Genomic DNA, 56,691 nt, shown 5'->3' with positions numbered 1-56,691 from the left:
TCGCACCTCGAGCGCGGCGGCCCCGCCTCCCATGATGTTCGCGTTCTTCGGCTCGTAGCCCGTGCGCTTCAGGTTCCGCTTGCCATACTGGTAGTGGAGTCGGACCAGGAGGCAGATGTGGACCGTCGCAACTTCTTCAGAGCAGGGGCATCAGTAAGCGCGGGGGCCGCCATGATGTCGGTATCCGCCCCGGCCAACGCCGCGTCGGCGTCCAGCGTGAAAGTCGGCGTGAGCGATGTCGAAGCCATCACCGAGAGCGTGAACCAGATCCACGAACTGGATCTGGTGGTGGGCGGCGACCGATTGTGCCGGGTGGCGGCCAATCAAGTCCGCTATGTCGAGCAGCTTCTCGACCACGGCAGCTACACCGAGGCGGTAGGCAGGGCGCTCACCAGCGCGGCTGCCGAGATGATGACCGCCGCCGGGTGGGTGCACTACGACGCTGGTCGCCTCGATGATGCTCGGCGGTATTACGCGGACGCGGCGAACGCCGCGAATGCGGCCAATGACGGAATCGCGGCGGCGCATGCGCTGGGGAACGCCAGCTGTCTGATGATCAGCTTGCCCGGGGAGATGCGGAGAAATCCCTTGGCGGTGCAGTATGCGCAGGCTGCGTCCCAGGCATCTCTTCGGGAGGGCGGGCCGAAAATGCGGGCACTGATGGCGATTCGAGAAGCTGAAGCGCACGGCGCACGTGGAGACAAGAACGCCATGACGGCTGCGATAAGCCGATCCTTCCGCGCGTATGAGTCGACTCGGGGGCATGACCCGGCCTGGGTGTTCCTGCCCCAGGCTGAGCTGAACTTCATCACCGGCAAAGCCCAAATGTGGGTCGGGGAGCACGAGGCAGCAACCACATACATGCAAGCTGCCATTGATGGCTCGTCGGCCTGGCCGAGAGAGCGGGCTGCATGGCAACTCAGTCTCGCACGTAACTTCGTGAACGCTGGTGACGTCGCACGAGCGTGCTCACTGCTTGCCGACAACTACGACACCATTGCCGGGCTCGCGTCCACGCGCCTGCACCAGCGCATTGATGCCATCGCCAACCTGGTTCGCACGCATGCCGCGGTTGCGGAGGTGCGGGAATTCCTGGGCAGACGCGCCGCGCAGGTCTAGCCTGCGCGGCGTAGAAGGATGCTTCGTCATCCGGATCGGCGAGCACCCCGTTCCTGCGGTGTCGAGTGCCTGGTTCGCTTCGCCGTTGAGGCTCTGAGACGACGGCCCGAACCCTCCTCCGCACCAACAAGCCCTTCGCCGAAGACAGCGGAAGGTGCCAGGGCAGTCACCTCGGGCGTACGCCGAATGCCAGGCCGGGGAGCAGCTTCGGCAACGCCCAGACCTCAATTGATCCGCATTCGTTCATCAGCATCGACGGCTCGGGAATCGCGAACAAGACTCGCCGTATTCCCATCCGAATCGAAGGTGTGGGTCTTGGCGAGCCGCGCCGTCGTCCGTCCGGCCCAGCTCGCCCTCGAGTGCGCGACCGCTCTTGGCCTGCGTTTCCTTGCGTGTCTTCGGAAGGCAGCCCCATGTGCTCGCTTTCGTTCGCCGTGCTGGGTTCGGCGAGATCGTCGCCGCCGCGTCGATCAACCGCCGCACGCATTTCACGCCCCTATGGAGACCCGGAGTCGGTGTCCTGGACCGCGATTACCAACGTGCTGCTGGCCGATGGTGGTGTCGCAGGGCAGTGGCCGATTGAGGTTGACTGGAGTCGCACCGGGAAACGGCAGCGCCTCCGCGTCGAGAAGACGGGAGGCGCTTGCTCGGATTCGAGTTCGGGGCTCAGTAGGCCCCGTTGACGTTGTCCATCGAGCCGTACCGATGGGCCGCGTAGTTGCAGGCGGCGGTGATGTTGGCGACCGGGTCATAGATGTCGAAGGCGGTGCCGTCGACGTGGTAGGCGTTGAAAGTCGGGTCGATCACCTGGAGCAGACCCTTGGAGGGGGTGCCCTTGGCGGCGTTGGAGTCCGACAGGTTGATGGCCCGGGGGTTGCCGCCGGATTCGCGCATGATGTTGCGGTGAATGCCCTCGTAGCTACCCGGAATGCCGTGAATCCGCATGACATCGAGGGACTGGCGGATCCAGCCGTCGAGGTTGTTCTCGTAGACCGGGGGCGGCGTGGGCACGATGCCCTCGGGCGCCACCCCGGGCAGCTCTGGCAAACCCGGCAGCGCAGGCAGTGCGGGCAGCGCAGGCAGGCCCGGGAGGTCGATCGGCGCGGCAGCGGCGACCGGGGCCGCAGCGTTGTCGTCGGCCACCGCGACTCCGGCGGAGAAACCAACGGCGATCACGCCGACGGTGGCGGCGATGGCCGCGCCCTTGCGAAGGGACGAGCGGCGGAGAAAAGAAGAGCGTGCGTCAGGCATCGAGAAATCAGTTCCTTGTTCGTGCGGCGATCCGGCCGGAAAAACCAGCGCGGGGTCTACGGCTGGCACCAGGTAAGGTGTTCGCCATCTCGGCTCGTGTGCGGTTTTCGGATTTCGTTGTGAAAGCCAGGGTTCGAAATTCCTGGCGGCGCGACGCGGTGCACAAGTCGGGGCGGTGCCCTTCGGTGCCGCTGCCGTACCCGGAGAGAAACAAGCCGTTGAAGCTGTGGAGCTGGTTTCTCGGGTCTCTTCCGGACCTGATCTCAGCTTGATCACGGTCGGTGAACATTTGGCTAACGGTAAATTAAGACAACGTATTGCCGATCTTGGCGAGCCGCATTCCATCTTCACCGTGGTGCGCTGACCAGGCATTTTGCGCGCAAACGTGATTTATGTCACAAAATCTGGTTCACAGTAACGAGACCTAGTTTGTCTCGTTCCGATCACTGGAACGACGAGCAGGGCTGGGACGCCGGACCCTCCGACGCAAAGTGCCGGAAATTGTTTACGGCTCCAGCGACGGTGATCGAAATGCTCGTTCCAAGCCCACCCTGACCGTGTTGTCGTAAATGGGGGTTCAGCGCCTCGAATGCGTCCTGCTGAAAACAGAAGCGACCGTATGGCGGTGGATCACTCCCAGGCTCGGACGAGATCCTCTGGCCCCCAATGCATTGCCAGCGGTAAGGTCTCTGCGACACCGGATCGGGAGACAGCAACGAGGCGGGTCTCATGGCCGGTGCCGGGCACCGCGAGCACCGAGCGGGCAAGACTGTCATAGTCGTGGCGGTCGAAAGGCCGGTCTTCGAGCCATTTGATGGAACCGATGAAATGGATTGCCTTGGCGACGAGTTCGCGATCGGCGCCGACCAGGTCGATTTCGGGATTGTTCTGCCGGTTCCACCAGCCGCCGACCACCTCGGTATCCGGCCATCGCTCATCGGGCAGCAGCCGCATGAGGGATTCGCGGACCAGTGGTTCGATAGCACGTCCGCGCCAGGTGGTCCATGAGCGTTCGATTCGGCTCAGCGCGACATCGCCACGCCCACGTTCGATGAGCGGAATGCCGCGTTCCAGGAAGGCGAGCCAGAACCGAAGATAGCAGTCGGCGATTCGGTAGCGCTTGTTCTTGGTGTCCGGCTTGGTGGATAGCGGAAGATCACTGGCGACGATTCGCTTGTCCTGCAACCTGTTCAGCAGCGGATTGAGGGTTCCCGCGGGCAGCGCGTTCGTTCCACCCGCTTGCGCGGCGATGGTGCCGAAAGTTCGTTCTCCACTGCCGATGGCTCCCAGGACGGCGCGCGAGCGCATTCCCTCCGGAAACTCGCCCAGCAGCGACAACTCGCCCGCCACGAGCAAAGGGGCCAGCGGGTTCGCGGCCGCGTCGCGCAGGAAGTCGGTTCGGGTCATCCCTGTGCGCCACGAACTGACGATCTCGGGAAACCCGCCGGTGATCAGCAGCGCGTCGACGCTGTCAGCGGCGTCGAGGCCGGTCATGGCCTGCACATCGGCCAAATGCAGCGGTTCGACGGTCATTTTCGTCGCGCGCCCGAAGAACGGCCGGTCGCGGGATCCGAGAGCCTCCATGACCGAGATATCGCTGCCGACCAGGATGAGCAGCACTGGCTTTGCCGACAGGTGGCGATCCCACACAGTCTGCAAGGCGCCTTCGAATTCCGGATCCTGTTCGACCAGCCATGGCACCTCATCGATGACCGCGATACCGGGTGCGTCATCGGGCAAGGCGATCGCGAGGGCCCGGAGAGCTTGGTTCCAGTCGCCGGCGCGCAATCCGCTGACCAGTTCCGCGCGTCCGAACCCGGACTGTGCGACCGTGGCGGTGAATTCCTCTCGCTCAGCAACGGGATTGCGGCCGCGCGTTGCCTGGAAGACCAGGTAGCTGTGGTCGGACCCATCGCAGAATTCCTGAACGAGCCGCGATTTTCCGACCCGTCGGCGACCGGTCACGATGACAGCACGACCACGAGTGGTGCCGGTGCCCTCGGTCACCGAGTGCAGCTGACGAGCGAGCAGATCGAGGTCTGCGGATCTTCCGGTGAACTCCACGCTCGTCTCCTGAACTAAGATGGAAACTTACTAAGATTCCATCTTAGTTTACTCGAACGGCTCGAGTGTGTGCTCTACCCGGATGTCGTAAATACGCGTCGGCCCTCGCGCATGACGGGGTGCGAGGGCCGGGACTGCTCGGGGTAGGTCAGCTGCCGAAGCGGGCCAGCACGGCGCCGGCTTCCTGGGATGCTGTGCCTTCCTCGGCGAGGTGCGCCATTTCCGGGGCGATCTCGCGGCCGTGGTGGGCCATCGCCTGGGCGTACAGCCGACCCGCTCGGTAGGAGGAGCGGACCAGCGGGCCGGCCATCACGCCTGCGAAGCCGATTTCCTCCGCCGTCTCGGAGTGCTCGACGAACTCCTCCGGCTTCACCCAGCGGTCGACCGGGTGGTGGCGGGGGGACGGGCGCAGGTACTGGGTGATGGTGAGGATGTCGCAGCCCGCCTCGTGCAGGTCGTGCATGGCCCGGGTGACTTCCTCGGGGGTTTCGCCCATACCGAGGATGAGGTTGGACTTGGTGACCAGGCCTGCTTCGCGGGCGGCGGTCAGCACCGCGAGGGAGCGCTCGTAGCGGAAAGCCGGGCGGATGCGCTTGAAGATGCGGGGGACCGTTTCGAGGTTGTGCGCCAGCACTTCCGGGCGGGCGGAGAAGACCTCGGCGAGCTGGTCGGGGTCGGCGTTGAAGTCGGGGATCAGCAGTTCCACGCCCGTGTGCGGGTTCGAACGCTTGATGGCGCGGACGGTTTCGGCGTAGAGCCAGGCGCCGCCGTCGTCCAGATCGTCGCGGGCGACGCCGGTGATGGTGGAGTAGCGCAGGCCCATGGCCTGGACGCTTTCGGCGACGCGGCGGGGCTCGTCCCGGTCGAGGGCGGCCGGCTTACCGGTGTCGATCTGGCAGAAATCGCAGCGGCGGGTGCACTGTTCGCCGCCGATCAGGAAGGTGGCCTCGCGGTCTTCCCAACACTCGAAGATGTTGGGGCAGCCCGCTTCCTCGCACACAGTGTGCAAACCTTCGCGCTTCACCAGGCCTTTGAGTTCGGAGTACTCGGGACCCATGGTGGCGCGGGTGCGGATCCACTTGGGTTTGCGCTCGATGGGGGTTTCCGCGTTGCGGGCTTCGATGCGCAAGAGCTTGCGGCCGTTGGGTGCGGCGGCGTTGTGTGGTGTCGGGGTGTCGACTGAGGTCACTCGATCGACCTTACGCCGTCGCGCTCGGGGACTGCGGGGTGGTGTCACCAGGAGTGACACGCGGAATATTGTGCTCGGCGACCGGCAGGTCGCCGTCCAGCGCGCGGATGAGGGCGCCGACCACCAGCGGCTTGATCTCGGCGACGGTCACTTCGCGACCGAGTTCGCGGGTCAGCGTGGTGACGCCCGCGTCGCGGATGCCGCACGGAACGATGGCCTGGAAACCGTCCATGGCGGCGTTGCAATTGAGCGAGAGGCCGTGCAGGGCCACGCCGCGCTGCACACGCACACCGATCGCGGCGATCTTGCGTTCGGCGTACAGCTCGGTGGCGGGCAGCCAGACGCCGGAACGGCCCTCGACGCGGCCACAGACGAGGCCGAGCCCGGTGCAGACGGTGATCAACGCCTCCTCGAGGCGGCGGACGTAGTCGACGACGTCGACCGGCTCGGCAAGCCGCACGATGGGGTAGCCGACCAGTTGGCCGGGACCATGCCAGGTGATCTTGCCGCCGCGGTCGACCTGCACCACCGGGCTGCCGTCGATGGGCAGATCGTCGGCCTCGGTGCGGCGGCCCGCGGTGTACACCGACGGGTGCTCGAGCAGCAGCAGATGATCGGATCCGTTGCCCTCGGCGCGCTGCTCGGCGATGCTGCGCTGCAGCTCCCAGGCGGCGTGGTAGTCGATGAGTCCGAGATCCTCGACCACGATCGGGGTCGTATCGAATCGGGCGGACAGGGTGGTGCGCGTGTCGTTCACAGCGATGACGGTACGCCCACGGGGCCAGCCGGTTCCAGCACCCCGATGGGGAACCGGCACGGCCGGAACGGATAGCCAGGGGGAGCGCTGGGAGGTTGCGCGGTCATGAACCGCTGGCACGTCCACGCGTCGGGCGGGTCGCAGACATAACCGGAGCCCGGCGGCGGCGAGCACCCACACCGCCTTCGTGAGCCGTTGCGCCGGACGGTCCTGCCCAGGCGAGGTACGGCGCGAGCATCCGCACCGTCTTCTCGAGCCACTGCATCGGACGGCCTTGCCCCGATATGAGGTACCGCGCGAGCGTGCGGTTTCCGTCGCGAGGAGGGCAAGGCCTTCCATGGCGTCGATTGGCCCGATCGCCGTATTTCGAGCTATAGGCCTCACCGCTTCGGGTGGACGTCGAAAAGGCTCGCGTCAACCGTGTGCCTCGGACCTATGTGGCGTCACGTGCTGAAATGCACGTCGTCACCCCGGATACGCCCATCCGTGCAGGGGCGTCGAGCAACCCTCCTCCGAGCCTCCGAGCCTCCGAGCCTCCGAGCCTCCGAGCCTCCGAGCCTCCGAGCCTCCGAGCCTCCGAGCCTCGGTGCGCGGCACGGTCCTCTACTGCACAAACCCGCGTAGCTCCCACCACTCCATACGTCCGCGAGAGGAAACGCAGTACGTCGGCGGCTGGGACAGTGCGTCAGTCGACGACGTCGATGGGAAGGGTGAGTTGCATGAGCGTCAAGTCCATCCAGCGGCCGAATTTGTGGCCCACCTCCGGCAGGACGCCGACGGTGTGGAAGCCGAAGCGTTCGTGCAGGAGGATCGAACCGGCATTGCCGGATTCGATGGCGGCGATCATGGCGTGCACCGTGCCCGCGCGACGAGCCCGTTCGATCAGCTCGGTGAGGAGGGCGGTGGCGATGCCGCGACGCTGGAAGCGGTCGTCGACGTACACGGAGTTCTCGACCGTGTAGCGGTAGCCGGATTTGGTACGCCACGGGCCGTAACTCGCGTAACCCGCCGGCGCGCCGTCGATCTCGGCGACCAGCACGGGCAGCCCCGCCCCGGTGCGGGCCTGGAACCAGCCGAGGCGCTCGTCCAGGCCGACCCGCTCGGTGTCCCAGATGGCGGTGGACGTGGCGATATTCGCGTTGTGGATGTCGAGGATCGCCGGAAGGTCATCGGTGGTCGCGTCGCGGATGACCGTGGCGGGCCTGGTGTCGAGTCGGTCGGTCATCGAGCATCTCCGGGTCGTCCCACCGCGGCGGCCAGCGCGGCGCCGATGGTGGGATGGTGGAACTGGTAACCCGCTTCCTCGAGGGCGGTGGGGATGGCTCTCGGCCCGCGCAGGATCGCCTCCTGCGCCATCTCGCCGACCAGCGCGTTCAGCGCGAATGCCGGGACGACGAGGGGAGTGGGGCGATGCAGCGCCCGGCCCAGCGCGCGGCTGAACTCGGCGTTGGTGACCGGTGCGGGGCCGACTACGTTGATCGGGCCGGAGACCGTGTCGTGGGTGAGCGCGAAGACGATCGCGCCGATCTCGTCGGCCATCGAAATCCACGGCGTGTACTGGCGGCCGTTGCCCAGCCGCCCGCCCAAGCCGAGCGCGTACAACGGATGCAGCACGCCGAGCACGCCTCCGGTCCGGGACAGCACCGCGGCGCTGCGCAATAGCACCGTGCGCACACCGGCCGTGGCGGCGGGTGCGGTTGCCTTCTCCCAGTCCCGGCACAGGGCGGCCAGGAAACCCGATCCGGCGGGGGAGGTCTCGTCCACGACCCGGTCGCCGGTGTCGCCGCCGTAGTAATGCACGCCGCTGGCATTGAGCAGTACGGGCACGTCCGCGGCGACCACCGCACCGGCCAGGACGTCGGTCGGTGTGATGCGGCTGTCGCGCAGCTCCTGTTTGAAGCTGCCGGTCCAGCGGCGCCGCCCGACGCTCGCACCGCAGAGGTTGACCACGGCGTCGGCGCCGCGAAGCGCCCGTTCGTCCAGCTGGGCACGAGCCGGATTCCAGGCGAATTCGTCCGCGCCCGCCGCTTTTCTGCGCACCAACCGGGCGACCTCGTGCCCGTCGCGGCGCAGTGCCGCGACGAGCGCTGTCCCGATCAACCCGGACGAGCCGGCGATCACGACCTTCATAGGTGCCGCGGGACCTTCCTCACAGACCGAGATCGGCCTCGAACGCCGCTTCCTCGAGCCGGTGGCGGATCGTGGTCAGGAAGCGTCCGGCGTCGGCGCCGTCGATCAGGCGGTGGTCGTAGGTGAGCGGCAGGTAGCACATCGAGCGGACGCCGATGGACTCGTTGCCGGTCTCGTCGGTCACCACGACCGGGCGCTTGACGATCGCGCCCGTACCCAGCATGGCCGCCTGCGGCGGCACCAGGATCGGGGTGTCGAACAGCGCGCCCTGGCTGCCGATGTTGGTGATGGTGAAGGTGCCACCGGCCAGCTCGTCGGGCTTCAGTCCGCCGGTGCGGGCGCGGTTGGCGATGTCGGCGATGGCGCGCGCCAGTCCGGCCAGCGACAGGTCGCTGGCGTTGTGGATCACCGGCGACAGCAGGCCCTGCTCGGTGTCGACCGCGATGCCGAGGTGCACCGAGGCGTGGTAGGTGATCTCCTTGCTGGACTCGTCGTAGCTGGCGTTGACGTTCGGGTGCACGCCGAGCGCCTCGACCACGGCCTTGGCGAAGAAGGGCAGGAACGTCAGGTTGACGCCCTCGCGGTCCTTGAACGCCGCCTTGGCCTGCTTGCGCAGCGTCGCGATCTTGGTGACGTCCGCCTCGTGCACCTGGGTCAGCTGCGCGGTGGTCTGCAGCGACTCGCGGGTCTTGGTCGCGGTGATCTGGCGGATGCGGTTGGCCTTCTGCACGGTGCCGCGCAGGTGGGCCAGTTCCGGGCTCGCCACCGCGGGCGCCTTCGCCGCGGCGGGAGCGGACGCGGCGGGAGCGGCGGCCGGAGCAGGGGCCTTCTTGGCCTCGGCGGCGGCGAGCACGTCCTGCTTGCGAATGCGGCCGCCGACACCGGAACCGGTGATCGCGGCGAGGTCGACCTTGTTCTCCTCGGCCAGCTTGCGGACCAGCGGAGTGACGTAAGGGGTTGCGCCGTTGGAGGATTCGGCAGCCGGAGCGGCGGCGGGCGCGGGGGCCGGAGCGGGCTTGGGCGCCGGAGCGGGGGCAGCTGCCGGAGCGGGCGCGGCGGCGGCGGGGGCCGGTTCCGGCTTCGGGGCCGGTGCGGGCTTCGGAGCGGGTTCGGGAGCCGGGGCGGGCGCGGGAGCCGGGGCGGCGGCCGCGGGGGAACCGCTGCCGATGACGCCGAGCTGTCCACCGACCGCGACGACGTCGTCTTCCTGGGCGGTGATCTCCAGCAGGGTGCCCGCGACGGGCGAGGGGATCTCGGTGTCGACCTTGTCGGTGGAGACCTCGAGCAGCGGTTCGTCGACGGCGACCTCGTCGCCGACCGACTTCAGCCAGCGGGTGACGGTGCCCTCGGTGACCGACTCGCCGAGTTCCGGCATCTTCACCGACGTGCCGTCACCGGACGACGCGGGCGCGGCTTGGGCGGCGGGCGCGGACTCCTCGGCCGGAGCGGCCTCGGGCTCGGCAGCGGGCGCCTCCTCCGCGGGGACGGCAGTCTCCTGCGCGGGCGCGGCGGCTTCCGGAGCGGGCGCGGGAGCGGAGGATTCCGCCTCACCGGCCTCGCTGATGACGCCGAGCTCGCCGCCGACCTCGACCACGTCGTCTTCGTTCGCGACGATCTTCGACAGCACACCCGCCGCGGGGGACGGGATTTCGGTGTCGACCTTGTCGGTGGAGACTTCGAGCAGCGGCTCGTCGACCTCGACCGTGTCTCCTTCCTGCTTCAGCCACCTGGTCACCGTTCCCTCGGTGACGCTCTCACCAAGAGCGGGCATCTGGACGGAGAAGGCCATGTCCGTTGACTCCTCTGACTGCTCGACGGGGTTCTACAACAGTTGATCTCGCTGCGGACGCCCGCCGCGGGTCGCGCCGGGAGTCCGTAAGCCACCGATCATTGTGGTGGCGCCGGAGATCCGTGTGGTTCTTGTACCGCGGTCCATCCTTGCACTCGCGCGCAAGCCATGTAGCACAGGGCGGCGTACTGCGCGGAGCTGGCAGTATGGGAAGACCGGCGGTGAACATTCTCCGGTGCAGGAAAGGAGGTCGGCGTCGTTGGGTTTGCTGGATCGTTTCCGCGGCGGCGCGACCCGGGGTGGCGGCACTCTACGTGGGCGTTCGGTGGACGGGCGGGATGCTCGCTACCTGGCCGACTGGGTGCGCACGCACGTGGGCGTCGAAGGCTACATCGAACCGAAGACCACGGTGACAGATGTCACAGTTGTCCTTATTGCCGCGGATGGTGAATGGACGCGGCGGATCGTCGGCGAGCGCGGGGCGCAGCGGCTTGCCAAGGATTTGCACATCCCCGTCTACGACGTCCGCAAGACCGGATATCCGCAGCGGATGCGTGACTACGACGCCCGCAAGCGGGTGGAGCGGCAACGCGAGTTGGAGCGGGATCTGTACGACCTGTGAGCCGTCGGATTGTCTGATCCGTCCGATTTTCCATGGCGTGTGCGCGGGCTATCCGCCCGGGTCGCGTGGTGCGCGTCGGCCGGGAGTCACCCCGGCCGACGCGCTCGTCGCTCACTCCGCGGCGATGTCCTGCAACACGGCGATCAGGGTGCGCACCGGCACGCCGGTCCCGCCCTTGCCGATGTAGCCGAACGGGCCGCCGGTGTTGTAGGCCGGACCGGCCACGTCGAGGTGGGCCCACTGCACGTCCTCCGGGACGAACTCCTTGAGGAACAGTCCGGCCGAGAGCATGCCGCCCCAGCGGTGCGGCGCGACATTGGCCAGGTCGGCGATCTTGGAGTTCAGGTCACCGCGCAATTCGGCGGGAAGCGGCATCGCCCAGCCGTTCTCCCCGACCTCGCGGGAGATGCGGGCCACTCGGTCGCGGAACTCGTCGGTGCCCATCACGCCGGGCGTGCGGGTGCCGAGCGCGACCATCTGCGCGCCGGTCAGGGTGGCCACATCGATCAGGTACTCCGGCTCGTCCTCGCTCGCGCGCACGATCGCGTCGGCCAGGATCAACCGGCCCTCGGCATCGGTGTTGAGCACTTCGACGGTGGTGCCGCCGTACTGGGTGAGCACGTCGCCGGGGCGCTGCGCGGTGGCCGAGGGCATGTTCTCCGCCATCGGCACCGTGGCGGTGACCGTGATCGGCAGGCTCAACCGCGCGGCCAGCAGCGTCGCGGCGATCACGGCGGCGGCGCCGGCCATGTCGGAGGTCATGTTCTCCATGTTCTGCGCGGGCTTGATGGAGATGCCGCCGGTGTCGAACGTGATGCCCTTACCGACCAGCGCCACCTTCTTCGGGCCGCCCGCGTAGGTGATCCGGATCAGGCGCGGCGGGCGCGAGGAACCCTTGCCCACTCCGAGGACACCGCCGTAACCACCCGCTTCCAGCGCCTTCTCGTCGAGCACCTCCACGGTGAGGCCCGCGGCCTCGGCGAGTTCCTCCGCCCGCGCGGCGAACTCGGCCGGGAACAGGTGGCTGGGCGGGGTGTTCACGAAATCCCGTGCGGTGGCGACGGCCTCGGCGGTGAGTTGCGCGCGGAACAGGGCCTCTTCGCCGAATCCGGGCTCGGGCACCAGCAACTCGACGCGGGCCACGGGGCGCTCGTCCGGCTTGGGCGCGGACTTGTCCGAACGGAACGGCGTGAACGAGTAGGCGCCCAGGTAGAAGCCTTCCGCGGCGGCACCGATGTCCAGTCCCGACAGCGTGGTCGCCACCAGTTCGGTGCCGGACAGCGAGCGGGCGGCCACACCGGCCGAGCGGCGGATCTGCTCGGCGTCGAGTTTGTCGGCGGAGCCGAGGCCGACGGCGAGCACGCTGGTCACCCCGTCCAGTCCGGGCGGCGCCGGTATCCGGGTCAGTTCCTCGGCCTTGCCCTTCGCGCCGACCGCGCCCAGCTGATCGAGCAGTTCCGCGCGCACGTCGGCGGTGAGCACGTCGCCGAACAGGTCCTCGGGCACGATGGCGGGGCCGTCCTCCGAGGAGGTCAACCCGATGACGAGCACATCGGTGTCCGCGCCGATGGTCTCGGTGCGTGCCAGTTCCGGTCCGAGCGAGCGATCTGCAACAGCGGTCATGGGCACAGGCTATTCGGTCCGTCGGGTGGGCGAGGAAGCGGTGGGAGACGCGGCGGGCCCGCGGGTCGAGCAACTCGGCGAACTCGGGGCGCGGCCGCATGGATTCGCGTACGAATACGGTGTTCACATCGAAGGGAGCGCAATGGAGATCACTGCTCGCCGGGCGACCGGGCACGACCGTGACCCGCTGATCGAGGCGTTCGTCGCGGCCAGTGCGGACGAGGTGGTGACGGCGTGGATCCTCGAAGATCAACCCGACACCGGGTTCCGCACCGCGTTCGTGCCTGGGTTGATCGATCGCGCCTTGCGGGACGACGAGATCTGGGTCGCGGGCGCGGGCGGGGAGATCTGGTCGATCTCGATCTGGCAGCAGGTCACCTCGATCGAACGATTCGCCGCCGAAGCCGCCGAGGCGCGGGCCATGGTCGAACAGGCGCCCGGTGTGCGGGCGCTGCGACGCGCCGCGATCGTCACCGACCTGCTCGCCCGCGAACATCCCCGCGAGTTCCCGCATCGGTACCTGCAAGTGATCGTGACCAGGCCCGAGCATCGCGGCAAAGGAGCCGGTGCGGCGATCCTCGCCGACCGGCTGACGGAATCGGTCGTCCCGGTGTTTCTCGAAGCGAGCACCGAACGATCCGCTCGGCTCTACGGCCGGTGCGGGTTCGCCCCGACCGGAACGACGCACACGCTGCCGGAGAACGGTCCGACCCTCATCCCGATGTGGTTCGGTCTGGGGGCGTGAGCGGGACGAGGACCTGGGCATCGGTCCCGGATAAGCTCGGCTGGTGACCGAGACGAGCCTCCTGCAAGGACCCATCCACGCCGTGCACGTCGAGCTGGGCGCCACCTTCGCGCCGTTCGGGGGCTGGGAGATGCCGGTGTCGTACGCGGGCACGGTGACCGAGCACCAGGCGGTTCGCACGACGGTGGGGCTGTTCGACGTCAGTCATCTCGGCAAGGCGACGGTGCGCGGTCCGGGCGCCGCGGCGTTCGTTAACTCGGCGCTGACCAACGATCTCGGCCGGATCCGGGCGGGTAAGGCGCAGTACACGCTATGCTGCGCCCCCGACGGGGGAGTGATCGACGACCTGATCGCCTACTACGTCGCCGACGACGAGATCTTCCTGGTGCCGAACGCCGCCAACACCGCGGCGGTGGTCGCCGAACTGCGCAAGGCGGCGCCCGAGGGCGTCACGGTCACCGACGAACACCGCGACTTCGCCGTGTTCGCCGTGCAAGGGCCGCGCTCCACCGAGGTGCTCAGCGCGCTCGGTCTGCCCACCGACCTCGGGTACATGGCCTACGCCGACGCCGATTGGGACGGCCGCCCCGTCCGCGTCTGCCGCACCGGCTACACCGGCGAGCACGGCTACGAGTTGCTGCCGCGCTGGGACGACGCCGAGCCGCTGTTCCGCGCTTTGACCGAGCGGGTGCGCGCGGCCGAGGGCCAGGTGGCCGGGCTCGGCGCCCGCGATACCCTGCGCACCGAGATGGGCTACCCCTTGCACGGGCACGAACTCTCGCCGGACATCTCGCCGGTGCAGGCGCGCTGCGGCTGGGCGGTCGGCTGGACGAAACCGGAGTTCTGGGGGAAGGCCGCTCTGGAACAGGAGAAGTCGGACGGTCCGCGCCGAATCCTGCTCGGCCTGCGGGCGCTCGACCGCGGTGTGCTCCGGCAAGGGCAAACCGTGCTGCGCGACGGCGAACCGGTCGGCGAAACCACGTCCGGCACCTTCTCGCCCACCCTCAAGGCCGGCATCGCGCTGGCCCTGCTGGACACCTCGGCCGACGTCGAACCCGGCACCGAGGTAGAGGTCGACGTGCGCGGCCGCCGCCTGCGCTGCGAGACCGTCCGCCCGCCCTTCGTCCGGACCAACACCAAGTGACCGCCCCGCGCCCGGACGCGGGCATCGGCTGAGATCGGCGCGGCGCGGGAGGGCGCGGACCATGGCGAAATGGCGCGGATCGGGCCGGATAGGATCGTCGGCATGACCGCTGCCGCACAGTTCACCCGTGTTCCGCATCCCGCGCCACTCGCAGCGCAGCGGCGACAAGAGGTACTGGCGCAGCCGGGGTTCGGGCGCCACTTCACCGATCACATGGTCTCGATCGATTACGCGGGCGGCACGTGGACGAACGCGCGGGTGGAGCCGTACGGACCGCTGGCGCTGGATCCCGCGACCATGGTGTTCCACTACGGCCAGGCCATCTTCGAGGGACTCAAGGCCTACCGGCAGGGTGACGGCAGCGTCTCCTGTTTCCGCATCGATGCCAACGCCGCGCGTTTCCGCCGGTCGGCTCGCCGGATGGCGATGGCCGAGCTGCCGGACGAGCTGTTCATCGAGTCGGTCCGGCAACTGCTGGAGGTGGACCGGGACTGGGTGCCCGCGGCGGGCGGCGAGGAATCGCTGTACCTGCGGCCGTTCATGTTCGCCACCGAGGCCGGGCTCGGGGTGAAGCCCGCCGCGGCGTACAAGTACCTGCTGCTCGGCTCCCCGGCGGGGGCGTACTTCCCCCGCGGCGTGAAGCCGGTGCGGGTCTGGCTGTCCACCGAATACGTGCGCGCCGCGCCGGGCGGCACCGGCGAGGCGAAGGTCGCGGGCAACTACGCGGCGTCGCTGCTCGCGCAGGCCGAGGCGTCGGCCAAGGGATGCGACCAAGTGGTGTGGCTGGACGCGTGTGAGCGCCGCTATGTCGAGGAGATGGGCACCAACAACCTGTTCTTCGTCTTCGGTTCCGGCTCCGAGGCGCGGCTGGTCACCCCGGAACTGTCCGGCTCCTTGTTGCCGGGCATCACCCGCGACTCGCTGCTCACCCTCGCCGCCGATTCCGGCTTCCCGGTCGAGGAGCGCAAGATCTCGGTCGAGGAATGGCGCAAGGGCGCCGAATCCGGTGAGATCACCGAGGTTTTCGCGTGCGGCACCGCCGCGGTGATCACCCCGGTCGGCTGGGTCCGTTCCGGTGACGGCGAATTCACCATCGGCGGCGGAGAGCCCGGCGTGGTCACCATGGCCCTGCGCGACACCCTCACCGGCATCCAGCGCGGCACCTTCGCCGACAAGCACGGGTGGATGCGGCCGATGTGACTCAGCCCGGCATCAGCATGTGCCACTGCTCCAGCGTCTGCGGACGCATGACGTAATTTTTGTCCCGGACAGTGGACAGTGCGGCGTTGGGTTCCTGCGAATACCAGTGTCCCGGGTAGACGACCGGATCGCCGGCGAGTCCGGCTAGGTAGCGCAGGCTGCGGAACATTTCGTCCGAATCGCCGCCCGGGAAATCGGTGCGGCCGCAGCCGTCGACGAACAACGTGTCGCCGGCGATCAGGCGGTTGTCGAACAGGAAGCATTGGCTGCCCGGTGTGTGGCCGGGTGTGTGTAGTAACTCGATCTCGAAGGTCCCGACACCGACCTTGTCGCCGTGCTCGTGGCCGGTCAGCTCGCTCTCGGCGATCCCGGTGACGTTGGCCACCCACGGCAGCTCTTTGGCGTTGACATGCACTGGGACGCTTGTCTTTTCGAGGAGCTCACGCACTCCGCGCAGGGTGAAGCCGAGCATCGTGCCGCCCACGTGATCGGGGTGATGATGGGTGGCGAGCACGCCACTCAGGCGCAGGCCGTCTCCCTCGGCGATGTCCACCAGATCACCCGCCGCGTAGGCCGGATCGATCACCACACACTCGCCCGTTTCCCGATCGCCGATCAAATACGCGAAGTTGCGCATCTGCGTCGCGATCGGATCGCCCACGGCGTAGTCGCGTCCCGACAACAGCTGGCGAAAATACAGGCGCTCAGAAGACATACCGCCCACCTTATTGCCCGACCCAGACGATCCGCGCGGCACGGCCGGAAAAATTCCAGTGACCCAGACTCTCGCCCGCGTTCGAACTCGACCAATGTTCAAATCGTCATGCCGGGCCTGCCGCCTGGGGTGGGTCAGCCGGTGGGGACTGCGAGCGACAGCACGGCCGCCGCGACCGCGACGGTGGTCTCGACCGCGGCGCCGAGGACGTCACCGGAGAGTCCGCCCAAGCGACGGGCGCAGTGCCGGACCAGAATTGCCGAGGCGGCCAGACCGAGCACCACCGCGAGGGGGCCGAGCCACGCACAGCCCGGGACGGCGAGGACAGCGAGGCCGATCGCGATCGCGGACCAGGCGGCCCCGGCGAGGGCCGACTGCGTGTCGGCCACCAGAATGCCGAAACCGGTGCCGGGCGCGGCGGGGACACCTCGGCAGGCGAGGATTACCGCGACACGGCCGGTCGCCACGGCGAGGGCGACCGCGAGCCATCTGCCCGAATCGGCGAGGGCCGCGAACGAGAACGCTTGGACCCCGATGGTGAAGACGAGTCCCGCCACACCGAACGGGCCGGCCCCGCCGCTCTTCATGATCTCCCTGGCCCGCTCCGGCGGCCCGTAGCTGCCGAGCCCGTCCAAGGTGTCGGCCAGGCCGTCGAGGTGCATGCCTCTGGTGATCAACGCCAGCGCGCCCACCACCAGTAGCCCGGCAAGCGCGGTGCTTGCTCCGGCCCGGGACAGTGCCCCGAGCAGGGCCGCCGCCCCGGCGCCGAGCAGGGCCCCGACCAGTGGGGCCAACAAGATCGCGCGCGCCGCCGCCGGTCGATCCACGGCATCCGGCCCGCGAACCGGCAGCACGGTGAGCCAGGAAATCGCCAACCGGACACCGTTCATGCCGGACCTCGGGCGGCGACCGGCGCTTCGCGCGGGTCGACGATGTGGGAGATGACCGGCTGCGGCGTCGAGTTCCGCCTGCGCACTGTCGTCGGCGGATGAATACAGCCCGCAGGTGGAAGGCCGTGGTGACGGAGTTCCGCCCGCGCCTGCTCGGGAGCGCGGGCGATCCGCCGTCGGCCTGTCGCGCGGGACGGCGTCACTTGCGCAGGTTCGGTGCGGGGCTCGCCGGTTCCGGGTCGGCGGTGCTGACGCCCGCTTCGCCGAAGGTGGACATCTCCGCGAGGGTGGCCACCGCCGAGCGGAGGATGGGGAGGGCGGTCAGGGCTCCCGAGCCTTCGCCGAGGCGCATGGTCAGATCGATCAGAGGGTCCAGACGCAGGTGACGCAGCGCGAGATCGTGGGCCGGTTCGGTGGAGCGGTGACCGGCCAGCCACCAGGCGCTCGCACCCGCGGCGAGATCCTCGGCGACCATCGCCGCCGCCGTGACGACGACGCCGTCGAGGACGACGGGCGTGCGCCGGGTGGCGGCTTGGGCGAGGAAAGCGGCCATCGCGGCGAAGTCGGCGCCCCCCGCGACGCGAAGGAGTTCGACCGGATCCTTCACCACCGGACGGGCGCGGCGCATCGCATCCCGGATCGCGGCGACCTTGCGGATCCATCCGGCGTCGTCCACGCCGGTGCCGCGGCCGACGGCGGCGACCGGTTCGGTGTTGGTGAGGCTCGCGACGAGCACGGTGGCGGGGGTGGTATTGCCGATGCCCATGTCGCCCGCGATCAGCAGATCGGCGCCCGCATCGATCTCCTCGTCGGCGATGGCGCGGCCCGCCTCGAGCGCCGCGCGGACCTCTTCCGCGGTGAGTGCGTCCTCGCGATCGATCGCCCCGCTGGAACGACGCACCTTGTGCTTGGACACCTGCGGGTCGGTGTCGGCGTCCACGGAGATGTCCGCGACCCGGACCGTCGCGCCCGCAACGGCCGCGAGCGCGTTGACAGCGGCGCCGCCACCGAGGAAGTTCGCGACCATCTGCGCGGTGACCTCGCTCGGGTACGCCGATACCCCGTGCCGTGCGATGCCGTGATCCCCGGCGAAGACCACGACTCTGGCGCGCTCGAACTGCTTCGGCGGGCACGTGCCCTGGCAAGCCGCCACCCAGTTGCCGAGTTCCTCCAATCGGCCCAGCGCCCTGGCAGGCTTGGTCAGCTGCGCCTGCCGCTGCTCGGCGGCCGCACGAAACTGTGTGTCCGGAGGCGCTACCGGTCCGAATCCGTGCGTCACTATCGAGCCTTTCGTCATGGCGGTTACGCCGACTACGCCGCCCAATCTTGCCATTGCCCCCTTCGCGCCGTCCGCCCGTGACCTGACTCGCGGCACCGGTCCGCCTGTGCTCGCCCGCTCGTCCGGCCTCCGAGCGCAACTCGGTTCACGGCAGACACCATCCTTCGGATGAGCGACCGCTTACGCGCCGCCTGCGAGTAACCCGTCAGCTGCGCCACCCCTCTCACGAGCGGCAGCAGGGGTCTACCACTCATCGGCACAGCCGGTCGCACTTCGTTGGGCGGGAAACCGGCCACCTCGCCGCGATCGCGGCGGATGACCTCGCGGTGCAATGGGATGCCGCGGTCGAGTTCGCACCCGCGCGGTGGTGGCAGTGTTCGAGAGGGCAGCGCGCGGCGCTATTTGAGGCGCAGCGGGAGCCCCGCGACGACGAGGAAGGCTTCGTCGCAGACCTGGGCGAGGCGCTGGTTGAGGATGCCGATCTCGTCGCGGAAGAGGCGGCCGGAGCGCGTGGCGGGGATGACGCCCATGCCGACCTCCGGGCTGACGATCACCAGATCGCCGGGGTAGGCGGCGACGGCTGCCACCAGCGCGTCGGTATCGGGGCAGACCGTCCCGCGCGGGGCGTCCCACGCGTCGCTTGCGTCGATGCGGGCGGTCAGCCAGGTGCCGATGTCGTCGATCAGGGTGAGGGCGGGCGGCGGCGCTGGTTCGGCGAGAATTGCCGCCGGATCGGCGCTTTCGACGGTCGACCAGCCTGCCGGGCGTCGGCCGCGGTGCGTGGCGATGCGTTCGGCGAAGTCGTGGTCGGCGGGGTCGGGCACCGCGGTGGCGAGATAACGCACCGGACCGCCCGCCCGGACCGCGATGTCCTCGGCGAACGCCGACTTCCCCGACCGCGCGCCACCGAGAACGAGGGTGCTGCGTGGCGCTGCCGACGAGGAAGTTTGTGACACGGGTGCACGGTATCAATCGAAGAGCACACCGCCACGCGTGTCTGCGGATCCGCGCTCAGGAGCCGCCGAGGCAGACGCGTCCCGCACCGATCTGCGACGCGCCGACCGGGAGACCTCCGAGTGGCTGCGGTAAGCCGGTCGGCATCCGATGCGGGTTCGCCGATAGGCGTCGGGGTGGCCATGAGCGAGGGCGGCTACAGCTGTCTCGTTTCCGCGTTCAAATCGAGGCTTCCGGGCTGCGGCCGAAGCGGCGACGGTATTCGGTGGGGGCGATGCCGACGAGGCGCTGGAAGTGATGGCGCAGGAGAGCGCCGGAGCCGAAGCCGGAGCGGGCGGCGATGTGCTCCAGCCCGAGGTCGGTGTCCTCCAGCAAATGCTTGGCCAGTAGCACGCGCTGGTTGGTGAGCCATTTCACGGGGGTGGTTCCGGTCTCGGCGACGAACCGGCGCGCGAAGGTGCGGGTGGACATGTTGGCGCGCGTGGCGAGGTCTTCCACCGTGTGTGGCAGGTCGAGGTGCTCGTTCATCCACTCCAGAGTGGGGATGAGGCTGTCGGAGGTGCAGGCGGCGACGGGGCGTTCGATGAATTGCCGCTGCCCGCCGTCGCGCTGCGGCGGGACCACCATGCGCCGCGCGATCGCGTTGGCCACGCCGCTGCCGAGTTCGCGCCGCACCAGGTGCAGGCAGGCGTCGATGCCCGCGGCGGTGCCCGCGCTGGTGATCAGATCGCCTTCGTCGACGAACAGCACGTCCGGATCGACGGTCGCCGCCGGGTACGCGGCGGCGAGTTGCTCCACATGACGCCAGTGCGTGGTGCACTTGCGGCCGTCGAGCAGCCCGGCCGCCCCGGCCAGGAAGGCGCCGGAACACACGGTGAGCACGGTCGCCCCGGCTGCCGCCGCCTCGCGGACGGCCGTGACGACCCGTGGATCGAATCCCTGGTCGGCCGCGGCGGCGGGGATGGCCACCAGATCGGCCGTCGCCAGCTCCGCGAGCCCGTATTCCGGGGTGACCGTGATCCCGGGGCTGGTCGAGTGCAGCGGAACGCCCGGCTCGGCCCCGCACACCCGGAAATCGAAGCCCGGCAGCCCGTCGGCCGTGCGGTCCAGGCCGAAAACCTCGCAGATGACCCCGAATTCGAACATGGCCATGCGTTCGGACAGCACGACGGCGACCTTCGACAGCATGCCGTCAGTCTAGTGGCCGTATTTTTACGAACAATGTCAGCACCGCCACTTTCGGCCGTAAATAACTGAACGCAAAATTACTGCCATGGTTACTTTCCTCGTCTCCCTGGCAGTCATCGTGGCTTTCGCCACACTCGTCGCCCGCGGAACGGCTCGCGCGGGTTCCTCGAACGTGGTCGACCGCGACGCGGAACGACTGGACTCCGAGCTGACGGCCATGCTCGGCCGCAACACCCACCACCGCTGACGCAACGCCGCGCTTCCCTCCGGCATCGCGCAGCGGCCCAGCCGGGCAAGTCGGAGGAAGGGCGACCGTGAACCGCCCGGCCTCAACCACAGCTGTTCGAGCGAAGCAAGATCGACCACATTGCTCGTTGGCGGCCCGGCGCGCGTCGGAGCGGCCGCCACGTAGGTGACAGGGATGCAAGCGGCCGCCGCATAGGCGGCAGGACCGCAAGAGGCTGTCGGCTCGAGTCGTCAGCCTGCGTCTATCGACCGTCTGCACCCGAGAGCGAGCTTCGACACCTACGCGCCCAGCGCACCTCGACTCCCGGTTTCGAGCGAAGCGAGACCGAGCATGTTCCGTTCGCGGCCCGGCTCGCGTTTGCGCGGCCGTCGCGTAGGCGACGAAGGAGCAAGCGGCGGTCGCGCAAACGCGAGCCACAAAGGGGCCGCGAACACCCAGCGCCGAAGGCGCTGGCAAAACTACACAGCGTCGCCGGGGCTGACGCGCGGCTTGGGGGCGCGCATCTTGCGGATCTGTGAGGCGCGGACGAATGCGTACCAGCCCAGCCGGTACCCGCCGTCGGTGGTCTCCGGGAAACGCTCCCTGACCCGGTTGTTCACCACCCGGCCGAGCAGCACGCCCTCGACGCCCATGAACAGCATCATCACCAGCATGGCCAGGGTGACGATGGTCTGCAGCGCGGGCGCGACGAACATCGACAGGATCAGCACCAGCGCCATCGGCATGAACAGGCCGACCAGGTTGCGCCGGGCGTCGACGATGTCGCGCACGAATGCCCGGACCGGGCCCTGGTCGCGGGGCGGCAGGTATTTGTCCTCGCCCGCGAGCATGCGTTCCCGTCGATCCGCGGCGGCCTCGCGCCGTCTGGCGGACGCGGCCTTGCGTTCCGCCCTGGTGCCCCGCGTGGCCTTGCGGCGGGCGCGGGCCTCCTTCGCGGTGAGCGGAGCGGGCGCTATCGGGCCACGGCGCTTGCCTTGTGCGTCACGGCGTTTCGGGGTGGGGCGGCCCTTGCCCGCGGTGGCCGTGGCCGCCGCGCGGGTGGTGCCCGCGGCCGAGCCACCGTCCGTGACCACCGTCGATTCGGCGGTCGCGTCGGTGCTGCTGGACTCGCCGCGACGGAACAACTTCACACAGACCAGGCTATTCGATGGGTAGCGCGGCGAGAAATGCGGTCCGATTCGCCCGGAGTGTGCGGTGTCACGCAGGTTGCGTGTCACCGCGGATCGGGTGGTGGCAAGATGGAGGAATAGCAGCCGGCCGAGTGGTGTTGACCGACACGACCCCGTGCGCTGTTCGGGTAGACCACAGGTTCCTCGAGGAGAGTTCATGACTGTGCAGAACGAGACCGCCACCCACGGTGTGAGTCTGACCGACGCCGCCGCCGCGAAGGCGAAGGCACTGCTGGACCAGGAGGGACGCGACGACCTGGCGCTGCGGATCGCGGTGCAGCCGGGTGGTTGTGCCGGCCTGCGCTACCAGCTGTTCTTCGACGACCGCTCGCTCGACGGCGACCTCACCGTCGACTTCGCGGGTGTCACGCTGGCCGTCGACCGGATGAGCGCGCCGTACGTGCAGGGCGCCTCGATCGACTTCGTCGACACCATCGAGAAGCAGGGCTTCACCATCGACAACCCGAACGCCACCGGCTCCTGCGCCTGCGGCGACTCCTTCAACTGAGACCGGCCGCCGCTCCGGGCCTTCGGGCCATGCGAGTCGGGTGACGTGGGCTCGCGAAATCGGTTGTCCCGTCCGGACATGTAGGTGCGCGGCTGCGCCCGGATCGGTGCGGCGGATCCGCTACGGTGAGACCGGGACCTTTGTCGTCCCGGTCTTGACCGCCTGCCGCCTACAGTTGAAGGGCCCAGCCACGTGTCCATAGCCGTTTCCGCGTCCATTGCGACCGACCACCTCATGCGCTTCCCCGGACGGTTCGCCGACGTACTGCTGGCCGATCAGCTCGACCACGTGTCGCTGAGCTTCCTCGTCGATGATCTGCAGATCCGTCGCGGTGGCGTCGGTGGCAACATCGCCTACGCCATGGGCCTGCTCAATCGCACCCCCTTGCTCGTCGGTGCCGTCGGCGCCGACTTCGGCGAGTATCGCGCCTGGCTGGAGAAGCACGGCGTCGACTGCTCCACGGTGCTGGTGTCCGAGCGCGCCCACACCGCGCGTTTCGTCTGCACCACCGACGACGACATGGCCCAGATCGCGTCGTTCTACCCCGGCGCTATGAGCGAGGCCCGCGACATCTCCATCGCGGAACTCGCCGAGACCAGGGACCTGGATCTCGTCCTGGTCGGCGCCAACGACCCCGAGGCGATGCTGCGGCACACCGCCGAGTGCCGTGAACTCGGCATCCCGTTCGCCGCCGATCCCTCCCAGCAGCTGGCCAGGCTGGACGGCGACCAGTCGGTGCAGCTCATCGATGGCGCCGCGTACCTCTTCACGAACAAGTACGAGTGGGCGCTGCTGCTGCAGAAGACCGGTCTGAGCGAGGAGGAGGTCGCCCAGAAGGTCGGCGTCCGCGTCACCACCCTGGGCGCGGAAGGCGTGCGGATCGTCGACCGCGACGGCAGCGAGGTGACCGTCGGCGTCGTACCCGAGGTCGAGAAGGTCGAGCCGACCGGTGTCGGCGATGCCTTCCGCGCCGGCTTCCTCACCGCGCACACCGCCGGGCTGAGCCTGGAGCGTTCCGCGCAGCTCGGCTCGCTGATCGCCGTGCTCGTCCTGGAGACCATGGGCACCCAGGAGTGGACGCTGAGCAAAGAGTCCGCGCTGGAGCGCCTCACGCAGGCCTACGGCCCGGAGTCCGCCGCGGACATCAAGACCCTGCTCTGATCGTCACGACGAAAGGCGCGCACCCGGCCGGGTGCGCGCCTTTCGCATGTTCGCGCGCTACAGCGAAACGGGGTACGCGGGTTCCTGGATCTCCGGCTTGATCCGGTCCTCGACGAAGATGCCGTGCCACACCATGAACACCAGCAAGGTCCACAGCCTGCGGCTGTGATCGGCGGTTCCGGCCCGGTGCGCGACCAGCATCTCGCTGATCGCGGGCTTGTTCAGCAGGTGGCCCGTCTGGGACTCGGCGATCTGCTGCTGTGCCCAGTCGTAGAGTTCGGTGCCGCGCAGCCAGTGCCGCAGCGGGACCGGGAAGCCGAGCTTGGCGCGATGCAGCACGTGCGGGGGCACGATGCCCTCCAGCGCCTGGCGCAGCGCGTACTTCGTGGTCTCCTTGGTGATCTTCTGATCGAACGGCAGCCCCTCGGCCGCCTTCAGCACCTCGGTGTCCAGGAACGGCACGCGCAGTTCCAGCGAGTTCGCCATGGTCATCTTGTCGGCCTTGACCAGGATGTCGCCGCGCAGCCAGGTGAACAGGTCGAGGTGCTGCATCCGGGCCACCGGGTCCCAGCCGCGCGACTGGGCGTACAGCGGCGCGGTGACGTCCTGATGGGTCCACTCCGGCCGGAACTCGCGCAGCACGGCGCGCAGCTGGGCGTCGCTGAAGCTGCGCGCGTTGCCGTAGTAGCGCTCCTCCAGGGTGAGCGAGCCGCGGTGCAGCAGGCTCTTGCCCCTGGTGCCTTCCGGGATCCGCTCCGACAGCTTGCCCGCCAGCCTGCGCAGGCCGCGGGGCAGCTTCTCGAAAGGCCGCAACGACAGCGGCTCGCGGTAGATGGTGTATCCGCCGAACAGCTCGTCGGCGCCCTCACCGGAGAGCACCACCTTGACGTGCTTGCGCGCCTCCTTGGCGACGAAATACAGCGGGACCAGCGCCGGATCGGCCACCGGGTCGTCGAGGTACCAGACGATCTCGGGGATCGCCTGGGCGAACTCGGCAGGGGAGACCACCTTCACCACGTGGCGCGCGCCGATCGCCTCGGCGCTCTCGGCGGCGACATCGACCTCCGAGTAGCCCTCCCGCTCGAACCCGGTGGTGAACGTGATCAGCTTCGGGTTGTGCCGCATGGCCAGCGCGGCCACCGCGGTGGAGTCGATGCCGCCGGACAGGAACGAGCCGACCGTCACGTCGGCGCGCATGTGCTTGGCGACGGAGTCCTCGAGCGCCGCGGCGATCTCGCGGTAGCGCGCCGTCGCCGAACCGGGGGTGAACGGGCGCACCGGGAACTTCGGGGTGAAATACCGGGTGACGACCGGAGCCGCACCGGGCCGCACGGTGGCGTAGCTGCCGGATTCCAGCCTGCGCACGTCCTTGTGCAGCGTCTCCGGTTCCGGCACGTACTGGAGCACGGTGTAGTGCTCCAGCGCCCGCGGGTCCAGCGCGTCGCTCAGCTTCAGCGCGGGCAGCAGTTCCAGCAGGCTCTTCTTCTCGCTCCCGAACGCGGTGCCGCCCGGCCCGGTGGCCAGGAACAGCGGCTTGATGCCGAACGGGTCGCGCGCGAGGAACAGGTCCTTGGTCTCGGTGTCCCAGATCGCGAAGGCGAACATGCCGCGCAGCCGCCGCACCGCCTCGGGGCCCCAGTAGTGGAACGCCGCGACGATGGCCTCGCTGTCGCCTTCCGTGTGGAACATCTTCCCGTCCGGGAACTCGGCGGCGTGCGCCTCGGCGAGTTCGGCGCGCAGCTCCAGGTAGTTGTAGATCTCGCCGTTGAAGGTGAGCGCGTAGCGGTCGGGCTGCTCGGGCGGGCCCCAGCGCAGCGGCTGGTGCGAGTGCTCGATGTCGATGATCGAGAGGCGGTTGAAGCCGAAGATCACCTGGTCGTCGTGCCAGGTGCCGCGCTCGTCCGGGCCGCGGTGACGCACACAGTGCAAGGCTTCGTAGACCTGCTCCACCGTGCCAGGTGCCGCCTCGTCAGATGCCAGGAATCCGAGCAGTCCACACACGGCGTCGGCAACCTCATTTCTCACAGTCGGGATACGCGCGCACCGGATGGGGCGCAAGGGGGCGAAATCTAGTGTCCGAGTATGCCGCACCCACGGGATCCGCGCGTCGTGCGCACCACGTCCGGGGCGGAATCGCTGGTGACGGTGATCGGTGCGCGCTCGGTGAGGTGCCGAAGCCGACCCGACGACGAACCGGGGGTGCGTTTGGTCTACGCTGCGTAGTACTCAGGTCTCTCTCAGGCGACCCGCGCGCAATGCGCTGGCCCGGAGGGCGTCCTGAACGAGCTTAGGACGTATCGTCGGGGCCTATCGCAGCCCCGAACGATGCACTGTCGGAATGTGTGGCGACCAGGAAGGCGTGAGCGTGGCGCACAAGGCGAGCGAAGAGATCGGGGCACGACCCGCCCGGGGTCGGCAGGGCCGCATCCTTCGGCGGGCCGGGCTGGCGGTGTCCTTGGGGATCACCGCGCTGCTCGTCTCGGGCTGCTCGATCGACAATGTTTGGCTGCGGTTCGGCTGGCCGTCGGGTATTACGCCGCAGGCCACCCGGATGCGGGAACTGTGGACCTGGTCGGTCATCGCCGCGCTGGCGATGGGCGTGCTGGTCTGGGGCCTGACCTTCTGGACCGTCGCGTTCCACCGCAAGAAGGCGGACTCCCCGGAGTTCCCGCGCCAGACCGGCTACAACGTGCCGCTGGAGCTGACCTACACGGCGATCCCGTTCGTCATCATCGCCGTGCTGTTCTACTTCACCGTGGTCGTGCAGAACTACGTGCACGAGAAGGTGGCCGACCCCGATGTCACCGTCGACGTGACGGCCTTCCAGTGGAACTGGAAGTTCGGTTACCGCGAAGTCGACTTCAAGGACGGCTACAAGTTCGACGGCATCGACACCGCGCGCGAGACGGTGAACCAGGAGCAGCTCGAGCAGTACGAGGAGCGGACCAAGGACGGCCACCCGCAGCCGGGCCCGGTGCACGGCAAGCCGGAGAACGACATCCTGTCCTACCTGCACTACGACAAGGTCGAGACGATCGGCTCGAGCAACGAGATCCCGGTGCTGGTGCTGCCGACCGGCAAGGTCATCGAGTTCCAGCTCGCCGCCGCCGACGTGATCCACGCCTTCTGGGTGCCGGAGTTCCTGTTCAAGCGCGACGTGATGCCCAACCCGAAGGAAAACCACTCCGACAACGTCTTCCAGATCACCAAGATCGAGAAGGAGGGCGCGTTCGTCGGCCGCTGCGCCGAGATGTGCGGCACCTTCCACTCGATGATGAATTTCGAGGTCCGCGCGGTCACGCCGGAGAAGTTCACCAAGTACCTGGACGCGCGCCAGGCGGGCAAGACCAACGCCGAGGCGCTGGAGGCCATCGGTGAGTCCCCCGTCGCCACGTCCACCACGCCGTTCAACACCAGGCGCGACACCAAGAGCGCGGCCTCGGCCGAGAGCAAGTGAGGATTTGATCTGACATGAAGATCGAAGCGCGGATTTTCGAACTGCTCACGGTGTTCTTCATCATCGTGGCGGTGGTCTACGGCTTCTTCACCGGCCAGTCGCGCACCGGCGTCGAGTGGGCGGGTACCACGGCCACCGTGCTGACCGCGGGCCTGTCGCTGATCATCGGCACCTACTTCCGGTTCGTCGCCCGTCGTCTCGACCTGCGCCCCGAGGACTACGAGGACGCCGAGATCGTGGACGGTGCCGGCGACCTGGGCTTCTTCTCACCCGGCAGCTTCTGGCCGATCACCCTGGCCGCCGCCGGTTCGGTGACCGCCCTCGGCCTGGCGTTCTTCCAGTTCTGGCTGATCGGCATCGGCGTCGTCTGCGTGCTCGCGGCCGCCGCCGGTCTGGTGTTCGAGTACTACCTCGGGCCGGAAAAGCACTGACCTGTCGACTCGCGAAACGCCCCACCGGAATCCGGTGGGGCGTTTCGCGTATGGGGGACTCGGCGGGCCGGACGCGGCCAGGATCTCCGTAGCACCGGCGTTGCGACGCAGGCAGGGTGCGGTGCTACGGATTCGTGGCGAGGGATCGCGGCGAGCGGCCTGCGTCAGCCGTTGCCGCCCTCGTACCGCAGCGCGTTCTCCGAGCGGCAGATCTCCTCGATGCCGGAGACGATGTCGCGCAGCAGTTCCGAGGGCAGGGCGGCGGGGCGCAGGCGGCAGGTGAAGGTGATCAGGCCGTGGTCTTCGGGGGGCAGGCCGCGGGCGGCGGATTCCGCGCGCAGGTAGCGCGAGCGCACGCCGTAGGTCATCGCCGAGATGACGGTGAAGCAGCCGGTGCGTTCCCGATGGCCCGAGAACAGGTCGTGCAGGCGGTAGAACACCGACGCATAGCTCGACAGGGGCGCGAAAACGCCCACCCGGTAGGCGGGACCACGCTCGGACGAACTGAGCGCTGTATCGGCCAGATACTCGGCATCGCGCAGGGTCTGTACCTTCGGCGCGAACAGCACCGCGCCCGCGGCCGCGTTGCGCACCGGCATGCCCGCCTTGCCGGGCGCGGCCGAGGCGATGGCGCCCAGCGATTTCCGTGCCCGCGACCCGACCTCGCGCCGGGCTCGCAGTCCCCGGGTGGGCGCGGTGGGGTACAGGCTCGACCACTGCCCGAAGCGCACGGTGCCCAATTGCACGTGGCCGGTGCCGACCGGACGCGCCACCTTCAGCGGCGCGGTGTCGACCCAGCGGCCGACCTGTAGTTCGGCGTTGCCGGGCCGGGTGATCTCGGCGTAGGCGTGCTCGACGAAGGAATCGAAGTCGAGGAACCGGTCGGCGTCGGTGGTCAGCCAGGTGTGCTCCTTGTCGATCTCGATGGCGTCCAGGGTGAGCGCGGTGATGATGCCCGCGCGACCGCCCGCGCCGAGGACGCGCTGGAATCGCTCGGTGTGGTGGGTGCGCCCGCAGGTGCCGATACGCCCGTCGGTGTCCACGTACTCCAGATCGACGATCTGGTCGATGAACAGGCCGTGCTTGTGCGAGGCCGCGCTGACGCCGCCGACCGAGGCGAAGCCGCCCGCGGTGATGTCGCGGTGGTCGCCGACGATCGGCAGGCCGAGGCCGTGGGCGCCGAGCCTGCGGTCGATGTCGGACAATTTGGCGCCCGCTTGCACCCGGACGGTGCGCCTGCCCAGGTTGATGTCCAGCACCTGGTTCATCCGGCGCAGCGACACCACGGTCGGCTGGGCGGGCAGCGTGAGCCCCTCGTCCAGCAGTTCGCCGCCGCGTACCATCAGCCGTTCCGTTCGCCCGCGTGAATCCCGCACCGTGCGAACGACATCGGCGGTATCGCGAGGGAGGTATTCCTCGGCGTTGGAGACAGTTTGCGGCGTGCTCATGGCCCAAAAGCTAACCACAGCGCGGCCCGCCCCGCTTCCCCGAATCCGGGAGTCACCGCGACGCGGGCGCAAGGCTCTTGCTGAACAGGACGGATCCGGCGGCATCGCACAGGTCGACGGTCAATTCCCTCGACTTTCCGTCGATGCGGACCTCGCCGAAATGCTGGAAGGCGTCCAGCGGCGAGCTGTTCTGCACCGGCGGCGCGTGGACGTAGACCGCCTCGGGGCCGAACGTGCCGTCCAGCTGATTCGGGCCGAACGCGCCCGCGTTGAGCGGACCGGAGACGAACTCCCAGAACTCGTCGAAGTCGGTGAAGACCGCGCGCTCGGGCGAATAGCGGTGGGCCGCGGTGTAGTGCACGTCGGCGGTGAGCCAGACGACGTTCGCCACCTTGTTCGCCCGGATCGACGACAGCACCTGGGCGATCTCGCGTTCCCGGCCCGACGGCGCGCCGGGATCGCCGTTGGCGGGACCTTCGAAGGCGGTGGTGTTCTTCTGTTCACCGTCCGGGACGATCACGCCCAGCGGCAGGTCGTTGGCGATGATCTTCCAGGTGGCAGTGGATTCGCGCAGACCGTCGATCAGCCATTTCGTTTGCGCCGGACCGAGGATTCGGCCGTTCGGCCCGTTGTTGACGTCGTTGGTGTCCTTGTTCGCGCGCATGTCGAGCACGAAGACGTCCAGCAGCGGACCGTAGGCGATCTTGCGATACAGCCGGCCGTCCACCGCTTCTCGCGGTTCCAGCGGCATCCACTCGTGGAAGGCCTGCCAGGAGCGGGTGGCGAGAGTGTCCATGCCGCGTTCGGTGTAGCCCTTGGACTCGGCGACGAGTCCGCCGGGGTACCAGTTGTTCACCGTCTCGTGGTCGTCCCACTGCACCACCTGGGCGACCGAACTGTTGAACCGGCGGTAGTTCTCGTCGGTCAGGTTGTAGGCGTAGTTGCCGCGGAACTGATCCAAGGTCTGCGCGACAGCGCTTTTCGCCTCGCTCACCAGATTGCGCCAAACCCGGCCGTCGGGCAGCGTGACCGATTCCTTCAACGGTCCGTCGGCGTAGATGGAGTCACCGGAGTGCAGGAACAGATGCGGGTCGCGGGCGGCCATCGCGGCGAAGATCCTCATACCGCCGAGTTCCGGGTTGATGCCGTAGCCCTGACCCGCGACGTCGCCGGACCATTGCAGCCGGATGTCCGCCGCGGCGGTGGGCGCGGTGCGGAAGACGCCGGTGACCGGTTCGGAGGTGGCGCCGTCCTCGCCGCGCAGCGTCACCCGGTAGTGCACCTGCTGTCCCGCGGGCAGGCCGTTGACCCGCACCCGGCCGGTGCCGTCGGAATCCGGGGTGAGCAGTGGCCCGGTGAAGCGCATGGGATCGGTGAACGAGTCCGTCGCGGCGGTTTCCACGAGCAACGTGGCGGGGCGATCGGCGCGGGCCCAGATCAGCGCGCCGTCGGTGCGTGGGTCACCCACCGCCACGCCGTGGGTGAGCACCGGCCGCTGCCGGACCAGCGCCGGGCCGTTGCCCGGCGAGCAGGCCGCCACCGCGGGCGCCGCCACGAGTCCGAGTGCGCAGGCGCGTAAGACGGTGCGCCGGGAGGGTCCTGAGGCCGAGCCGCTCATGAGGAAACTCTGGCGCAATTACGTCAACGTCACATGAACTCCCCGGGTCCGTGCGGCCAACAAGCAACGGGACCTCAGTGCGCGAGTCGCTCCAGCCGGTGGTGCAGCTCGCCCGCCCAGTCGACGCCGCCCAGGTGCTGGTAGTCCACCCAGAGCGCGTCGAAGACGTCGCGGCCCTCGGAGATCCATCCGCCGCGCTTGTCCGCCTCCAGGACCACACTCATGCCGGTCTCGGTCGGGACGAACGTCACCTCGAGCTGGTTCAGGCGCGGGTAGTGCGGCGAACCGGCGAACTCGATCTCCTGGTAGAACGGCAGCGTCTGAGGTGTGTTGTGCACCCGTCCCGATTCCACGTCCGCGCTGCGCAGGTGGAATCCCAAGCGCTCCACCGCTTCCAGCAGCACGTGCTGGGCGGGCAGCGCGCCGACGCCGATCGGGTCGGTGTCGGCGGCGTCCACCGCGCCGTGGATCTCCACGACCGTGCGCAGCGACACCACCGTGCCGGGCAGGTGCCTGCCGTTGTAGAACGTGATCGGCGTTTCCATCGGCGCCCGGGCCGCGAAGCGGAACTCCGGCACCGCGCCCACGGGCAGATGCAACGGCCCGTGCACCCCGGTACGGCCGAACGCGATATCGCGCAGGCCTTCGTGATCCTCGTACTCCTGCTCGGCCCTGGTCACGAACTCGACCGCCACCTGAGCGATTTCCTGCGCGACCGCCCCACCCCGCAACCGGATCACACCCTCGACCGTGCCCCCGGGCTGCACACCCGGCGTGAACAACTCGGTCTCCACCTCGGCCCCACCGACCCCGGCCGCCGCCAGCAACTTCTTGAACATGCTCGTACTTTCGCCGCGCCGTCTTACCGAAGGCTTGTCATTGTCTTGTCGCCCTGGACGACTCGGCCGAGTGTATGGCACCGGCCGGTGGAAGCAGCGCCGCTCCGGTCAGGGCGTGGATCGAGCGGCGGCGACAAAGGCGGCGCACGCAGCGGGATCCTTGTCGCCGCCCGCGGTTTCCACACCACTGTTGACGTCGACGGCGTACGGGCGCACCTGCCGGATCGCCGCGGCGACCGTGGCGGGGGTGAGGCCGCCCGCGAGCACGACGGGACGGTCGAACCCGGCCAGCGCGTCCACGATGGCGGCACTGATCGACCAGTCGTGTGGGCGACCGGTGCCGCCCAGACGGTCCGAAGTCCGTGAATCGAGCAGCACGGCATCGCAATACGGAGCCACCGCCCGTGCCGCGTCGACGGCCTCCGGGCCGGTCACGTGCACGGCGGCGAGGATCGGACGTTCGGCGGCACGCTCACGTACCCGCGCCACCACATCGACGGAAACGAGCCCATGGATCTGGATCGCGTCGACGCCGATCCGGTCGGCCAGATCGATGATCGCCGTAGCGTCCGTCAGATGGGTGACCAGCACGCGGGTGACGGATGGCGGGGTGGCCGCCGACAGGGTGGCGGCACGGTGCCGATCGAGCGCGTCCTCACTGACATGTGTGACGCCCGAGATGAATCCGATCGCGTCGGCGCCTGCGGCGACGGCTGCGCGCAGATCGGCCTCCGACCGGATGCCACAGATCTTCGACCGCATGGTCATCGGGCGCACGAAGGAAGGCCTGGCGTTTACGAGAGAGCAGGGGAGGGATCAGCCCGCGGCGGTGTCCGGGATACGGACGGGCACGGCATCGGGGCGGCTGCCGCTGGGGACGCCCTTCTTCAGGCTGTGGGCGTAGACGTCGACGTATTCCTGGCCGGTGAGCTGCATGAGTTCGTACATGACCTCGTCGGTGACGGCGCGTTCGACGAATCGGTTGCCGCCCATGCCTTCGTAGCGGGAGAAGTCGATGGGCTTGCCGAACTTGACCGTCACCTTCCTGCGGCGCCAGCGGAACGGCCCGGGCGGGCTGACCTCGTCGGTGCCGATGACGGCGACCGGGATGACGGGGACGCCGGTCTCCAGCGCCAAGCGGGCCAAGCCGGTCTTGCCCTTGTACAGCCGACCGTCGGGGGAGCGGGTGCCCTCCGGGTAGAGGCCGACCAGACGGCCCTCGTCGAGCAGCTTGCGGGCGGCGTTCAGCGCGTCCTCGGCGGCGTCGGCTCCGCTGCGGTCGATCGGGTACTGACCGGAGGCGCTGAAGAAGAACTTCTGGAACCGGCCCTTGATGCCCGGGGTGGTGAAGTACTCGGCCTTGGCGAGATAGTTGATCCGCCGCGGACTCAGCAACGGAGCGAACAGCCAGTCGGCGAAGGAGAGATGATTACCCGCCATGATGGCCGGCCCGTCCGCCGGAATGTTCTCCACACCCTCGACCGTAGGCCGGTTGTAGAGATGAATGAACGGTCCCAGCAGCACGAACTTCAGCAGCCAGTAGAACATGACGTCCTTCCCCCGGGACCGGGATAGTTGCGGGCACCTGCTTCGAATGCCGACTTTACCGCTGGTACAAGATCACATCCAACCGCAGCGGCGAATCTCACCACACTTCGGCGCCGACGCCGACCGATGGCGAGTATCGGCGTGTCGCGCCGGACCGCGATGCTCGTGGCCCGCGGTGTCAACGGCCGGTCCGCGCGATGCGGGCGGATTTGCCCGCGCCGGAGGGCAGGGCGGCCCTGGCGAGATCGGCGGCGCCGATCATGCCCGCCGCTTCGCCGAGCTGAGTGGTCCGGATGCGGGCCAGCGGCCGGTGCCCCGCACCGGTGATCGTGCGCGCGTATTCCTCACGCGCCTCGTCCAGGAACAGCGGCGCCGAACTGCTGACCCCGCCCGCGATGACCACCAGGTCGGGATCGAAGATGTCGCTGACGAACGCCAGCCCGAGGCCGAGCCAGCGCGCGAAGTCGGCCATCACCCGCGCCGCGAGCGGATCGCCGTCCTGCGCGGCGCCCGCGACCCGCCGTCCGGTCAGCGAGCCGGGATCGCGCGCCACGTCCCTGGCGAGCACGGAGTGCACCGTGTCGCTGGCCAGCATCTCGATCGCGGTCTCGGCCAGCGCGGTTCCGCTGCAATAGCGCTCCCAGCAGCCGTGCTTGCCGCACGGACAGGGCCGCCCCTGCGGAACGACCTGCAGATGACCGAGTTCCGGCGCGACGCCGTGCGTGCCCCGGTACAACTGGCCGTCGATCAACAAGGCGGCGCCGATGCCGGTGCCGATCGCGATCAGCACCACGTTGTGGCCGCCCGCCGCGGCGCCGAACCGGTACTCCGCCCACATCGCCGCGTTGGCGTCGTGTTCCAGGATCACCGGCAACTCCAGCCGTTCGGTGAGTCGCTGGGCGACCGGCGCGTCCTGCCAGGGCAGGTGCGGGGCGAACCGCACGGTGGAGCGATCGCCGCTGATGAACCCGGCGACCGCCAAGCCGACCGCGCCGATGGAATGCCGGCCGGACAGGTCGCGCACGGCCCGGTCCAGCGCGTCCTCCAGCGCGCGGGCGGAATGCGGCGTCGGCGCCTGGACCGTGTCGAGCACCTCGCCGCTGTCGTCGATCACCGACGCCCGAATGTTGGTGCCGCCGACGTCTATTCCGACGGTCAGCGGTCGTGTACCGGCCATCTGGTGCGTCATACCTTGATCGTCACGGGAATGTCGACGTAACGGGGGCCATCGCCGTCCTCGCCTGGACCGTGCCGGTGCGGCGCACCGGTTTCCGGGTCGGCGTCGGTGGGCATGACCGGCTCGACCGGCACCCCCGCCAGCGCTTCGCGCAGCACGGTGACGATCGCGGTGCCGTGATCGGCGACGGCGGCCAGCACGTCGTGGTGCTCCCCGCGCACGAGCGCCGCGGCCGCGCACACCGGGCACCAGCTGCAGCCGGTCCACTCTGCCTGGCCGTCGGCGGCGCGCCGCAGCACCGGCTCGACCCGTTCGAGCACCGCTTCGGCCAGCAGCTTCAACTCCTCGGCGAATTCGCTGATGCCGTCCGGCGCGCTGTGGCCGCCTGCCTCGTGTCCCTCGGGCGGGTGCGGATCACCGGTCATGGTCGTGACTTTCGGACGCCTGCGCCCACACCTGCGGATCGGGTCGGAAGCGGACCACCAGATACCCGTCATCGAGCTCGGCGCCGTCGACCGTGCACCGCCGCAATACCGGCGCCAGGCGCACCCGCCGCCGGACACCGTCCGCTCCCACGATCAAATCGTCCTCCACTCGGCCAAGGCGCAACGTGGCGGCGTCGACCACCGGCAGGTGCATGCGCAGCGCGTACACCGACTGCAATCCGGTGCCGGATTCCCGCAGAACCAGCGGTTCGCCGGAACTCGCGTCGACCTCCGTCTGATTGTCGCTCAGCATAAGCGCAGCGTCACCGGTGTCGCCCGCCGAGTCCATCGCGTACGACAGCGCGGCCAGCGAGTTCAGCCCGATCGGCTCGGCGCCGGTGTGCTGCGCGATCACCACGGGGATACCCGGCATCTTGCGCCGCAAATCGGCGATGACGTCCGATTGCTCACCGCGCCGGTTCGAATACCAGTGCACCGCCGGATGTTCGGCCGAACTCGGTTCGGCGGGCGGCGCGAGACCGGGCAGCACCTTGTTCACCACCACGGCATCCAATCGCAGGCCCAGCAGCGCCGCGGCGGAACGCACCCGCTCCGATTCGGCCACCGCCACCCGCTCGGCGACGGTGATCAGCCGCGCCCCGGTGCGCCGGTGGTCGGTGAGCAGATCGCGAACCTCGGTGACCGCCTTGACGATCCGCTCGACCGTGGCCGCGAGCACGGCGCGGCGCAGGTCGGTGCCGATGGCGCTCATCGTCCGCGCGTGCGGCGGCCACATCCGTTCCAGGTAACCGAGCAGGGTGGCGGGCGCGGTGACCAGGCGCAGCATGTCCGCCGAGGGCGGGCAGTCGACGACGATAAGATCCCAGTCGTCCTCGGCGGCGAACTGGGTGATCTCCACCAGCATCAGCAGTTCCTGCACGCCGGGCAATCCGGTCAGCTCCGCCGGATCCAGCGCGGCGAGGTCGAAACCGTGCTCGTGCCCGCGGCCGGTGGCGATCAACCGCACCACATCGCGGAACCGGTCCTCGAGCAGCGCGAGCGAATCGATCTCGATCACGTCCAGGCCCGGGAGCACGGTGGCGACGCCGGTGACGGTGCCGGGATCGTGCGGGAAACGGAAGCCGAGCGCGTCGCCCAGCGAATGCGCCTGATCGAGCGAGGCGATCAGCACGCGACGGCCCGATCTGGCCTCGGCCATGGCGGTGGCACACGCGAGCGTGGTCTTGCCCACCCCACCCTTGCCGATGAACAGTTCGACCCGGGTCTTGTGCGCGGTCAGCCTTCGACCCGTTTCTTCAGTTCCTTCAGCGCGGTGTCGGTGATCACTTTCTCGGCCTTGCGCTTGAACATGCCGATCATCGGGATGTTCAGATCGACGGTCAGCGTATAGACCACCTCGGTGCCGCCGTCCGGCCGATCGATCAACTCGTAGGTGCCGTTCTGGGCCTTCTGCAACTCGCCGCTGAGCAGCCGCCAGCTGACCGCCTTACGGTCGGCGCGCCAGTCGTAGGACAGGACATAGGTGTCCTTGACCACCCCGGCGTCCAGCACGAACCGGGCGGTCTCGGCTAAGCCGTCCGGTCCCGTCTCCAGCACCTCCACCGACTTCGCCGCCGATACCCACTCCGGGTAGGACTCCAGATCGGCGATGACGGACATCACCTGCCGCGACGGGGCCTCGATGACGATTGATCTCTGGGTCCTGTCGGCCATGCGGACAGCGATTCCTTTCAGCGTCGGTGCTGGTAGATCAAGACAGGGCCGCGGGAGCGACGCCGGCCGGGCGACCCGACTCCAGCCGGGACTTCACTTCGAACGACATGTTCTTGCCCGCGACCCGGCGCGCCCGGATGGCGGCGGCGAGCTTGCCCACCGGCAGCGCGGGCTGCGGTTCGGCGTGCAGGAAGTAGTGCAGGATCACCCCGTCGAGCGAGGGCTCCAGCCACACCTCCATGGTTCCGGTCAGCGCCCCGGACACCGACCAGCGGATGCCCTTCTCACCCCGGTTCTCCCGGACCTCCAAGTCCAGGTCCGGCCACCAGCGGCGCCACTGGTTCGGACCGGCCAGCAGGTCGGCCACGGCGGCCCCCGATGCGGCGACGAAGGTCTGATCTGCGACCTGGATACTGCTCACTCCGCTGAGCGTAGTAGATGCGACGCGGATCACCGCAGCAGCTGTCGCAGGCGCGCGCCCAGGGTGTCCCAGCGCCACTGCTGCTCGACGAACGCCCGGCCCGCCACGCCCATCCGCGCGGCCGCGTCCCGATCGGACAGGATCTCCACCAGGGCGTCGGCGATCTGCTGCACCGAGCGGCCGTCCACCACCCGCCCGGTCCTGCCCTCGATCACGGTCTCCGGCGCGCCGCCGGAATTGCCCGCCACCACCGGGACGCCGGACGCAGAAGCCTCCAGGTAGACGATGCCCAGCCCCTCCACGTCCAAGCCGGCGCCCCTGGTCCGGCACGGCATCGCGAAGACGTCCGCCAGCGTGTGATGCGCGGCCAGCTCGCCGGACGGGACGCGGCCGGTGAACACCACGTCCTCGGTGACGCCCGCGGCGACCGCGAGGGCGCGCAGCTTGTCCTCGAAGGGGCCGCCACCCGCGATCACCAGGACCGCTCCGGGCACTCGCTCGCGGATATCGCGCATGGCCAGGATCAGTGCGTCCTGCCCCTTGCGCGGCACCAGCCGCGACAGGCACAGGATGGTCGGACGGTCGCCCAAGCCGTAGCGCTCGCGCAGCTCGGCACGCGCCGCCGGATCCGGGCGGAACACTTCGGTGTCCACCCCGGGCGGCAGATACTCCAGCGCCGCGTTCGCCCCGAACGCGGACGCGAACCGGCGGCGGGTATAGCGGCTGACGTAGGTGACGACGTCGGTCTGCTCGCCGATCACCCGCAGCGCCTGCCTGGCTCCGGGCAGCATCGACCAGCCGACCTCGTGGCCGTGCGTACTGGCCACGATGCGTTCGGCGCCCGCGCGACGCAGCGCCGGCGACATCAGCGCCAGCGGTGCCGCCGCCCCGAACCACACCGTGTCGCACTGCTCGCTCCGCAGCAGCCGCGCGGCGCGGCGCAGCACGAGCGGAGTCGGCAGCATCAGCGTGGTGGGATGGCGAATCACCTGGAACTTCTGCTTGGCGTCGAACTTCAGATGACTGTCGCCGCGCCAGCGCGGAGCGTAGACGACCAGGTCATCTGGCGGCAGCTCACCGGCCAACGCCTGCAGATACGACTGGATACCGCCCGGCCGCGGCGGGAAATCATTGGTAACCAGCAAAGTTCGGGCCATGCGCAACAAAATACTGGGTTGGATTTGCCGCGACTGCGTCGCGGCGTGTTCGCGGCCCCTTCATGGCTCGCGTCCGAGCGACCACCGCTGGCGACTTCGTCGCGGACGCGGCGGCCACTCGGACGCGAGCCGGGCTGCGAACGGGCGGATGCTCGGTCTCGCTTCGCTCGAAACCGTGAGTTGGGGTGTGCTGGGCGCGTGGGGGCGGGAGCTTTGGGCATCGTGCACGCGGCTCGCAGTGGTCGTCCTGGTGACCGATGATCAGTCACGGACGTGACGGCCACTCGGACGCGAGCCGGGCTGCGAACGGGCGGATGCTCGGTCTCGCTTCGCTCGAAACCGTGAGTTGGGGTGTGCTGGGCGCGTCGGGGTGCGAGCTTTGGGCATCGTGCATGCGGCTCGCAGTGGTCGTCCTGGTGACCGATGATCAGTCACGGACGCGACGGTCGTGCGAACCGGGCCGGGCTGCGAACGGCGGGTGCTCGGTCTCGCTTCGCTCGAAACCGGGAGTTGGGTGCGTCGGCATCGGGCTCGCCGGCATGGTGCACGCAGGTGAGGCCGGCTGTCTTGGTTGATTCGGGCGGGTGGCTCGGCCGATCAGTCCCGGCTCGACACGACGTCTTCCGCTGCCTATGCCGTCCGCCGACCCTGCCTAACGGCGAGGGGCGCGTCGAAGCAGTGCGCGATTCGCGGGTTGCGGAGGAAGGGTCAGGCGGTCTGGGCTCGTACCCACTCGCGCCAGTCGTCGATGAACTCGGTGCGGGTGGTGCCGAGGACTTCGCGGAGGATGCCGTCTTCGGTGGTCGGGTCCTGTTTGCCCGCCGCGATGCGGTGGTAGAGCTGGACGAGGTGCGGACGGTCGTATTTCTCGGCGACGAATGCGCAGATCGACCAGGCCTTTTCGTAGGTGAAGGCCGCGTCGGGGCCGGAGAACTCGGCGTCGGCGGGCAGCTCGGCGGGGATCCGCCCGGCGTGGGCATGCGCGGTGAGGGTGGGGGCGATGTCGGCGAACCGCTGGCCTTCGCCGTGGTGCGCGGTGTAGTCGGCGAAGCCTTCCAGCATCCACAGCGGGGCGCCGTCGACGGTGTCCGCGCGCGCGGCGATGTGGGTGAGTTCGTGCCGCAGCAGGGTGGCCATGCCTTCGGGATCGAGGCGGCGTCCGGTGTCGGGACCGAAGACGACACGCTGGCCGGTGGGGCTGCTGCCCTGGGTGAACGGGTCGGCGACCGACGCGGCGGCGACTTCGGCGGGCAGGAGGTCGGGCGAACGCAGCAGAGCCGCGAACTCCGAAGGCGACGAGGCGACCACGACGAGCGCGGACTGCGCCCAGCCGGGACCCCAGACGTCGGTCACCGCGGCGGTGGCGTCGCCGAGTTCGCGCTCCAGTACGTCGATTTCGATCCGCTGATCGGAATGGCCGACGACCAGGGATTGCCGTCCGTCGCCGGTCGGCACCTGGCGGGCGACGATGGAGCCGAACGGTTCGACGATGCGCCGCACCTCGGCGAGCCTGGGATCGGCGGCGGCCGCCTGACCCGCCGCCTCGGTCGTCCCCGGTTCGGCGGCTCGCAGTTTCGGTAGCACCGTATTCGGCAACATGATCAGCGCGACGCACACGCCGGTGAGCGCCACCACCATCGCGACGGTGAGGCAGAACTCGAATCGCCGCCGCGCCGACCACCAGTCGCGCGATTTCCGCATGCCGGTCATCGGCGCGCACCGTCCGGCGACATGGCGCCGCGGTGCCGTGCGGTGGCGGAGGCGCCGTGTCGACCGCGCGGGTCGCTCACGGTCGTCCGTAGCCGGTCGGTCGTGCCTGGGGTAGTGCGGTGCCGCTGCTTGGCTCGCTCACAGGGTCTAGTATCGCCGAGCCGAATGGAACGGTGTCGAGCCCATGGGCGCGACCGCGACGGGAACGCCGAAGGTCGAGGCGTGCAACATGAGTCCGTTTCCCGCGTAGATGCCGACGTGCGAGATGTCGGAGTAGAAGAAGACGACGTCGCCGGGCTGCAGATCGTCCTTGGCCACCGGGGTGCCGTAGGTGGCCTGCTGCGAACTGGTTCGTGGCACGTTCTTGCCGACCTGCTTGAAGGCCCACTGGACCAAGCCGGAGCAATCGAACTGGTCCGGGCCGGTGGCACCCCAGACGTAGGGGTCGCCGATTCGCGTGAGTCCCGCCGCCAGTGCGCTGGTGCCGCTGCCGGGGACGAGACCCTGCAAGAGGGTGTCGCGGTCGAATCCGGGCGGGAACGGCGATCCGGCGAGAGCCGATTTGTCCTTCGCCGACAGCGTGCCCCAGGCCTGCACCACCTGGGCGATGGCGCCACCGAGATCACTGCGCTTGTGTTCCAGATCGATGCGCACCGCCTCGGCCTTCTGCGCGGCGGAGCGGGCCGCGTCGGAGGCGGTGCGGGCCGCCGATTCGGCCGCGGTGGCGGCGTCGGTGGCCTTCTCGTAGTGGTCGAGCTGCTCGGAGGTCTGCGCGGATACCACGTCCAGCGTTGACATCTGGTCGAGCAGTTGCTGCGGTGAGTCGCTGACCAGCACGGCGAACAGGCGGTTGGTGCGGGCGCCCTGGTAGGCGGCGATCGCGGTGCGGTCGATGACCGGCTGGTACCGGCGGACCTCGTCGCGGGCACGGTTGACCACGTCGGTACTGGCGGCCAGCCGGGCGTCGGCGTCGCGCTGCACGGCGAGTTTCGCCTCCAGCTCGGCCTCCGCCCCCAGTGCCTGCTGGTTGAGCTGCTCGGACTGATGAGAAAGATCGATCATCCGCTGCACGGCTTCGGTGGCCGTCGAGGGAAGTGCTACCGGATCGGCTCCGGCCGGACCGCCGCCGTAGAGGCCCGCGGCCAGGATTCCGGCTGCCAGCGTCCCGCCCACCAGACGTTTGGTCTGCTGTCTCCGGTGATGTTCAGCCACAGCCCGCGGTGCCCCGTTCTCTCGTGAAGCGATCTCTCGTGAAACCGACGCAGAGTCCTTCGCCGAAACCGAGGTTTGCGTCGGCGAACCGCGGGTAATCGGTGGAAGGTCTCGGTTAGGTTACGGAACGGCCCGCATCGATGTCCAGTAGAGCACGGAACGATCACGGGCCGTTGGTGCGGTCGGGCCGCGATCCAGCGGCCCGACCAGCTGCTTCTCAGAAGCGGCGCGCACCCGCGACCGGCATGGAGGAGATCGGCGCGACCTTCACGGGCTGACCCGAGGTGGACGCGTGCACGACGTTGCCGTCACCGGCGTAGAGGCCGGAGTGGCTGCCGCCGTAGAACGAGACGAGGTCGCCCGGCTGCAGATCGTTCAGCGAGACCGGGCTGCCCGCGGACAGCTGCGCGCCGCTGGTACGGGGCAGTTCGACGCCCGCCTGGCGGTAGGACCACTGGACCAGGCCGGAGCAGTCGAACGAGTTGGGACCCGCGGCGCCGTAGACGTACGGGGAGCCGACCTTGCTCATGGCGGCGTCCAAGGCGATCTCGCCGGAGCTCTTGGGGGCGGCGAAAGGAAGGGGGGCGGGACCGGGCAGCTCGAGGCCCGGCAGGGCCGGCGGGACCGGGATCTCGTTGGGAACGTCGAAGGTTCCCACGCCGGGGAGGGTCACCGGCTGGGCCGACGCGGGGGCTGCGGGCAGCAGGAACGCGCCGAGAGTGGCAGCGCCGACGGCCCCGGCGGCAACAGCGCGCTGTGCGTGACGCTTGACGGCGTTGGTCGTCATGATGCGGAACTCCCAATCTGCCTCACGACGCCGCACCCGGTGGTGCCGCGGACTTCGTCTGGGCCGCACCGGTTGGCGCGGCGGACTCCGTGAGGTCTCGAAAAGGTTACGAACACATCACGGTGATTTGTAAAGGCCCGGCAATCCGAAAAGCGTCTGCTCAACAATTGTGCGGTCCAAACGCTGTGAGATACGTCCCACGGAATCACGAAAAGATAACGGCGGTGAAATCCCAGGAAAAGTCCAGTTTCGGCCGTCCGCTGGAGTGGGCCGGACCGGTCGGCGGCCCCGGGTTGCCTCGACCGAGGTTTTGCCAGGTAGATGGCCCGAAAATGCCGTAGGGCACAGTATGGTCGCCCGTTCGTACGCCGTAGAGCCGCGGGTCGCGGGCTCGCCTGCTGGTGATCGACTGCATTTCGCAAGACTCGCGGCAATGTTTGATACAGTTTCGTACCTTTTGTGATCTGGGTCTCTTTTCCGCATTTCTAGATCATTTGCCGGGTATCGCCCGAGAATCCCCACGGTGTAATTCGGACATTGCGTGGCGGATCCGCGTGCCCGGTTCCTGTCGGACCGTCGCCCTACGCTGCTCGCCGTGTCCGACCCCGCGCCGCGCCCGGCCGTCCAGCAGCTGGCTTTCGACGAGCTCGACACCCCCTTGTACGACACCACATTCGTGGTCGTGGACCTGGAGACCACCGGGACCAGTCCCGGAGCCGACGGCATCACCGAGATCGGCGCGGTGAAGGTGCGCGGCGGGGAGGTGCTCGGCGAATTCGCGACACTGGTCAACCCGGGACGCGCGATTCCGCCCGCGATCGTGCACGTCACGGGCATCACCACCGCGATGGTGTACGCCGCGCCGGGGATCGAGGCGGTGCTGCCCGGCTTCCTCGAATTCGCCGCGGGCGCCGTGCTGGTCGCGCACAACGCCCGGTTCGACATGGCGTTCCTGCGCGCCGCCGCGGCGCAGTGCGACACCCCGTGGCCGGCCGCGCAGGTGCTGTGCACCGTGAAACTGGCGCGGCGGGTGCTCGGGCGCGACGAGGCCCCCTCCGTGCGGCTCGGCTCGCTGGCGCGCTTGCTCGGCGCCTCCACCCAACCGACCCACCGCGCACTGGACGACGCCCGGGCGACCGTCGACGTGTTGCACGCGCTGATCGGACGAGTCGGGAACCAGGGCGTCCACAGCCTCACCGAGCTGCTGGACTATCTGCCCGACGTCACACCCCGGCAGCGCTCCAAGCGCGTCCTCGCGGCCGATCTCCCCGCTGCGCCCGGTGTGTATCTGTTCCGCGGTCCTTCCGACGAAGTCCTATATATAGGTACGGCGGTGAACCTTCGCCGTCGTGTCCGTAACTACTTCACCGGTTCGGAGACCCGGGGCCGGATGAAAGAGATGGTGTCCCTGGCGATTCGGGTCGACCACGTGGTGTGCGCGCACGCGCTCGAGGCGGGGGTGCGCGAATTGCGGCTGCTGGTGGCGCACACTCCGCCGTACAACCGCCGGTCGAAGTTCCCCAAGCGGGCCTGGTGGCTCACCCTCACCGACGAGCCGTTCCCGCGGTTCTCGGTGGTGCGCGAACCGACTCGGGATGCGCTGGGGCCGTTCCGCTCCCGCAACGACGCCGCCGACCTGGGCTTGATCATCGCCGAGTTCACCGGACTGCGCACCTGCACGACGCGCCTGTCGCGCAGGGCGGTGCACGAGTGCCCGCCCGCCCTCGTCGGCGGCTGTCCGGCGGGGTCCACGGGCAACCCGCTGGATATGGCGCAGTACGCTGCCGCGCCCGCGCTCGTGCGTTCACTGTTCGCCGGGCACAGCGACGCGCCGATCCGGTCCATCCTCGATCGCATCGAAACCCACTCGCGTGCCGAGCATTTCGAGGCGGCCGCGCGGCTGCGCGATCGTGCGGCGCGGGTGGTGCGGGCGCTGCGCCGTACACAACGGCTGGCCGCGCTGGCACGCATAGCCGAATTGATCGCCGCGCATCCCGACGGCGACGGCGGGTGGGAGTTCGCGGTCATCCGGTACGGCCGCCTGGCCGGTTCCGGCACGGCACCGCGCGGCGTGCCGCCGATGCCCCTCGTGGAACAGATCGTCGCCGCCGCCGAAACGGTGATTCCGACGGGGGTTCTCGCCGAGCCCCCGCTGGCGGAGGGAGAAGCGCCGATCACCGAAGACGCGCCGCCGCTGCGGGGCGCTTCGCCGGAAGAGGTGGCGTTGGTCGCGCGCTGGCTGGCCCGGCCGGGGGTGCGGATCGTGCGCACCACGGAGGGATATCGAGAGCCGCTGTTCGGCGCCGCGCGGTGGCTGGGCTGGGCGGAACTGGCCGACGCGGCGGTCCGCGCGCAACCGACCGAGCAGGGCTATCTCGACCGCTTAGGCTGAGCGTCATGATTACCGCGATCGTCTTGATTCACGCCGACAACGGCCGCATCCCCGAGACCGCGCAGGCGGTCGCGGACACCGAGGGCGTCGCCGAGGTCTACTCCTGTGCGGGCGACGTGGACTTGATCGCGATCGTGCGGGTGCGCGACCACGAGCAGATCGCCGAGGTGGTGACCGCCCGGATCGACAAGACGCCCGGTGTCCTGCGCACCACGACGCACATCGCGTTCAAGTCGTACTCGCAGGCCGAAGTGGAGGCCGCGTTCTCGCTGGGCGACTAGTCCCGTTCAGTCCTCGACCCGGACGCTGAGCACCGCGAAATACGCGGCGTCGTTCGGCGCGAGCACTTCGACGACATCGCCCGCGCAGCCCGGCACGTCGTACAGGTGCACGACGCCGTCGGTGCGGTTGCGGATCTCCACATCGGACCCGTCGCCGACATCGAGGCAGCCCGCCGGGTTCTCGTAGCTGCGGCCCGCGGCGAACAAGGCCCCTTCGGCCGCGTTCGCTCCTGGCGCGGCGGCGGCGATACCCGCGGTGGCGAGGACAGCGAGTAGCGCCGGAACGATGGGTCGCATATCTGTGCTCCTCGTCGGTCGGACCGGCCGGCGCGGTGCCCGACGAACTCGGCGATGCGCCGGATTGCCACCTCGAACGTTACCGGCCGCGACAGCGCCGATCAGGGCCTTCGTTCAGGTCAGCGTGTCGACCCGCACGCATCGACCGACCCGCGTCAGTTGTCGCCGAGTGTCTGCGTCAGCTTCGCCCAGCGCTCCAACAGCGCGGCCGCCTTGCCCGCATCGATCGCCTCGGCGGCACGGTCGATGCCCGCGGCGAGCGCGGCGTGCAGATCCGCGTCCGGATCGCCCGCGCCGCGCGACCAGTCGTAGGCCACGATCGCCGCCGCCGAATTCAGCAGCACCGCGTCGCGGACCGCTCCACCGCGACCGGCGAACACGTCGCGGGCCACACCCGCGTTCACCTCGGCGTCGCCGCCGCGCAGCGCGTCCAGCTCGACCCGGGGGATGCCGATGCGGGTGGGATCGATGGTGGTCCGGCGCGTCCGTCCGCCCGAGACGATCCACGCCTCGGTGGTGTCCGAGGTGGTGATCTCGTCGAGCCCGTCGTCACCGCGCACCACCAGGGCGCTCGCACCGCGTTCGGCGAACACCCCCGCGATGACGGGCAGCAGGTCGGCGAACGCGCAGCCGACCAGCCCGGCACGTGGCTGCGCGGGGTTGGTCAGCGGTCCGAGCACGTTGAACACCGTCGGTATGCCGATCTGGCTGCGGGCCGCCCCCGCATAGCGCAGGGCGGGATGGAACACGGCCGCGAAGCAGAAGCCGATGCCGACCTCGCGCACACAGTGCGCCACCGCCTCGGGACCGAGCGCGAGCTTCACACCGAGCGCTTCCAGCACATCCGCGCCGCCGCTCTTCGACGACGCGGCCCGGTTGCCGTGCTTGACCACGGGAACACCGGCCGCGGCCACCACGATCGAGGACATGGTGGAGATGTTCACCGAACCGGACCGGTCACCGCCGGTGCCGACGATGTCCACCGCGTCGCCATCGATGCGCACCAGCCGGGCGTGGTCGAGCATGCCCGCGGCCAAGCCGGTCAGTTCGGCGGGCGTCGGGCCTTTGATCTTCATGGCGACGCCGAATGCGGCGATCTGCGCGGGAGTGGCGTTGTCGGACATGATCTCGTTCATCGCCCACGACGTGTCGTCCGCGGCCAGGTCGCCACCGTCGGCGAGGACTCCGAGCACCTGAGGCCAGCTGCGCACGCTCATTCCACACTTCTCCCGTCACACCGGTTCCACGCACCAGTTCGTCCGCACGCAGCCTAGCTGGGTTGGTCTTTCCAGCGCCTGCGGCGCTGGGTGTTCGCGGCCCCTTTGTGGCTCGCGTTTGCGCGACCGCCGCTTGCTCCTTCGTCGCCTACGCGACGGCCGCGCAAACGCGAGCCGGGCCACGAACGGGCGGATGCTCGGTCTCGCTTCGCTCGAAACCGGGAGCCGAGGTGCGCTGGGCGCGTAGGTGTCGAACTCGCTCGCGGGTGCAGACGGTCGATAGACGCAGGCTGACGACTCGAGTCGACAGCCGCTTGCGTCCCCTACCGCCTATGCGGCAGCCGCTTGCATCCCTGTCACCTATGTGGCGGCCGCTCCGACGCGCGCCGGCGGCCAACGGGCAATGCTCGGTCTCGCTTCGCTCGGAACCGGGAGTCGAGCTGATGTCGCCGGTCGGTGTCGTTTAGCGAGGCTGGACGCTGGGCCGTTACGGGTTAGAGCCCGGTTGCAGGGCGTCCCAGCCGTCGGCGGTGCCGTCGTGGCGCTGGGCGAGGCCGGCCATGCGCGAGCGTTCCTGGGAGCAGTGCAGGGCGTCCAGCAATTGCACCCGCTGGAGGATCAGCGTCTCGAGTTCGTCGCTGCCCGGGCCGCCGACCCGTGGCGCGGGGGAGTAGCCGTCCTGTGCGGCGATCGCGCAGACGGTGGGCACGTGCCGCGGGGGGATGCGCAGGTGGTGTCGTAGCACCGCGGGCGCGTCCGGCGTCAGACCGGTCGCGCGCGCCAGCACGGCCGAGCACGCCTCCGTATCGTCGAAGCAGGCCGCGACCACGACCAGATCCGCTCGCGCCGGGTCCAGTGCGGTGGGCCGGTCCCGCCGGAACAGCCGCCGCCACAGCCGCGGTCCCATATTCGTCTTCATCTCAGCTTCTCCTTACCCTCACCTGTCATGCTGGCCGGGCGTTCGTCCGCGCTTTGCGACCCGTTCCGGGGGTCGCCGACCCCGCTCGCCCCCTGCCCCGCCTGGTCGAGAGCCCGTCCCTTCCTGCGTTTTCGGACACGGAGGAACGAGTTTCGTACCCGGGTTCGGCTGTCGTACTACGACGAGTCATACTTACCCCCGTGACGACCGCAGTAGGGACCCCAGGATCGGCCATTACCCAGCGTGTGCATTCGCTGAACCGGCCCAACATGGTCAGCGTCGGTACCATCATCTGGCTGTCGAGCGAGCTGATGTTCTTCGCAGGCCTGTTCGCGATGTACTTCGTCGCGCGCGCCCAGGCGCACGGTAACTGGCCGCCGGAGCCGACCGAGCTGAACCTGAAGCTCGCGGTGCCGGTCACGGCCGTGCTGGTCGCGTCGTCGTTCACCTGCCAGATGGGCGTGTTCGCCGCGGAGAAGGGCGACGTGTTCGGCCTGCGCCGCTGGTACGTCATCACGCTGATCATGGGCGCGTTCTTCGTCGGCGGCCAGGGCTACGAGTACACGAACCTGGTGCACGAGGGCACGTCGATCTCCAGCAGCTCCTACGGCTCGGTGTTCTACATCACCACCGGCTTCCACGGTCTGCACGTGATCGGCGGTCTGATCGCGTTCGTGTTCCTGCTGATGCGCACCAAGGTCAGCAAGTTCACCCCGGCGCAGGCCACCGCGGCGATCGTCGTCTCCTACTACTGGCACTTCGTCGACATCGTGTGGATCGGGCTGTTCGCCACGATCTACTTCGTCCGCTGATCGTGGCCGCCGCGCTGCCGAACGCGCGCGGTGCGACCCAGGATCTTTCGCAGAAGTCGGTTCCGTCTACTCCAAAGGGACACAGATGAGTTCATCTCCCCCGTCAGCGCCAGAGCCCGCCAGCCCCGGGAACGGCCAGGCCAGCAAGACGCGCAGGCAGCGCCGCGTTCGCCGTCGCATCGCGGGCGGGCTTGCGCTGCTGGTGGGCCTCGTCGGAGCAGGCTTCCTGGCATCGGCCCTCACGCCGGACCCGCAGCGCGCGACCGCGCACGAGGACCAGTCCGCGCTCATCCGCGAGGGACAGCAGCTCTACGACACGTCCTGCATCACCTGCCACGGCGCGAACCTGCAGGGTGTCGCCGATCGCGGTCCCAGCCTGATCGGCGTCGGCGAGGCCGCGGTCTACTTCCAGGTGTCCTCCGGGCGCATGCCGATGGCGCGTAACGAGGCCCAGGCGCAGCGCAAGCCCCCGAAGTTCGACGCCCACCAGACCGACGCGCTGAGCGCGTTCGTGGCGGCCAACGGCGGCGGTCCGACCGTGATGCGCGACGCCGACGGCGAGATCGCCCAGGAGTCGTTGCGCGGTGACGACATCGCCCGCGGTTCGGAGCTGTTCCGGATGAACTGCGCGTCCTGCCACAACTTCACCGGACGCGGCGGCGCGCTGTCCTCCGGTAAGTTCGCGCCGCCGCTGGAACCGGCCAGCGAGCAGCAGATCTACGCCGCGATGCTGACCGGCCCGCAGAACATGCCGAAGTTCTCCGACCGCCAGTTGAGCGCGGAGGAGAAGCGCGACATCGTCGCCTACGTCAAGAACGCGACCGAGGAGCACAGCCCCGGCGGCTGGGACCTCGGCGGCTTCGGTCCCGCGACCGAGGCCCTGGCCATCTGGGTGGTCGGTATCACACTCGTGGTCGGTGCCGCGATGTGGATCGGATCCCGGTCATGACCGGTCAGCGCCCGGCCATGCCGAAAGGACACAGGTCATGAGCAGTAAGGAGCGAGACGACATGGGTCGCCCGGATGAGGGCCACGACGCGCAGCCGTCGAACGAGCACGCGGTGAACGCCACACCGGCGGAGCCCACCGAGGCGGAGCTCGACAAGATGTCGCGCGACGAACTGGTCAAGCTCGGCACCGAGCGCGACGGCGTCGACGTCGCCTACCGCCGCGAGCGCTTCCCGATCCCGGGCACCCGGGCGGAGAAGCGCGCCGAGCGCGCGGTCACCTTCTGGTTCGCCGTTTCCGGCATCGCGGCCGCGGCGCTGGTCGGCGTGTTCCTGTTCTGGCCGTGGGAGTTCAAGGGCAAGGAAGAGGAGGGCCACGGGCTCTACTCGCTGTTCACCCCGCTGGTCGGCCTGACCTTCGGCATCTCGGTGCTGGTGATCGGCGTCGCGGTGGTGCTGATCCGCAAGCTGTTCATCCCCGCCGAACTGTCCATCCAGCAGCGGCACGACGGTCCGTCGCCGGAGGTCGAGCGCCGCACCCTGGTCGCCGAACTGCAGGACGCGCTGGACACCTCCACCCTGGGCCGCCGCAAGATGATCACCCGCACCGCGGGCGCGGGTGTCGGCGTGCTCGGCATCGGCGCGCTGCTGGTGTTCGTCGGCGGCATGATCAAGAACCCGTGGGCCAAGGGCGACAAGTCGCCGCTGTGGGTCTCCGGCTGGACTCCGGACTACCCGGGCGAGACCATCTACATCCGCCGCGACACCGGTCGCCCGGAGGACGTGGTGCTGGTGCGCCCGGAGGACCTGGACGCCGGCGCCATGGAGACGGTGTTCCCGTGGAAGGAGAAGTGGCGCGGTGACGAGCACGCGACGTTGCAGTCGCTGCGCGGCATCCGCAACGCCGTCATGCTGATCCGTCTGCGCACCGAAGACGCGCAGAAGGCGATCAAGCGCAAGGGTCAGGAGAGCTTCAACTTCGGCGACTACTTCGCCTACTCGAAGATCTGCACCCACCTCGGCTGCCCTACCTCGCTGTTCGAGCAGCAGACCAACCGGATCCTGTGCCCCTGCCACCAGTCGCAGTTCTCCGCGACCGAGTGGGGCAAGCCGGTCTTCGGTCCCGCCGCTCGCGCGCTGCCGCAGCTGCCGATCACCGTCAACGCTGAGGGCTTCCTGGTCGCCAACGGCGACTTCATCGAGCCGCTCGGCCCGGCCTACTGGGAGCGCCGTTCATGAGTCCTTCAGTCGCAGCCCAAGCCAGCGAGGCGGACGAGCGGTACCGCGCCGCCGCGTTCATGAAGCGGTCGATCAACAAGGTCTTCCCGACCCATTGGTCGTTCCTGCTCGGCGAGATCGCGCTCTACAGCTTCATCATCCTGCTGCTGTCGGGCGTGTACCTGACCCTGTTCTTCGACCCGTCGATGAGCGAGGTCGTCTACAACGGCGCTTACCAGCCGCTTCGCGGTGTGACGATGTCGCGGGCGTACGAGACCGCACTGAACATCACCTTCGAGGTCCGTGGCGGTCTGTTCGTGCGGCAGGTCCACCACTGGGCGGCGCTGCTGTTCGCGGCCTCGATCATCATCCACCTGTTCCGGATCTTCTTCACCGGCGCGTTCCGCAAGCCGCGTGAGGCGAACTGGGTGATCGGTTCGCTGCTGCTGATCCTGGCGATGTTCGAGGGCTTCTTCGGCTACTCGCTGCCCGACGACCTGCTGTCGGGCACCGGCCTGCGGGCCGCGTTCGGCGGCATCACGATGAGCATCCCGATCATCGGCACCTGGATGCACTGGCTGATCTTCGGCGGTGACTTCCCCGGCGAGATCATCATCCCGCGGCTCTACATCGCGCACGTGCTGTTGTTCCCGGGGATCATCCTGGCGTTGATCGCCGCGCACGTGGCGCTGGTGTGGTACCAGAAGCACACCCAGTTCCCCGGCCCGGGCCGTACGGAGAACAACGTGGTGGGCGCCCGGATCGTGCCGGTGTTCGCCGCCGATCAGGGCGCGTTCTTCGCCTTCACCCTGGGCATCGTGGGCATCATGGGCGGCGTGTTCCAGATCAACCCGATCTGGAATCTGGGTCCCTACAATCCCTCGCAGGTGTCGGCGGGTTCGCAGCCGGACTTCTACATGATGTGGACCGACGGCTTGGCCCGGTTGATGCCGCCGTGGGAGCTGTATCTGGGCCGCTACACCGTGCCCGCGGTGTTCTGGGTGGCGCTGATCATGGGTCTGGTGTTCACGGTGTTGATCGCCTACCCGTGGATCGAGAAGCGCCTCACGGGCGACACCAGCGCGCACCACAACCTGTTGCAGCGTCCGCGTGACGTTCCGGTCCGGACCGCGATCGGCGCGATGGCCATCGCGTTCTACGTGGTGCTGACGCTGTCGTGCGTCAACGACATCCTCGCGCTGAAGTTCGACATCTCACTGAACGCGACCACGTGGATCGGCCGCATCGGCCTGCTCGTCGCCCCGCCTGCGGCGTACTACATCGCGTACCGGTTCTGCCTGGGCTTGCAGCGCAGCGACCGCGCGGTGCTCGAGCACGGCATCGAGACCGGTGTGATCAAGCGTCTGCCGCACGGCGAGTACATCGAGGTGCATCAGCCGCTCGGCCCGGTCGACGCGCACGGTCACCCGATTCCGCTGGAGTACCAGGGCGCACCGGTGCCGAAGAAGATGAGCAAGCTGGGTTCGGCGGGCAAGCCGGGCACCGGCAGCTTCCTGCGGCCCGATCCGCAGGAGGAGAGCGATCGGAACTTCGAGATCGAGCACGAGGAAGAGCACAGGCAGCTGAAGGTGCTGCAGCGCGCTCAGGAGGCGGCGAACGGCAAGCACGGCCACTGACGCCCGCCCCACCGGACGGCCCCCGAGTCGAATGCGACTCGGGGGCCGTTCTGCGTCACTCCGCGGGTGTCACAGGCGTGGCGCCGCACGGCGTGCGGCCTCGATGGCTTCGAACTTGGCGAGGTTGTGCCGGGCGTCGGCCAGCGCGTCGTGCGCGTCCGGCGGGATCGGCGGGAGTTCGGGACGGCCGTGCGCCTCCCAGTGCTGGCGCAATTCGTTGGTGTAGCGCGGCAGGGTGTTGGGCAGGTCGACCATGGAGCCCCACAGCTGGCACAAGGCGACGTGGTCGTAGGCGGACACCCAGGCCCACAGCTCCGGTTGCACGCTCGGCCGCGGCACCAGGAACGCGTACAGCTCGTCCCGGATCCGGGCACGGCTGCGCCACAACGGAGAGGAAGGCGACGGCAGCTGGGGCAAAACGAATTTGCGCACCCAGGGACCCGCGCGTCGGGCATCGAATTCGGTGGATACCGCGTAGTACTCCCTGCCGTCCTCGCAGACGACGCCGATGGAGACCAAATCGATGGTCACACCGTCCTCGATGAATTCGCAGTCATAAAAATACTTCAAGCACCAAGCCTCTCTGATATCTTCGCTGGCAGTAATTCGGCAACATGGGGGGTGGAATGGCCAGTGTTCTCGTATGCAGTGTAGAAGGTTGCATGCGTCAGGTACGAGCACGAGGCGTGTGTGGCAAACACTATGCGCAGGACCCATACGGGGTGCTGCCGCGCTGTGCCATCGAAAGCTGTTCTAGGCCAGCAGTTATGAAGCATGGAATCTGTCGAGCGCACATCCATAAGGTTCGGCGATGGGGGAGTGTCGATGCCGCCCCGGGGCGGGGGTCGCCCGGGCGGCGTCGCAAAAGCTCGCACGATGGGCGGCGGATATCTTCGTATGGTTATTTGATGATCCGTCTTCCGGAAGGGGGCTGGGAATTAGAGCACCGGCTTGCCATGGAGGCCGAACTGGGCAGGAAGCTCCGTCCGGGAGAGAATGTTCACCATATCAACGGCGATAAGTTGGACAACCGGCCGGAGAACCTGGAGTTGTGGCTCAGGCGTCAGCCGACAGGGCAGAGAGTGCGAGATCTGGTCGCTTGGGCGAAAGAAATCCTCGAACTCTACGGTGCCGCCGAAGACGATAATGCGACGAGGTCGTAGACGTGGCATCCAATTGGTAGTGAATTCGCGCTGCATCCAAGGGGACCCCGGTGGCCGGTGCCTGCCGGGGTACAAGCCATTCACCTCAGGTGGGGCGATTCCAGCCCTGGGACTGGGTTCCTGCGCGGGCTCGGCGGTCCGTATTCTGGACTGGTGAACTGGACCGTCGACGTACCCATCGATCGCCTGCCGGAACTGCCGCCGCTGCCCGCCGAGCTGCGCAGGCGGCTGGACGACGCGCTGGCGCGACCTGCGCTGCAGCAGCCGTCGTGGGATCCGGGGCAGGCGGCCGAGATGCGCACCGTGCTCGAGAGCGTGCCGCCGATCTGCGTGCCCGCCGAGGTGGAGGAGCTGCGCGCTCAGCTGGCCGAAGTCGCCCGCGGTGAGGCGTTCCTCATGCAGGGCGGCGACTGCGCGGAGACGTTCGCCGACAACACCGAGCCGCATATTCGCGGCAACATCCGCACCCTGCTGCAGATGGCGGTCGTGCTCACCTACGGTGCGAGCCTGCCGGTGGTGAAGGTCGCGCGGATCGCGGGCCAATACGCCAAACCGCGCTCGTCGGACACCGATGCGCTCGGCCTCAAGTCCTACCGTGGCGACATGGTGAACGCGCTGGCCGCCGACGCGGCGCTGCGCGAGCACGACCCCTCCCGCCTGGTCCGGGCCTACGCCAACGCCAGCGCGGCGATGAACCTCGTGCGCGCGCTCACCGGCGCGGGCATGGCCGACCTGCACAAAGTGCACGACTGGAACCGCGATTTCGTGGCCAAGTCGCCCGCCGGTGCGCGCTACGAGGCACTGGCCGAGGAGATCGATCGCGGCCTGGCGTTCATGACCGCGTGCCGGGTCAACGATCCGAGCCTGAAAGCGGCCCGCATCTACGCCAGCCACGAGGCGCTCGTGCTGGACTACGAGCGCGCCATGCTGCGCCTGAGCCACAACGCGATCGGCGAGCCGGTGCTCTACGACCTGTCGGCGCACTTCCTCTGGATCGGTGAGCGCACCCGCCAGCTCGACGGCGCGCACATCGCGTTCGCGGAACTGGTCGCCAACCCGATCGGCCTGAAGATCGGCCCGTCCACCACGCCCGATCAGGCCGTGGAATACGTGGAGCGGCTGGACCCGAACAACGAGCCGGGCCGCCTGACCATCGTCTCGCGCATGGGCCACAGCAAGGTCCGCGACGTGCTGCCGCCCATCATCGAAAAGGTCCAGGCCACCGGCCACCAGGTGATCTGGCAGTGCGACCCGATGCACGGCAACACGCACGAGGCGACCACCGGCTTCAAGACCCGTCACTTCGACCGCATCGTCGACGAGGTGCAGGGCTTCTTCGAAGTGCACCACGCGCTCGGCACGCACCCCGGCGGTATGCACATCGAACTCACCGGCGAGGACGTCACCGAATGTCTCGGCGGCGCCCAGGACATCTCCGACCTCGATCTGTCCGGCCGCTACGAGACCGCCTGCGACCCCCGGCTGAACACCCAGCAGTCGCTGGAGCTGGCGTTCCTCGTCGCCGAGATGTTGCGCTGAGATCCGAGCCGCGTCAGCGGCCGGACTTCGCACGCTCGCTTCCGGTCAGGGAAGCGCCACGATGGTGACGGTGTCGCCCGCCTCGAGGTTGACACCGATGGCCGGAGTTTGCGAGACCACCAGAGAACTATCGGCTCGGGCCAATTGTTTGACCTCGACCTGCAAGCCGAGGCTTTCCAGCTTGGCGCGGGCGTTGGCCACGGTCCATCCGCGGACGTCGGGCATCTTCAGGGCATTGGAGATCAGCAGGACGACGCCGTCGCCGGATTGGATGGTGGCGCCCGCGCCCGGCTGGGTCCCGATGGCCTTGTCCGCCTCGATGCTGCGGTCGAACTGGGGTTTGGTCTCCCGGATCGCGATTCCGGCGGCACTGAGGATCTTGGTGGCCTCGTCGGTCGGCTTTCCGCGGACGTCGGGGACCTTGACCGGCTGCGATCCCTTGCTGCGGTAGACCTTCACCTGCGCGCCCAGGGGCAGCACGGTACCTGGCCGCGGTTCCACCCGGGCGACCGTTCCCTTGGGGGCGGCGTTGGACTCTTCGCCCGCGTCGACCGGTTGCAGCCCGTAGTCCCGGATCAACTGATTGACCTTCGACACCTGGTCACCCGCTTTGACGTCGGGCACCTTGGGCTTGCCATTGGAGACCAGGACGGCGACCGTGGAACCCTTGGTGATCTTGGAACCGGCCGACGGATCGCTGCCGACCACGCCGCCGACCGGGATCGTGTCCGACGCCTTCTGCCGGATCTCGGTCTCGAATCCGGCGTTCTGCAGCGTGGCGACCGCCTTGTCGGTGTCCAGCCCGGCGATCGGCGGCACCGCCGAATACCGGCCGACACCCAGCCACCAGCCGCCGATGCCGACCAGCAGCGTGAGCGTCGCGACGATGGCCACCCATATCCACACGGTGCGCCGCGAGCGGTTGAGCTCGTCGGCGTAGGGCGGCGCGTACGGCGGCGCGGGGTGGGCTTGACGCGCCGGTTGGGGCCGGTCGTAGTCCGCCGGGGGGCTGTAGTCGACCCTGGGCCGCTGGGCGGTGACCACTTTGGTGTGCTGCACAGGTTGCGGAGTATGGGGGTCATGGGCCGACGCGCCCGCGAAATCCGGCCGGTCGTCGTGATCCGGCGCGACGGCGCGGTAGCCGGCACTGAGATGCTCGGCGGACTCCTGGGGCGCGGGCACCCGATAGGGGGGCAGGCGCAGCGCGGTGCCGATCTGCCGCAGCGCGGCCGCCATCTCGTTCGCGTCGGCGAACCGGAGCGCGGGGTCGCGCGCGGTGGCCTTGGCCACCAGCTCGTCGAACTCCGGCGGCACCCCGGAGATGAATCCGCTCGGGCTCGGCACATCGTTCTCGATGCGCTGATAGGCCACCGAGATCGAGGTGTCGCCGGTGAACGGGACACGGCCGGTGAGCATTTCGAAGATGAGCAGGCCGAAGGAGTAGACGTCGCTGCGGGAGTCGGCGGAGCCGCTGGTGACCTGCTCGGGCGACAGGTAAGCGGCGGTGCCGAGGATGACGCTGGCCGACGTGGTGTTCGCCGCGGCCACCGCGCGCACCAAGCCGAAGTCGGCGATCTTCACCTCGCCCGCGTCGGAGATCAGCACGTTCTCCGGTTTGATGTCGCGGTGCACCAGCCCGGCGGAATGCGCGACGCCGATCGCCGCCAGCACCGGTTCGGCGACGGCGCGCACGGCGTGCGGTGGCATCGGGCCGCGTTCGCGCAGCAGCTCGCGCAGCGTGCCGCCCTCGACCAGCTCCATGATCAAGAAGGGATGGTCGCCGTCGATGCCCTGGTCGTACACCGCGACCAGCGAAGGATGCTTGAGCTTGGCGACCGCGCGCGCCTCGAACTCGAATCGGGACAGGAACTGCGGGTCGCCGGCGAACTTCGGGTCCATCACCTTGATGGCGACCGGCCGGTCCAGGCGGGTGTCGACCCCGCGGAAGACCATCGACATTCCGCCGCGGGCGATCGGCGCATCGATCCGATAGCGCCCTTCCAGCATCTGGCCGATCAAGAGAAGTCCTCCGGCTTTCACAAAGTTTGCCGCTCCGTGCGGCCCCCACGATGGTATCGACTCCCACCACCCCGGGTGTCTCACGACGTGCGGCAGGTCACCGTCTACCGTTATCCGGGTGAGTGCATTTCCCTGCTGTGACGACGTCCTTCCGCAGTCGGTGGCCCTCGTGCCGCTGCCGGAGGTGGCCGACCGACTCGGGCTGGTGGTGACCCGGGTGCACCAGATGCTGCGCGATCACCAGTTGCTCGCCCTTCGCAGAAACGGCGTCGCGGGCGTCCCCGAACGGTTCTTCGACGACACCGGCGCGGTCGTGAAGCCGCTGCCCGGCCTGATCACCGTGATGCGCGACGCCAAGTACACCGACGAGGAGATCCTGGAGTGGATCTTCACCGAAGACGAGAGCCTGCCCGGCAAACCGATCGACGCCCTGCACGGCCCCTTGGCCCGCGAAGTCCTGCGCCGGGCGGCCGCGGACCCGTTCTGAGTTCTCGGCCGCGCGGGCGCGGCGTGTTCGCGGCCCCTTATGGCTCGCGTCCGAG

Annotated in this window: 54 protein-coding genes (1 of these 54 only partly in view); 20 read left to right on the top strand and 34 right to left on the bottom strand. The window is 68.8% G+C overall.

What is annotated here, in order from left to right; all coding sequences use genetic code 11:
• Positions 1-1,119: the 3' portion of a helix-turn-helix domain-containing protein gene (locus tag NG1_RS26500; protein ID WP_062975172.1), read on the top strand. 102 nt of this gene lie to the left of the window's left edge; only the last 1,119 of its 1,221 coding nucleotides appear in the window; its start codon lies beyond the left edge, outside the window; it ends in the stop codon at positions 1,117-1,119.
• 666 nt (positions 1,120-1,785) lie between these two features.
• Here the strand turns inward: NG1_RS26500 and NG1_RS26495 are convergent.
• Complete coding sequence (locus tag NG1_RS26495) at positions 1,786-2,370, bottom strand: transglycosylase SLT domain-containing protein (RefSeq protein ID WP_062975170.1); 585 nt, start codon at positions 2,368-2,370, stop codon at positions 1,786-1,788.
• 175 nt (positions 2,371-2,545) lie between these two features.
• Between NG1_RS26495 and NG1_RS36980 the strand changes: the two genes are divergently transcribed.
• A complete protein-coding gene (locus NG1_RS36980; RefSeq protein ID WP_157114240.1) occupies positions 2,546-2,734 on the top strand; it encodes a hypothetical protein in 189 nt (62 codons plus the stop codon).
• 266 nt (positions 2,735-3,000) lie between these two features.
• Here the strand turns inward: NG1_RS36980 and NG1_RS26490 are convergent, their stop codons facing one another.
• The 6 genes from NG1_RS26490 to sucB all read right to left on the bottom strand — a co-directional run bounded on the left by NG1_RS26490 (position 3,001) and on the right by sucB (position 10,299).
• Complete coding sequence (locus NG1_RS26490) at positions 3,001-4,434, bottom strand: ATP-binding protein (RefSeq protein ID WP_062975168.1); 1,434 nt, start codon at positions 4,432-4,434, stop codon at positions 3,001-3,003.
• Between the two features lie 148 nt (positions 4,435-4,582).
• On the bottom strand, positions 4,583-5,623 hold the full coding sequence (gene lipA / locus NG1_RS26485; RefSeq protein WP_062975166.1) for a lipoyl synthase: 1,041 nt from the start codon (positions 5,621-5,623) through the stop codon (positions 4,583-4,585).
• Positions 5,624-5,633: 10 nt separating this feature from the next.
• Positions 5,634-6,380 carry a lipoyl(octanoyl) transferase LipB gene (gene lipB / locus NG1_RS26480; RefSeq protein ID WP_062975165.1) on the bottom strand — a complete coding sequence of 249 codons (747 nt, stop codon included), beginning with the start codon at positions 6,378-6,380 and terminating at the stop codon, positions 5,634-5,636.
• 685 nt (positions 6,381-7,065) lie between these two features.
• The gene (locus NG1_RS26475; RefSeq protein WP_062975164.1) at positions 7,066-7,605 is read right to left on the bottom strand and encodes a GNAT family N-acetyltransferase; all 540 of its coding nucleotides are present in this window, start codon (positions 7,603-7,605) and stop codon (positions 7,066-7,068) included.
• On the bottom strand, positions 7,602-8,510 hold the full coding sequence (locus NG1_RS26470) for a TIGR01777 family oxidoreductase (RefSeq protein WP_062975163.1): 909 nt from the start codon (positions 8,508-8,510) through the stop codon (positions 7,602-7,604). Before NG1_RS26470 ends, NG1_RS26475 begins: the two co-directional genes overlap by 4 nt.
• Positions 8,511-8,529: 19 nt before the next feature.
• Entirely contained in the window at positions 8,530-10,299 is a 1,770-nt protein-coding gene (gene sucB / locus NG1_RS26465) for a 2-oxoglutarate dehydrogenase, E2 component, dihydrolipoamide succinyltransferase (RefSeq protein ID WP_062975161.1), read from the bottom strand.
• 259 nt (positions 10,300-10,558) lie between these two features.
• Between sucB and NG1_RS26460 the strand changes: the two genes are divergently transcribed.
• Positions 10,559-10,921 (top strand): hypothetical protein, encoded by a 363-nt coding sequence (locus NG1_RS26460; RefSeq protein WP_040865862.1) that lies wholly within the window; start codon positions 10,559-10,561, stop codon positions 10,919-10,921.
• Between the two features lie 111 nt (positions 10,922-11,032).
• Here the strand turns inward: NG1_RS26460 and NG1_RS26455 are convergent, their stop codons facing one another.
• On the bottom strand, positions 11,033-12,544 hold the full coding sequence (locus tag NG1_RS26455) for a leucyl aminopeptidase (protein WP_062975159.1): 1,512 nt from the start codon (positions 12,542-12,544) through the stop codon (positions 11,033-11,035).
• A gap of 25 nt (positions 12,545-12,569) precedes the next feature.
• On the opposite strand from NG1_RS26455, the gene NG1_RS26450 reads away from it, so the two are divergent.
• From NG1_RS26450 to NG1_RS26440, 3 genes are all read left to right on the top strand, one after another.
• Complete coding sequence (locus tag NG1_RS26450) at positions 12,570-13,289, top strand: GNAT family N-acetyltransferase (RefSeq protein WP_245660063.1); 720 nt, start codon at positions 12,570-12,572, stop codon at positions 13,287-13,289.
• 43 nt (positions 13,290-13,332) lie between these two features.
• Positions 13,333-14,433 carry a glycine cleavage system aminomethyltransferase GcvT gene (gene gcvT, locus NG1_RS26445; RefSeq protein WP_062975157.1) on the top strand — a complete coding sequence of 367 codons (1,101 nt, stop codon included), beginning with the start codon at positions 13,333-13,335 and terminating at the stop codon, positions 14,431-14,433.
• A 102-nt stretch (positions 14,434-14,535) separates the two neighbouring features.
• Entirely contained in the window at positions 14,536-15,633 is a 1,098-nt protein-coding gene (locus NG1_RS26440; RefSeq protein WP_062975230.1) for a branched-chain amino acid aminotransferase, read from the top strand.
• A gap of 1 nt (position 15,634) precedes the next feature.
• On the opposite strand, the gene NG1_RS26435 is transcribed toward NG1_RS26440, so the two are convergent.
• The 5 genes from NG1_RS26435 to NG1_RS26415 form a co-directional block, all read right to left on the bottom strand.
• On the bottom strand, positions 15,635-16,348 hold the full coding sequence (locus NG1_RS26435; protein ID WP_062975155.1) for an MBL fold metallo-hydrolase: 714 nt from the start codon (positions 16,346-16,348) through the stop codon (positions 15,635-15,637).
• 134 nt (positions 16,349-16,482) lie between these two features.
• Positions 16,483-17,238 carry an adenosylcobinamide-GDP ribazoletransferase gene (locus NG1_RS26430; protein ID WP_062975153.1) on the bottom strand — a complete coding sequence of 252 codons (756 nt, stop codon included), beginning with the start codon at positions 17,236-17,238 and terminating at the stop codon, positions 16,483-16,485.
• Between the two features lie 199 nt (positions 17,239-17,437).
• Positions 17,438-18,535: a nicotinate-nucleotide--dimethylbenzimidazole phosphoribosyltransferase gene (gene cobT, locus NG1_RS26425; RefSeq protein ID WP_062975152.1), complete on the bottom strand. Its 1,098-nt coding sequence runs from the start codon at positions 18,533-18,535 to the stop codon at positions 17,438-17,440.
• Positions 18,536-18,915: 380 nt separating this feature from the next.
• Complete coding sequence (gene cobU / locus NG1_RS26420) at positions 18,916-19,473, bottom strand: bifunctional adenosylcobinamide kinase/adenosylcobinamide-phosphate guanylyltransferase (RefSeq protein ID WP_062975150.1); 558 nt, start codon at positions 19,471-19,473, stop codon at positions 18,916-18,918.
• A 217-nt stretch (positions 19,474-19,690) separates the two neighbouring features.
• The gene (locus NG1_RS26415; RefSeq protein ID WP_062975148.1) at positions 19,691-20,659 is read right to left on the bottom strand and encodes a helix-turn-helix domain-containing protein; all 969 of its coding nucleotides are present in this window, start codon (positions 20,657-20,659) and stop codon (positions 19,691-19,693) included.
• Positions 20,660-20,744: 85 nt separating this feature from the next.
• On the opposite strand from NG1_RS26415, the gene NG1_RS36975 reads away from it, so the two are divergent.
• Positions 20,745-20,906 (top strand): hypothetical protein, encoded by a 162-nt coding sequence (locus tag NG1_RS36975; RefSeq protein ID WP_157114239.1) that lies wholly within the window; start codon positions 20,745-20,747, stop codon positions 20,904-20,906.
• A gap of 458 nt (positions 20,907-21,364) precedes the next feature.
• On the opposite strand, the gene NG1_RS26410 is transcribed toward NG1_RS36975, so the two are convergent.
• A complete protein-coding gene (locus NG1_RS26410; RefSeq protein ID WP_062975146.1) occupies positions 21,365-22,036 on the bottom strand; it encodes a DUF3043 domain-containing protein in 672 nt (223 codons plus the stop codon).
• Between the two features lie 196 nt (positions 22,037-22,232).
• Between NG1_RS26410 and NG1_RS26405 the strand changes: the two genes are divergently transcribed.
• Together NG1_RS26405 and NG1_RS26400 are read left to right on the top strand one after the other, a co-directional pair.
• The gene (locus NG1_RS26405; protein ID WP_040865873.1) at positions 22,233-22,583 is read left to right on the top strand and encodes a HesB/IscA family protein; all 351 of its coding nucleotides are present in this window, start codon (positions 22,233-22,235) and stop codon (positions 22,581-22,583) included.
• Between the two features lie 192 nt (positions 22,584-22,775).
• Positions 22,776-23,744 carry a carbohydrate kinase family protein gene (locus NG1_RS26400; protein ID WP_062975144.1) on the top strand — a complete coding sequence of 323 codons (969 nt, stop codon included), beginning with the start codon at positions 22,776-22,778 and terminating at the stop codon, positions 23,742-23,744.
• A 57-nt stretch (positions 23,745-23,801) separates the two neighbouring features.
• Here NG1_RS26400 and asnB read toward each other — a convergent pair whose 3' ends face one another.
• Positions 23,802-25,745 (bottom strand): asparagine synthase (glutamine-hydrolyzing), encoded by a 1,944-nt coding sequence (gene asnB, locus NG1_RS26395; protein WP_062975141.1) that lies wholly within the window; start codon positions 25,743-25,745, stop codon positions 23,802-23,804.
• Positions 25,746-26,082: 337 nt separating this feature from the next.
• On the opposite strand from asnB, the gene ctaC reads away from it, so the two are divergent.
• Positions 26,083-27,201, top strand: coding sequence for an aa3-type cytochrome oxidase subunit II (gene ctaC, locus NG1_RS26390; RefSeq protein ID WP_439956493.1), 1,119 nt, complete (start codon positions 26,083-26,085; stop codon positions 27,199-27,201).
• Positions 27,202-27,215: 14 nt separating this feature from the next.
• Positions 27,216-27,632: a cytochrome c oxidase subunit 4 gene (locus NG1_RS26385; protein WP_040865876.1), complete on the top strand. Its 417-nt coding sequence runs from the start codon at positions 27,216-27,218 to the stop codon at positions 27,630-27,632.
• Positions 27,633-27,796: 164 nt separating this feature from the next.
• Here the strand turns inward: NG1_RS26385 and NG1_RS26380 are convergent, their stop codons facing one another.
• The 14 genes from NG1_RS26380 to NG1_RS26315 form a co-directional block, all read right to left on the bottom strand.
• Positions 27,797-29,080 (bottom strand): FAD-binding oxidoreductase, encoded by a 1,284-nt coding sequence (locus NG1_RS26380; protein WP_062975139.1) that lies wholly within the window; start codon positions 29,078-29,080, stop codon positions 27,797-27,799.
• Positions 29,081-29,132: 52 nt separating this feature from the next.
• Positions 29,133-30,698, bottom strand: a complete 1,566-nt coding sequence (locus NG1_RS26375; protein WP_062975137.1) for an alkaline phosphatase D family protein — start codon at positions 30,696-30,698, stop codon at positions 29,133-29,135.
• A gap of 74 nt (positions 30,699-30,772) precedes the next feature.
• Positions 30,773-31,537: a sporulation protein gene (locus tag NG1_RS26370; RefSeq protein ID WP_062975135.1), complete on the bottom strand. Its 765-nt coding sequence runs from the start codon at positions 31,535-31,537 to the stop codon at positions 30,773-30,775.
• 108 nt (positions 31,538-31,645) lie between these two features.
• Complete coding sequence (locus NG1_RS26365; protein ID WP_062975133.1) at positions 31,646-32,305, bottom strand: phosphoribosylanthranilate isomerase; 660 nt, start codon at positions 32,303-32,305, stop codon at positions 31,646-31,648.
• 48 nt (positions 32,306-32,353) lie between these two features.
• Positions 32,354-33,085, bottom strand: a complete 732-nt coding sequence (locus NG1_RS26360; protein ID WP_062975131.1) for a lysophospholipid acyltransferase family protein — start codon at positions 33,083-33,085, stop codon at positions 32,354-32,356.
• Between the two features lie 178 nt (positions 33,086-33,263).
• Positions 33,264-34,274: an ROK family protein gene (locus NG1_RS26355; RefSeq protein ID WP_062975129.1), complete on the bottom strand. Its 1,011-nt coding sequence runs from the start codon at positions 34,272-34,274 to the stop codon at positions 33,264-33,266.
• Positions 34,271-34,687 (bottom strand): hypothetical protein, encoded by a 417-nt coding sequence (locus tag NG1_RS26350; RefSeq protein ID WP_062975127.1) that lies wholly within the window; start codon positions 34,685-34,687, stop codon positions 34,271-34,273. The genes NG1_RS26355 and NG1_RS26350 overlap by 4 nt, the downstream gene beginning before the upstream one ends.
• The gene (locus NG1_RS26345; RefSeq protein WP_084499202.1) at positions 34,677-35,960 is read right to left on the bottom strand and encodes an ArsA family ATPase; all 1,284 of its coding nucleotides are present in this window, start codon (positions 35,958-35,960) and stop codon (positions 34,677-34,679) included. The genes NG1_RS26350 and NG1_RS26345 overlap by 11 nt, the downstream gene beginning before the upstream one ends.
• 23 nt (positions 35,961-35,983) lie before the next feature.
• Positions 35,984-36,421: an SRPBCC family protein gene (locus NG1_RS26340; RefSeq protein ID WP_062975125.1), complete on the bottom strand. Its 438-nt coding sequence runs from the start codon at positions 36,419-36,421 to the stop codon at positions 35,984-35,986.
• A 37-nt stretch (positions 36,422-36,458) separates the two neighbouring features.
• Positions 36,459-36,842, bottom strand: a complete 384-nt coding sequence (locus NG1_RS26335) for a polyketide cyclase / dehydrase and lipid transport (RefSeq protein ID WP_062975123.1) — start codon at positions 36,840-36,842, stop codon at positions 36,459-36,461.
• 29 nt (positions 36,843-36,871) lie between these two features.
• Positions 36,872-37,999 (bottom strand): glycosyltransferase family 4 protein, encoded by a 1,128-nt coding sequence (locus NG1_RS26330; RefSeq protein ID WP_062975121.1) that lies wholly within the window; start codon positions 37,997-37,999, stop codon positions 36,872-36,874.
• A gap of 708 nt (positions 38,000-38,707) precedes the next feature.
• Positions 38,708-39,709: a hypothetical protein gene (locus NG1_RS26325; RefSeq protein ID WP_062975119.1), complete on the bottom strand. Its 1,002-nt coding sequence runs from the start codon at positions 39,707-39,709 to the stop codon at positions 38,708-38,710.
• Between the two features lie 147 nt (positions 39,710-39,856).
• Entirely contained in the window at positions 39,857-40,921 is a 1,065-nt protein-coding gene (locus tag NG1_RS26320; RefSeq protein WP_157114238.1) for an NlpC/P60 family protein, read from the bottom strand.
• 217 nt (positions 40,922-41,138) lie between these two features.
• Positions 41,139-41,708, bottom strand: coding sequence for a C40 family peptidase (locus tag NG1_RS26315; RefSeq protein ID WP_040865887.1), 570 nt, complete (start codon positions 41,706-41,708; stop codon positions 41,139-41,141).
• Positions 41,709-42,303: 595 nt separating this feature from the next.
• Between NG1_RS26315 and NG1_RS26310 the strand changes: the two genes are divergently transcribed.
• A complete protein-coding gene (locus tag NG1_RS26310) occupies positions 42,304-44,100 on the top strand; it encodes a DEDD exonuclease domain-containing protein (RefSeq protein ID WP_062975223.1) in 1,797 nt (598 codons plus the stop codon).
• 5 nt (positions 44,101-44,105) lie between these two features.
• A complete protein-coding gene (locus tag NG1_RS26305; RefSeq protein WP_062975115.1) occupies positions 44,106-44,381 on the top strand; it encodes an Lrp/AsnC family transcriptional regulator in 276 nt (91 codons plus the stop codon).
• A 6-nt stretch (positions 44,382-44,387) separates the two neighbouring features.
• On the opposite strand, the gene NG1_RS26300 is transcribed toward NG1_RS26305, so the two are convergent.
• The 3 genes from NG1_RS26300 to NG1_RS26290 all read right to left on the bottom strand — a co-directional run bounded on the left by NG1_RS26300 (position 44,388) and on the right by NG1_RS26290 (position 46,814).
• A complete protein-coding gene (locus NG1_RS26300; protein ID WP_062975113.1) occupies positions 44,388-44,678 on the bottom strand; it encodes a hypothetical protein in 291 nt (96 codons plus the stop codon).
• Positions 44,679-44,833: 155 nt separating this feature from the next.
• Complete coding sequence (trpD, locus tag NG1_RS26295) at positions 44,834-45,895, bottom strand: anthranilate phosphoribosyltransferase (RefSeq protein WP_062975111.1); 1,062 nt, start codon at positions 45,893-45,895, stop codon at positions 44,834-44,836.
• 487 nt (positions 45,896-46,382) lie between these two features.
• Entirely contained in the window at positions 46,383-46,814 is a 432-nt protein-coding gene (locus tag NG1_RS26290; RefSeq protein WP_062975109.1) for a hypothetical protein, read from the bottom strand.
• 200 nt (positions 46,815-47,014) lie between these two features.
• Between NG1_RS26290 and ctaE the strand changes: the two genes are divergently transcribed.
• The 4 genes from ctaE (at position 47,015) to qcrB (ending at position 51,428) form a co-directional block, all read left to right on the top strand.
• Entirely contained in the window at positions 47,015-47,626 is a 612-nt protein-coding gene (ctaE, locus tag NG1_RS26285; protein ID WP_040865892.1) for an aa3-type cytochrome oxidase subunit III, read from the top strand.
• Between the two features lie 85 nt (positions 47,627-47,711).
• Positions 47,712-48,575 carry a cytochrome bc1 complex diheme cytochrome c subunit gene (gene qcrC / locus NG1_RS26280; protein ID WP_084499201.1) on the top strand — a complete coding sequence of 288 codons (864 nt, stop codon included), beginning with the start codon at positions 47,712-47,714 and terminating at the stop codon, positions 48,573-48,575.
• A 61-nt stretch (positions 48,576-48,636) separates the two neighbouring features.
• A complete protein-coding gene (gene qcrA, locus NG1_RS26275; RefSeq protein WP_062975216.1) occupies positions 48,637-49,812 on the top strand; it encodes a cytochrome bc1 complex Rieske iron-sulfur subunit in 1,176 nt (391 codons plus the stop codon).
• Positions 49,809-51,428 (top strand): cytochrome bc1 complex cytochrome b subunit, encoded by a 1,620-nt coding sequence (gene qcrB / locus NG1_RS26270; protein WP_062975107.1) that lies wholly within the window; start codon positions 49,809-49,811, stop codon positions 51,426-51,428. Before qcrA ends, qcrB begins: the two co-directional genes overlap by 4 nt.
• Positions 51,429-51,497: 69 nt before the next feature.
• Here the strand turns inward: qcrB and NG1_RS26265 are convergent, their stop codons facing one another.
• Positions 51,498-51,998, bottom strand: coding sequence for a polyadenylate-specific 3'-exoribonuclease AS (locus tag NG1_RS26265; protein ID WP_062975105.1), 501 nt, complete (start codon positions 51,996-51,998; stop codon positions 51,498-51,500).
• 338 nt (positions 51,999-52,336) lie between these two features.
• On the opposite strand from NG1_RS26265, the gene NG1_RS37905 reads away from it, so the two are divergent.
• Both NG1_RS37905 and NG1_RS26255 read left to right on the top strand, forming a co-directional pair.
• Positions 52,337-52,591: an HNH endonuclease signature motif containing protein gene (locus NG1_RS37905; protein WP_062975103.1), complete on the top strand. Its 255-nt coding sequence runs from the start codon at positions 52,337-52,339 to the stop codon at positions 52,589-52,591.
• A 153-nt stretch (positions 52,592-52,744) separates the two neighbouring features.
• Positions 52,745-54,130 (top strand): class II 3-deoxy-7-phosphoheptulonate synthase, encoded by a 1,386-nt coding sequence (locus NG1_RS26255; protein WP_062975101.1) that lies wholly within the window; start codon positions 52,745-52,747, stop codon positions 54,128-54,130.
• A gap of 45 nt (positions 54,131-54,175) precedes the next feature.
• Here NG1_RS26255 and pknB read toward each other — a convergent pair whose 3' ends face one another.
• On the bottom strand, positions 54,176-56,137 hold the full coding sequence (gene pknB / locus NG1_RS26250) for a Stk1 family PASTA domain-containing Ser/Thr kinase (RefSeq protein WP_062975214.1): 1,962 nt from the start codon (positions 56,135-56,137) through the stop codon (positions 54,176-54,178).
• Positions 56,138-56,267: 130 nt separating this feature from the next.
• Here pknB and NG1_RS26245 point away from each other — a divergent pair, with 130 nt between their 5' ends.
• A complete protein-coding gene (locus tag NG1_RS26245; protein ID WP_040865896.1) occupies positions 56,268-56,636 on the top strand; it encodes an Rv2175c family DNA-binding protein in 369 nt (122 codons plus the stop codon).
• Positions 56,637-56,691: the final 55 nt, after the last annotated feature.

The sequence above is a fragment of the Nocardia gamkensis NBRC 108242 genome (genome assembly GCF_001612985.1).
Taxonomy (GTDB): Bacteria; Actinomycetota; Actinomycetes; order Mycobacteriales; family Mycobacteriaceae; genus Nocardia; species Nocardia gamkensis.
This window is presented reverse-complemented; position numbering and strand designations above follow the sequence as displayed.

Excerpts from the sequence above, each read along its gene's own strand:
- NG1_RS26455 (WP_062975159.1), bottom strand. The coding sequence starts at position 12,544 with ATGACCGCTGTTGCAGATCGCTCGCTCGGACCGGAACTGGCACGCACC.
- NG1_RS26365 (WP_062975133.1), bottom strand. The coding sequence starts at position 32,305 with ATGACCATGCGGTCGAAGATCTGTGGCATCCGGTCGGAGGCCGATCTG.
- NG1_RS26430 (WP_062975153.1), bottom strand. The coding sequence starts at position 17,238 with ATGAACGGTGTCCGGTTGGCGATTTCCTGGCTCACCGTGCTGCCGGTT.
- NG1_RS37905 (WP_062975103.1), top strand. The coding sequence starts at position 52,337 with ATGATCCGTCTTCCGGAAGGGGGCTGGGAATTAGAGCACCGGCTTGCC.
- qcrB (WP_062975107.1), top strand. The coding sequence starts at position 49,809 with ATGAGTCCTTCAGTCGCAGCCCAAGCCAGCGAGGCGGACGAGCGGTAC.
- NG1_RS26440 (WP_062975230.1), top strand. The coding sequence starts at position 14,536 with ATGACCGCTGCCGCACAGTTCACCCGTGTTCCGCATCCCGCGCCACTC.
- NG1_RS26380 (WP_062975139.1), bottom strand. The coding sequence starts at position 29,080 with ATGAGCACGCCGCAAACTGTCTCCAACGCCGAGGAATACCTCCCTCGC.
- NG1_RS26355 (WP_062975129.1), bottom strand. The coding sequence starts at position 34,274 with ATGACGCACCAGATGGCCGGTACACGACCGCTGACCGTCGGAATAGAC.
- NG1_RS26290 (WP_062975109.1), bottom strand. The coding sequence starts at position 46,814 with ATGAAGACGAATATGGGACCGCGGCTGTGGCGGCGGCTGTTCCGGCGG.
- pknB (WP_062975214.1), bottom strand. The coding sequence starts at position 56,137 with ATGCTGGAAGGGCGCTATCGGATCGATGCGCCGATCGCCCGCGGCGGA.
- cobT (WP_062975152.1), bottom strand. The coding sequence starts at position 18,535 with ATGACGAAAGGCTCGATAGTGACGCACGGATTCGGACCGGTAGCGCCT.
- ctaC (WP_439956493.1), top strand. The coding sequence starts at position 26,083 with ATGTGTGGCGACCAGGAAGGCGTGAGCGTGGCGCACAAGGCGAGCGAA.
- qcrC (WP_084499201.1), top strand. The coding sequence starts at position 47,712 with ATGAGTTCATCTCCCCCGTCAGCGCCAGAGCCCGCCAGCCCCGGGAAC.
- NG1_RS26330 (WP_062975121.1), bottom strand. The coding sequence starts at position 37,999 with ATGGCCCGAACTTTGCTGGTTACCAATGATTTCCCGCCGCGGCCGGGC.
- NG1_RS26415 (WP_062975148.1), bottom strand. The coding sequence starts at position 20,659 with ATGCTGTCGAAGGTCGCCGTCGTGCTGTCCGAACGCATGGCCATGTTC.
- NG1_RS26315 (WP_040865887.1), bottom strand. The coding sequence starts at position 41,708 with ATGACGACCAACGCCGTCAAGCGTCACGCACAGCGCGCTGTTGCCGCC.
- NG1_RS26405 (WP_040865873.1), top strand. The coding sequence starts at position 22,233 with ATGACTGTGCAGAACGAGACCGCCACCCACGGTGTGAGTCTGACCGAC.
- NG1_RS36975 (WP_157114239.1), top strand. The coding sequence starts at position 20,745 with ATGGTTACTTTCCTCGTCTCCCTGGCAGTCATCGTGGCTTTCGCCACA.
- sucB (WP_062975161.1), bottom strand. The coding sequence starts at position 10,299 with ATGGCCTTCTCCGTCCAGATGCCCGCTCTTGGTGAGAGCGTCACCGAG.
- NG1_RS26350 (WP_062975127.1), bottom strand. The coding sequence starts at position 34,687 with ATGACCGGTGATCCGCACCCGCCCGAGGGACACGAGGCAGGCGGCCAC.
- NG1_RS26305 (WP_062975115.1), top strand. The coding sequence starts at position 44,106 with ATGATTACCGCGATCGTCTTGATTCACGCCGACAACGGCCGCATCCCC.
- NG1_RS26370 (WP_062975135.1), bottom strand. The coding sequence starts at position 31,537 with ATGTTCAAGAAGTTGCTGGCGGCGGCCGGGGTCGGTGGGGCCGAGGTG.
- NG1_RS26470 (WP_062975163.1), bottom strand. The coding sequence starts at position 8,510 with ATGAAGGTCGTGATCGCCGGCTCGTCCGGGTTGATCGGGACAGCGCTC.
- NG1_RS26300 (WP_062975113.1), bottom strand. The coding sequence starts at position 44,678 with ATGCGACCCATCGTTCCGGCGCTACTCGCTGTCCTCGCCACCGCGGGT.
- NG1_RS26435 (WP_062975155.1), bottom strand. The coding sequence starts at position 16,348 with ATGTCTTCTGAGCGCCTGTATTTTCGCCAGCTGTTGTCGGGACGCGAC.
- NG1_RS26325 (WP_062975119.1), bottom strand. The coding sequence starts at position 39,709 with ATGACCGGCATGCGGAAATCGCGCGACTGGTGGTCGGCGCGGCGGCGA.
- trpD (WP_062975111.1), bottom strand. The coding sequence starts at position 45,895 with ATGAGCGTGCGCAGCTGGCCTCAGGTGCTCGGAGTCCTCGCCGACGGT.
- NG1_RS26360 (WP_062975131.1), bottom strand. The coding sequence starts at position 33,085 with ATGTTCTACTGGCTGCTGAAGTTCGTGCTGCTGGGACCGTTCATTCAT.
- NG1_RS26375 (WP_062975137.1), bottom strand. The coding sequence starts at position 30,698 with ATGAGCGGCTCGGCCTCAGGACCCTCCCGGCGCACCGTCTTACGCGCC.
- NG1_RS26495 (WP_062975170.1), bottom strand. The coding sequence starts at position 2,370 with ATGCCTGACGCACGCTCTTCTTTTCTCCGCCGCTCGTCCCTTCGCAAG.
- NG1_RS26340 (WP_062975125.1), bottom strand. The coding sequence starts at position 36,421 with ATGGCCGACAGGACCCAGAGATCAATCGTCATCGAGGCCCCGTCGCGG.
- NG1_RS26385 (WP_040865876.1), top strand. The coding sequence starts at position 27,216 with ATGAAGATCGAAGCGCGGATTTTCGAACTGCTCACGGTGTTCTTCATC.
- NG1_RS26475 (WP_062975164.1), bottom strand. The coding sequence starts at position 7,605 with ATGACCGACCGACTCGACACCAGGCCCGCCACGGTCATCCGCGACGCG.
- qcrA (WP_062975216.1), top strand. The coding sequence starts at position 48,637 with ATGGGTCGCCCGGATGAGGGCCACGACGCGCAGCCGTCGAACGAGCAC.